Source organism: Paenibacillus hodogayensis (assembly GCF_039536325.1).
GTDB classification, from domain to species: Bacteria; Bacillota; Bacilli; order Paenibacillales; family NBRC-103111; genus Paenibacillus_AB; species Paenibacillus_AB hodogayensis.
Window position 1 is genome coordinate 578,487 of the sequence record NZ_BAAAYO010000008.1, and the last position, 53,394, is coordinate 631,880.

Below are 53,394 nucleotides of genomic sequence, written 5' to 3' on the forward strand. Positions count from 1 at the left end.
TTTGACGTATACAACATCTCTTATGTTTATGTTACCAAAAACAAGTCAAAAAAGCCAACCTGCGCTGGCTGGCCGTATTTTCTGGAACGATTTCCGTCAACGCTGTCGTCGCCTTCCGGTCCGGAGCGGCAAGAGGTCAGGCGAAGGAGCGTGGAAACCGGTTGCTCGCAGCGCCGCCCATCTCCGGAGCATCCTGATCCGTATACAAGCCCGGGGTCAGGAGAGACGGTATGTAGCGGTCATATGAGTGGTGATCTGCTTCAAGCGAGAGCGGACATCTTCAAGCCACGCCTGATCGTCGAGCGATTGGGCCAGCAGCAGCAGATCGAGCAATTCGTTGATGCGGCTTTCGATGATCGCCTCGACCGGCACATGCTTGTTTTCTTTTCTCGTGACCTGGAACAGCAAGTGCGCCAGTTCGGATAATTCATTGAACAGCACGGTGCTTTTCTCCGGCTTCGTGCCAAGCGTGCGGATGTATCCGGTGAGCTGCGACTTGACCGGCGGATAAACCTCCGATCGCTGGCAAGCGTCGCACGAATAAATCGGCACGTTCTCAATTTCCACCTTGTTTTGAAAAATAACGGTGCGCAATCGAATGTTCATCGTCGCTCCGCAATGGCACGTTTTCTGCACGGCCACAAGCACTCCCTTTCCGACCGGTCTTGCTGTCCAATCCTTGAACAGGTTTCGATACAACTTATTCGATTTTTCCCGACAAACTCCTTCATCCGCCAGCTAGTATTTTTTGCTAGACCGGGCGTCAGCCCGACACGCGGCGGACGAACCGTTCCAAGGGAGGCCATGCAAGCAGCAGCATGGCGAGCGCGGCGCCGATCCCATCGTTGCGAATATCCAGAAGGTCCGGCTCGCGGCCGGGAACGAAGCTTTGATGATATTCGTCGGTCAGCCCGTACAGGACGCACAGCGCAACCGCCAGCGCTTTGCCGCTCCAGGCGGCGGAACGCGGCAGCAGCGCCCAGTAAAAGGTCGCAGCCAATATAAAGTACAGGGCGAAGTGTCCCCAATTGAAGCTTTCCATCCACGGAAAAAAGGTTTGGAACCAGGGCAGCAGCGTATGAAGATCGTCGCCCGACTGATGCGACATATAGAAAATAACGGCCATCCAAATGACGGCCGGCAGCCAGCGGAACGCCCGCTTCATTCCGGTCTCCCCCATCTCTTCGTCGCTCTCGCCGTTCGTAACGCATGTCTGACGGCTCTATTCATTATGACGCATCGAGCAAAAAATGCAATGGTTATATGGTACAATGGGACGTGGAGGGATGCGTATGAGACTGGAAGGAAAACGGATCATCTGCTTGATTGACGAGGAATTCGAGGACTTGGAACTGTGGTACCCGATTTACAGAGCCCGCGAAGAAGGGGCGGTCGTGCTGCTGGCCGGCGCGGCAAGCGGCAAGACGTATCACGGCAAATACGGCGTACCGGCCGTGTCCGACATCTCGTTCGACGAGATGGACGCCGCAGCGTGCGACGGCCTGCTCGTTCCGGGCGGCTGGGCGCCGGACAAGCTGCGCCGTTATCCGCAAGTGCTAAAGCTTGTCCGCGAGATGGATGCCTCCGCGAAGCCGATCGGCCAGATTTGCCACGCCGGCTGGGTACTCATCTCGGCGAAAATATTGGCCGGCCGTACCGTCACCTCGACGCCGGGCATTCGCGACGATATGGAAAATGCTGGAGCGGTCTGGCTGGACGAGCCTGTCGTCGTCGACGGCAATCTGATCTCGTCCAGACGTCCGCCGGATCTGCCTCCATACGCCAAGGCGTTTTGCGACGCGGTAGCCGGGAGCTGACGTCCCGCGTATCCGCAAATACAGCGCCAAGAGAGGTCGACTACAACGCGAAAAAAGGTTGGACAGAGGCAGCTTCTCTGTCCAACCTTTTTTGCATCTCATTCGACCCGTCAGCCAAGCTAACGGGCAGGGCAAGCGCATATCCGCCAATACCGATAAGACCCGAAGAGTCTAGCGGTCCCGCTCGCGTTCCGGCGTCCCCGGAACGGACGTTTCCCTGGCCTGCAACAGCCCTTTCATTTCCGCGCTGGTGCGGCAGTCCAGCAGCCGCTCCAGCAGCCGCTTGCCTTCCTCCTCGGAGCTCTCAATCAGCCGGCTTTTGACGTCGAGCAGCGACTGGGCGGCCATGCTCAGATCGTGAACGCCCAGCCCTAGCCAAATCGGCAGCGCGTCCGGGTCGCCGGCCAATTCGCCGCACACACTGACGGATATGCCATGCTTTTGGGCCGCCTCGACCGTCAGCTTGAGCATCCGCAGCACGGCGGGATGGAACGGCTCGTAAAGATGCGATATTTTCTCATTCATCCGGTCCACGGCAAGCACGTACTGCACGAGATCGTTTGTGCCGATGCTGAAAAACTGCACTTCTTGGGCAAGCATATCCGCGATCGCTGCCGCCGCGGGAACCTCGATCATAATGCCGACCGGGATAAGCTCGTCGAACGCGGTCCCCGCGGAACGCAACTCTTGCTTGGCCAGCTCGAGCACGTCCCGGGCTTTGCGGATCTCCTCTACGGACGAAATCATCGGCAGCAGGATGCGGATGCTTCCGTACACGCTCGCCCGCAAAATCGCCTTCAGCTGCGTCTTGAACATGTCCCGCCGATCGATCGAAATGCGGATTCCCCGGTAACCGAGAACAGGGTTCTCTTCTTCGGGCAGCGAGATGTAATCGAGCTGCTTGTCTCCGCCGATATCTAGCGTGCGAATGACGAGCGGCTTGCCTTGCAGCTTCTCCGCCGCCGCCTTGTATACCCCGAACTGCTCCTCTTCCTTCGGCCAAGTCGTCCCGTCCATGTACACCATCTCCGTACGGAACAAGCCGACGCCCTTCGCCCCGCGTTTCAACGTCTGCTCCAGCTCGTGCAGGGAAGCTATGTTGGCCAGCAGTTGAAATTCGCGCCCGTCGCGCGTCACCGCCGGAACGTCAACGATCGACTGCAGCCGCTCGCGCTTCTGCAGCAGCGTCTGCTGCCTCTCGCGATAAGCGGCGCCCGCATCGGCGTCAGGGTTGACGTAGACGTGGCCGCTCTCGCCGTCGACAATCAACCAGTCGCCGGTTTGCACGCCGCCGTCGATCCCGAATACGAACGGAATGCCCATTGCCCGCGCCATAATGGCCGTATGCGACGTTTTGCCGCCGGTGGCGGTGACGATGCCGAGCAGCTTCTCGGAGTCCAGATGGGCCAATTGTGACGGCGTCAGCTCCCGCGCGACAATGATGAACGGCTGGTCCTCCGGCGGCTTCGCCTCTTCGAAGGCGCCGAGCAGATGCTTCAGCAGCCGGGTACCAACATCCTTGATGTCGAGCGCCCGCTCTTTCATATATTCGTCATCGAGCAGGTCGAACATATTGACGAACTTGTCGACCACTTCCTTGACCGCCACCTCGGCCGCCTTGTACTGCCGCTGGATAATGCCGGCCACCTCGTTCATGAATACCGGGTCTTCCAGAATGGCCAGATGGGCATCGAAAATATTCGATTCCTCGACGCCGAGAACTTCGGCGATTTCTTGCTTGATCTGCGTAAGCTCCGTCTTCGATATCCGCACGCCCTCGTGCAGCCGCTCGAACTCGAAAGCCATATCGTTGACGTCGATCGCGTTCTCCGTCATGTCCCATTCCCAATCGGGCAGAACAAACGCCTTGCCGATGGCGATTCCCGAAGCTCCTCCGTTGCCTTTAACCATGCGTTGGGTCACCTCCCGTGAGCTTGGCATCCGGTTCGTCGCCTGGTTCCTTCATAATGACCGACATGACGGACGCCTGGCCTTTCTTCACGTGCTTGAACGGGGCGAACGCCCACAGCTTGACGGTATTCGGATTCGTAATGACCATCGGCGTAGCCAGCGACTTGGCATGTTTCTTGAGCTTCTGCAAGTCGAAACGGATCAGCAGCTGACCGATCTCGACATCGTCGCCCTCTTTGACGACCGCCTGAAACAGCTTGCCCTGCAAATGGGAAGTGTCGATACCGATATGCAGCAGCACCTCGAGTCCTTCCTCCGTCCGCAAGCCGATGGCGTGCATCGTCGGGTAAATATGCACGATCTTGCCAGCTACGGGAGCGAGCAGTTCCCCCCGTTCCGGATAGAAGGCGACTCCATTGCCGACGAGCTTCTGGGCGAATATTGCGTCCGGAACCTCTTCCACCGGGATCATATTGCCCTGCACTGGCGCATGAAAGTGCACCTGTTTGATTTCCTTCTGCATCACCCTGACGATTTCCTCGCGGATAAGCTCCGAGAACGTTCCGAACACCACCTGCACGTTTCCTCCCCCAAGCCGGATGACGCCGGCGGCGCCCAGATGCTTCAGCGCATTGATGTCCATCAGCTTGTCATTGGCCAGCGTCAGCCGAAGCCGCGTAATGCACGCCTCGATCTGGTTGACATTGTTTTTGCCGCCCAACGCCTGGAGAATCAGCGGCGCCCGGTAGCGGACGTCGCCGGCCCATTCCTCCAGCGACGAGCCTTCCTCCCGGCCCGGCGTCGGCAGCTGAAACCGCCGGATCGCCCAGCGGAACAGTACATAATAAATGCCGGCAAACACGAGCCCGATCGGAATCAGCAGCAGCCCGTTTGTCGCCAGATGCTCGTTGATGACGAAGTCGATGGCGCCTGCCGAGAACGAGAAGCCGTGATGAATATTGAGCACGTAAGCGAGCCACATCGCGATGCCCGACAGCAGAGCGTGCACGACGAACAAGTACGGAGCCACGAACAGGAAAGCAAATTCGATCGGCTCGGTGACGCCGGTCAGGAAAGAGGCCAGCGCTGCGGTCAGAAACGTCGCCTTCACCTTCGGTTTCAAATCTTCGCGGGCTTCGTGAATAATGGCGAAAGCGACCGCGGGCAGCGCAAACATCATGATCGGGTAGAGACCGGCCATAAACATGCCCGCGCCGGGATCGCCGGCGAAGAAGCGCGGCAGATCGCCGTATACGACGTGCCCGTCCTCGCGCATGTAAGGCCCGATCTGGAACCAGACCACGTTATTCAAAATATGATGAAGTCCGAACGGCACGAGCAGCCGATAAGCGACCCCGTAGACGAAAGTTCCGATCTCCCCGTGCATTAAAATCCATTGGCCTAACCGGTCCATGACCGATTTGACGGTAGGACCGACCTGGATGACGACTGTCGAAAACATAATCGAGGCAAAGCTCATAAACAGCGGCACAAACCGCGGGCCGCCAAAAAACTGTATGTATTCCGGGAGCCGGATCGACTTGAAACGGTGGTAAGAGAAGGCCGCCAGCAGCCCGATCATGACCCCGCCGGCCACTCCGAGCTCGAAGAAGGTGCCCATATAGGTTTTGGTAAGCGAGAAAAAAATAAAATAACCGAGCAGCGCCGCCATTCCGGCAATGCCTGCATTTTGCGTCAAGCCGAGCGCAACGCCGATCGAGAACAGGAAAGGCAGGTATGTGAAAATGGCCGTGCCCGTATAGCTCATCATTTCGCCGAAACGCTCCATGCCGATCCATTCCCATGGCAAATTGCCGAGAAACAGCAATATCGCCGCAGCCGGCAAAGCAATGGTCGGAATCATAAGCGATCGTCCGAATTGCTGCAAATTGCCCGTCCAGTTCAAGAGTCTCCCCCCCTTCCATCCTTCATCCTAAAGCTTCCTTCCGTTTTTGTCAAAATGAAATCGTCCTATCCGAATGCCGGATAGGACGACGGTATTCAACGAACGTTCCAGTCGGGAAGCTGCGTCTTGTAGCCGGTAAACTGCTGATGCGCCTGGGCAATGGCCTGCTGGTCGGCCGCATTCAGCTTGTACCAGCCTTTCTGAAACATCAGGTCGAACAATTGGAACTGATTTTGATGAACGTCCTGCAAAATCGTGCCGACCGTTTGGCGAAGCTTCGGATTTTGCATTTCGTTCAATCCCGTATTATAACCGGACGTCAAATATTTCTCAACCGATAAAATATCGTTGATCCGGTCTCTATCGCTGAATTCCGGTCCGTTCGGCTGGGCCTCTTGCTGCGATGCGGGCACCGCGATCTGCGTCGCCATATCGAATCCCGTCCTTCCTTATGGAGTTAGCCTTGCAGCTCCGCCAAGATCGTCTCGTAATGAGCCTCGTGACGCTGTCCCATCTGCACGATGGCTTGGCGAATGGCCGCATCCGTGCAAGCATCTGCGGCGTCTTTGCATTTTTTGACCGCCAGCAGTTCCCAGGACAGGAAGTCTTTCAAATAAAGCAGCTCCTTGTCGGAGATCAGATTGCGGTCTGTCGTCGTATTCGTTTGCTGCGCCATCGAAAAAGCCTCCCTTCGTTCTGAATAGAAAGAAGAAGCGGTGCGCAGCATGGCCGCCCGCCGCTTCTTCTCATGCGCTAGTTAAATGCGAAAGGAGTTCATTGCGGAACTGCTGGACATGCCCGGCTGCGAGGAATCCGAGCGCAAGTACTGGTCGTGTCCCGCTTGGTTGCCCCGGTAGTTAGCCGTGTGGTAGGATTGCTGCGGCGCGAACGTATTCGCTTGGTACTGAATTTGTTGTTGTTGTTGATATTGCTGTTGGTTTTGCTGCTGGTTCCATTGCTGGGAGGGGTTCTGCGAATCCGAACGCAAGTAGTTGTCGTGACCCGCCTGGTTGCCGCGGTAGCTCGACGTATGGAATTGGTTGATCGGTTGGAAAGAAGAAGCGCTGCTTCCGTATTGATTGGTCGTGCCGAACGACGAAGCCGAGCTTGCGCCGAATTGCGAAGGACTTTGCGAATCCGAGCGCAAGTAATTGTCGTGGCCCGCTTGGTTACCTTTGTAAGAGGACGTGTGGAAGTTTTGGCCGAACGATTGCGCTTGGCCGTAAGCTTGCTGCTTCTGATCGTACTGCGATTTGACCATGCCTACCGGCTGGTACGCTTTTTGTTGCTGACCGCGGATTTGCGTGCTGCCGGCAATGCCGTAGCCGGACGTTTGACCGAATGAGGAGCCTTGTTGGTTGTTGTACACGAGTGGTGTTCCTCCCACAAAATAAAAAGTCTTCAGTAACGGGTTCGTATTCGTGCGGCGTTCCCATTGCTGAAGCCTCTATTATTGTCTTCGGTTTTTTGTTTTTTATGGCTGGAAGTCGTTACTTGTGCGGCTGCAGTATAGAATCCTCGACTTTGATGCAGCGGTCCATGATCGCTTCGATTCCTTCCGCCTCCACGACGGCTGCAGCCTCTTCGTTGAAGATGCCCTGCTGCAGCCAGAACGCCTTAGGCTTGTGCTTCATCGCGAGCACGGCTTGGGCGACGGAAACGGTCTCCTCGCTCCGGCGGAATACGTTGACGATGTCCACAGGCTCGTCGATGTCGGCAAGAGACGGATAGCTTGTTTCGCCCAATACGGTCTTGACTCCTGGATTGACCGGGATGATCCGGTAGCCCTTCTGCTGCATCGCCTGCGACACCATGTAGGACGTGCGGTCGGGCTTGTCGGACAAACCGACGACCGCGATCGTCCGGGTTTGCTGCAGCAGCTCCTTGATCCGTTCTCTGGAAGGATTTTCAAAAGACATCATCAACGCCTCCGTTCGTTTCGTTAGTTGTAGGACAGCGCTTGTTTGCCAAGGGCGTCCCATGTGGCCAAAAATTGTTCCTTGTTGATCTTCTGCCCCTTTTTGCCGCTGAGCGGATCGTTTACATATACGTTCTGCTCGTCATAGCCCACAAGCAGCACCGCATGCTCCATGAAAGTCGTCTCGATCGGCCCGATCGGCGTGTCCCAGGTCACCCATTTTTTTGGAACGTTATAATCGATCGTAGTCCAGATGACGACCGGGAAGCCTTCGGCGATTTGACGTTCGATGAGATCGAACTCTTTTTGGGTAAGGTCGATCGCCGACGGAATGTTGTCTTTCAGCGTCGGGAAAAGGCCGGAATGGTAAATCCCGAAGCCGCGCGTCTTGCCGGTAACGTCGCCGACATAGCCGGTACTCGGATTGCCCCAATAGGCAATGGCACCGTTCTCCCAGCGAGCCGGGGTCGGGTCCTTGACCATCTCCTTGACCATTTCCATCTTGGTTTTGTTGATGCCGTAATAATTCAGCAGCATCGTCAAGCTTACAATCTCGCAGCCAGGCGGCAGCTCGGGAAGCTGTCTGACGATCGGCGCGTCCAGCATGGCGGATGGCGGCTTCGGCTTGACGACCGGCGGCGGTTTAGCCTCCCCGGCTCCGCCTCCCGCCCCTTCCGCCAATACGACGGAAGAGGCCGGAGATTCGCCTAAAAATTCCTTGCCGGTCATTTTCGCATAGAGCAACACGCTGAACACGCCGCTTGAAAACAGCAGGCCGAGGATGAGAAATATCGTAAACAAATATTTAGCCAGGTTCAGCATCATTAGCATACAACCATCTCATTTGCTTCGTGGTGGATGGAACAAGGCGCTTGTTCAGTCGATCAGCTCGACCTGGGCGCCAATCGATTTCAAATGGTCGAAATAGTGCGGATACGATTTGGCTACATGGTGGGCGTCCTTGATCGTAAGGCCGAGCTTCGAACGGAGACCGACGACGGTAAGCGCCATAATGACCCGATGATCGAAGTGAGCGTCGATCTCGACTCCGCCTTCCACGCCCTCGGGCTTGCCGTGAACGATAATCTCGCTTTGCCGCTCCTCGACGTCCGCACCGGCTTTGCGCAGCTCGTTCAAATAGTCGGTAATGCGGTCGCATTCTTTGTAACGCAAATTTTCCACATTGTAGAAGCGCGAGGTTCCTTCGGCGAATACCGCGGCCGCCACCATGGCCAGCACGGCGTCGGTAAAATGGTCGCCGTCGAATTCCACGGCTTTCAGCTTGCCATTGCCTTTGATATGGACGATGTCGTTGTCGTGAGTCAGCGGCACTTCCATGGCGCGCAGCACATCGATTACGGCGCGCTCGCCCTGCTTACTCTGCTCGGCCAGCCGCAGTACGCGCACATCCGAGCGGGTGACCGCAGCAGCGGCCAGCACCGCGGCGGAGCCGGGATAATCGCCCTGCACGATATATTCTTTCGCTTCATAGCGTTGCCTACCCGGCACGCGATAATGCATCAGATCCGGGCTTGCGTCGATGGTGATGCCGGCTTGCCGGATGACTTCCAGCGTCTGGCCGACGACGACCTTCGACTTCAGATCGTGCAGCACCACAATTTCGCTGTCCTCGTCCAGCAGCGGCGTCATGAACAGCAGCGAGCTCAGAAACTGCGAGCTGACGTTGCCGGACACTTCGATACGCCCTCCCTTGGGCGCTCCGCCGCGGATCGTAATCGGCAGCTTGCCTTCGCGGTGCTCGACCTGCACGTTCATCTGACCAAGAGCGGCGATCAAATCGTCATGCGGCCGTTTGCCCAGCGAGTCGGGGTATGTGTTGACGAAGGTCAAGTCCGTGCAAAATGCCGCTACGGACATCAGGAAGCGCAAAACCGCCCCCGCATTGCCGACATTCAGCTCCCGGATCTGCTTCGGATGGCGACCGAAGCCGCGAATCGTCATCGTGTCGCCTTCCTCGATCAGCTCGGCGCCCAGGTCGCGGATGCAGCGACGCATGGCATCGCTGTCCTCGCTATGGGCCGGGAAGCGGATCGTGCTTGTCCCTTCCGCCAGCGCGGCGACAAGCATGTAGCGGGTCGTATAATTTTTTGAAGAAAGGGCGTTAATTTCGCCTTCCAGAACCGGTGTCTGCTTCACTATCGCTTTCATGGTCGGGCAATCTCTCCTCTGTCTATGCTGCAAGGGTATCGTTATTTCCGGCTTTGCCGTTCGGTTCGCGCCGGTACGCCGATGCAAGATTTATTGTCAGTGTACCATACGGGGCGGCCGTTTGGAATGATTTCGTCAGTCCGCCATCAGCTGTTCAACAATTTCCGCGGCAATCTGCTCCACGGTTTTGTCCGACGTATCGATCCGCACAGGAGCGAAGTCGTAGGCGTGCTTGCGCCGCTCCAGCAGCTCGGGCACGGCTTGCTCGGCATTGCCGCGCAGCAGCGGACGGTTCGGGTCGTTCTGCACCCGCTGCAAAATCGTGCCGATATCGGCCGTCAACGCCACGACCAGCCCATTTGCCAGCATGATTCCGCGGTTTTCCTCGGCCAATACGGCCCCGCCGCCTGTCGCCACGATCTGCCCTTCGCGTCCGTCCAACTCGCGCTTCAACGCTTCCGTCTCCGCCCGGCGAAAATACGGCTCGCCCTTGTCGGCGAACAATTGCGGGATCGTCGCGTTCTCGGCCTCCTCGATCGAGGTGTCCAGATCGACCCGGTTCCATCCGAGCCGCTCCGCCAACGCTGCCGCCACGGTCGATTTGCCGGTGCCCATAAATCCGATCAATACGATATTGCGCACGTTTATCGTTCTCCTCTATCTTTTTCCAAAGCTCTCTTGTCTATCATAACGAATCGGCCCGCGAAAAGGAAAGCCTCCATCGGAAAAATACGAATAAATCCGATACGGAATAGGTATCATGAATAACAGGCCATTTTATACGTTAAAGGAGATGAACATACAGCCGATGCAGCAAGCCGCTTATCCAGTTCCGCCGGAACGCCGGCTCAGGCAGATTTTGAGCCCGAACCATCCGTTGTGCAAGGACGATGTCGTCTGGGTGCTCGAATTCGTCAAAAAAAAGGTGGTTGAGCAAGATCCACGCTTGTTGGATTTGCCGCAACCACGCTTGTTGAAAAATTTTCAGCATTTCGCCGAAGCCGCCACGCTGCTCATGCAGCGCCGACCCGGCGTCAACGAGGCGGACCGTCTGCGTGCCTCCTTGCTGGAGGCCGCGCACGGACTGCTAACCGATCCCGCCGCGCCGGAACGGCCCCGTTCCTCTTAGGCGACTAGCAAGGACTTAGTCCATCCAGTGGAAATGGAATGTGCCCTCTTTATCTACCCGTTGGAACGTATGCGCGCCGAAGTAATCCCGCTGCGCTTGAAGCAGATTGGCCGGAAGCCGCTCGGACCGGTAGCTGTCGTAATACGCCAGCGCCGACGCGAAGCAAGGCGCCGGAATCCCCCTCGCCACGGCAACGGAGACGACTTGTCTCCATGCATCCTGATAAGACTCCACGACTTCTTTGAAGTACGGATCGAGCAGCAAGTTGCGCAAGCCCGGCTCGCGATCGTAAGCGTCCTTGATGTTTTGCAGGAAGCCGGCGCGGATGATGCAGCCGCCGCGGAAAATCATCGCGATATTGCCGTAGTTGAGGTTCCAGTTGTATTCGTCGGACGCTGCGCGCATTTGCGCGAATCCTTGGGCGTACGAGCAAATTTTGCTCGCGTACAGCGCTTTGCGCACGGCTTCCACGAAAGCGGCCTTGTCCGGCGCTGCAGGTACGTTCTGCGGGCCTTTCAGCAGCTTGCTGGCTTGTACGCGCTCGTCCTTGATCGCGGACAGCATGCGGGCAAATACCGATTCGGTAATGATCGACAGCGGCACGCCGAGATCGAGGGCGCTTTGGCTTGTCCATTTGCCGGTGCCCTTCTGGCCGGCTTTGTCGAGGATGACATCTACCATCGGCTTGCCCGTATCCGGGTCGGTTTTGGTGAAAATATCGGCGGTAATCTCGATCAAGTAGCTGTCCAACTCGCCCTTGTTCCATTCCGCGAATATTTCATGAAGCTCCTGCGTGTTCAAGCCCAGTACGTCTCTCAGCAGCTGGTATGCTTCGCAAATCAGCTGCATGTCTCCGTACTCGATGCCGTTATGCACCATCTTGACGTAGTGGCCGGCACCGTCCGGACCGATATACGTGCAGCACGGATCGCCGTTCACTTTGGCGGAAATGCTCGTCAGGATCGGCTCTACCAGCTTGTACGCGTCCTCTTGGCCGCCCGGCATAATGGCAGGGCCTTTCAGCGCGCCTTCTTCGCCGCCGGATACGCCCGTTCCGATAAAGCGGATGCCGCGGCCTTCCAGATCCTTGTTGCGGCGCTGCGTGTCCGGGAAGTAGGCGTTGCCGCCGTCGATCAGAATATCGCCTTCTTCAAGCAGCGGCACCAATTGGTTGATGGTGTCGTCGGTCGGCTTGCCGGCCATGACCATAAGCAGTATTTTGCGCGGACGCTCCAGCGATTGTACGAATTCCTCAGGCGAGTAAGTAGGAACCAGGTTTTTGCCCTTGGCTTCATTCGCGATCAGATCGTCCGTTTTTTCGCGGGAACGGTTGTACACCGATACGGTAAAGCCGCGGCTTTCGATATTGAGCGCCAGATTTTTGCCCATGACGGCCAGACCTACGACTCCGATTTGCTGTTTCGACATGAATTGCTTACCACCCTTATCCGAAAGTATGTAATGCATGATTCTATACGAGCACTTTCTTTATTCTATCCCATTTTCATCAAATTGTCATAGCCCCAAATCCGCCGTCCACCCGAAGCAGCGATCCGGTCACGAATCCGGACGCCTTGTCCGAGGCCAAATAGACCGCCGCGCCTTGCAATTCGTGAGCTTCCCCGAACCGGTTCATCGGCGTATGCGTCATAATCGAAGCGGTGCGCTCCGGCGACAAAATTTTACGGTTTTGCTCGGCCGGGAAGAAGCCCGGTATAATGGCGTTGACACGGACGCGGCTCGGTGCGAACTCGCGTGCGAGGTTTTTGGTCAAGTTGTTGACCGCGGCCTTGGAAGCCGAATACGTGAACACTTTGGACAACGGAGGCTCGGACGATACCGACGAAATGTTGATAATGCTGCCGCCTTCGCCGCTATCCACCATATGCTTGCCGAACACCTGACAAGCGAGCACGACGCCCTTCAGGTTGACGTCCATAATGGAGTCCCACTCCTCCATCGTGATGTCAAAAAACGGCGTCGGGCTGTTTTTGCCCGGACAGTTCATCAGCACGTCCACCCGTCCGGTCCAGTCCAGCACCTCGGCCAGCACGCGGCGCAGGTCGTCGGCGTTCGTCGCATCCGCGCTGAAGCTCTTGGCTTTGGCTCCCGTCTCCTCGATCTGCTTGACCACCTGCTCGCATTTCTCCATATTGCGTCCCACGATGGCGACATCCGCGCCGTGTCCGCCGAGAGCGACGGCCATGGAGCCGCCCAGCGTGCTGTTGCCGCCGATAATTACCGCTGTTTTGCCGGTCAAATCGAATAAATTCATCATGCCACATTCCCTTCGGATTTGTTTATGAATGCCGTTTCTGAAAAGCCGCGATGGCGTCGAACTGCTCTTTCAGCTGATAATAGACTTGGGTGTAAATCGTCGTAAGCTCCCGGTAAACCGCATGGTTGACGGCATCCGGCTCGTGGCGTACGGTCGATCGCACCCAGTCGTGAATCGAGGAGAAATCGCGGATTTCCCCGAGCGCCAGCAAGCCGAGCTGCGCCGCGCCCAGACCGGAGCTTTCGATCGAGTCCGGCACGGTAACGGGCGTCCCCAGCGTATCGGCCATAATTTGTCGCCAGAACGGCGAGCGGGCAAAGCCGCCCGAGGCGCGAATTTCCTTCGTGCGCCCGCCCAACTCCTCCAACGCCAGCGCGACCGAATGAATCCGGTATACGACCCCTTCCAGCACGGAGCGAATCATATGCTTCTTGTCATGGAACAGCGACAGGCCGAAGAACACGCCGCGCGCGTTGGCGTTCCAGTAAGGGGCCCGCTCCCCGGCGAGCAGCGGCAGGAAAATAAGCCCGTCCGAGCCCGCGGTTACCTGCGAAGCGAGCTCCGTCAAGTAATCGTAAGGATCGAGACCGCGCTTGCGGCCTTCTTCGGCCTCCTGCGTCGCCAATTGGTCGCGCACCCAGCGGAACATGATGCCGCCGTTGTTGATGGCTCCCCCGACGACCCAGAAGTCTTCCTTGAGCGCATAGCAGAACAGCCGGCCCTGAGGATCGGTCAAAGGCTCGTTGACCGTGCCGCGAACGGCTCCGCTTGTGCCGATGGTGACCGCATAGACGCCCTGCTCGAACGCTCCCCCCCCGAGGTTGGCCAGCACGCCGTCGGAAGCTCCGACGACGAACGGGGTATCCGACGGCAGCCCGAGGTCCGTGGCGTAGGGAGACAGCAGCCCTTGCATAATACGCGTAGTCGGGACCGGTTCGGACAGCTGCTCCTTCGATACGCCGGCAACGCCGAGCGCTTCCTCATCCCAGTCGAGACGGCGCAGATTGAACAAGCCGGTGGCGCTCGCCAGCGAATAGTCGATAACGCATTGGCCGAACAGCTTGGCGAAGACAAATTCCTTGATGCCGATGAATTTGTAGGTGCGGGCGACAAGCTCCGGCTCGTAGCGGTTCAGCCACATCAGCTTGAGCAGCGGGGACATCGGATGAATCGGCGTCCCCGTATTGCGGTAGATGCCGAGGCCGTTCCGTTCCTCCTTGAGCGGCTTCACGAATTCGACGCTGCGGTTGTCCGCCCACGTAATGCAAGGCGTCAGCGGGTTAAAATCGCGGTCGACCGCGATCAGGCTGTGCATCGCCGAGCTGAACGAGACGCACAGCACCTCGGAGCCGAGAATGCCGGCTTTGGCGACCACGTCGCGGATGCCGCGGACGACGGCCGCGAATATTTCCTGCGGATCTTGCTCCGCTCTATCCGGCGTAGGGGTATAGAGCGGATATTCGATAGAATGGGAAGCGACGACGCGGCCTTCGCGGTCGATCACGAGCGTCTTGGTGCTCGTCGTCCCGAGGTCGGCGGCGATAACGTATCGCTTGCTGGCTGTATCGGTCATTTCGGCAAATACCCCTCATCGTCGAACTGCAAATCATAAGGCTCCGTCAAAACTTCGATATCCGGGTGACGCCGCGCCTCTTCCAGCAGGTTGACGGAAATTTCGATCTCGCCGAGATGCAGCGTGTCGCGAATGCGGACGAGCTTGCATGTCGTGTAATCGAGGATGTTGCACGTTTTGACCGCCGCCTTGATCGCATACAGGTCGTTCTCCAGCGTCGTCGCCTGCTTCGTGGGCGCACAAACGGTGGAGGTGAGGCCATTGGCGTAAGTTGCCGGCCAATCCGTCTTGTCGGCGAGCCGCTGCGTCGTGAAATCGGCCGTGCCGACGCCGTTGGCGTTGCCTTTCGTTTCCGGAGTCAGGTCGAGCACCAGCATCTTGGATACGTCCGGCCCGCCGTGGGCGTAAGGCGTCGGATACCGTCCGGTAACGTTCGGGTCCATGCCGTCGCCGCTGATGTTTTTACCGATATAATCGATCACGAGCACGTCGATCTGCTCGAACAAAATTTTCGGCAGACGGGATTTCGCTTCCAGCAGCAGCTGCTCCTCCCTAGCCTCGATGTCGGCTGCCGGAAGCACCTCGACGCGGCACGTTTCATCGTAGGCGTTCTCGACGAGCGCCACTCCAAACAGGATCGGCAGCTTGTTCAGCATCAGGTTAGCCATCGCCGGCACGTTCTCGGCCATATATTTGAAGCCCAGCTGGTGACAAGCCTCAGCGCCCTTCTGCTTGCCGAGCCCGATGGCGATCATCTTCATGATGCCGCTTTCGATCCGGCCGCGGAACGCCGTATGCGGCTTGACGCGGTTGATGACGACGATCGCGTCCGCTTCGTAAGCGTATTTATCTACATAAACGGGGAGGCCGCTGGCCATTTCGTCGATCTTGACCACTTCCATCGACGAAAGGATCGGGGCGCCCATCGCTTCCTCGGTGACGCCGAGATGGTGCAGCACGTCCCGCTGCCCTTCGGCGGTTGCGCCTCCGTGGCTGCCCATGCAAGGGACGATGAACGGTTCCGCTCCGGCTTCCCGGATCGCGTCGATCGTGGTGCGGGTGAACTCGGCGATATGGGCGACGCCGCGGCTGCCGACGGCGACCGCTACGCGCTGCCCTTTCTTCACCGTATCGATTGCACCGGGCTTCTTCAGCTCCTCGCGAAGCGCGCCGATGTAATCCTCCACCGTAGCGTTGTCAAACTTTTGCCGAATCCGCACCATCTGCGGAATCGGAATATCGTCCAGCAAAGTCCGTAATATGCTCATGCTTGCCCCAGACCTCCTCAAAAATCGTTGTTACTCTTGCTTGTGCAGGGTACCCACCGAATCCCGGATCAGCAGCTCCGTGTCCACGAACAACGTTTCCTTATGCGGAAAACCGCGCTCGATGACCGCAAGCAGCTTCTCGGCTCCGATGCGGCTGATCGTCTCGACCGGACGTTTCACCGTCGTCAGCGCAGGGGACAAAAACGCCGAAAATACGTCGTCGTCAAAGCCCGCAACCGATATATCGCCGGGAACGGTCAGCCCGCTCTGGAAAATCGCCTTCATCGCGCCGACCGCCATCTCGTCGCTTGAGCAGAACACGGCCGTCGGCAGAGGCTTCAGCTGCAGCAGACGCTGCATCGCCGCATAGCCGCCCTCGAGCGTATAACCCCCGATGGCATGCAGCGTTTCGTCGGTCGGAATGCAATGCTCGCTCAGCGCTTGCAAATAGCCGCCCTTGCGCGCCTGCGACGATTTGAACGACTGCTTGCCCTCGATAAGGGCGATCCGGCTGTGCCCCTGGCGTATCATATGGCTGACGACGCGGTACACGCCCGCTTTGTCGTCGGCCAGCACGTTGACGGGTGAAAGCTGCTCGTTGTTGCGATTCAGCACGACGAGCGGGATGCTCTTGTCCGCCACATAGCGGATGAACGACTCGTCCCCGTCGCTCTGGCTCATGACGATAATACCGTCGAACGTCTTGCGGGTCACCGCCGCGTAATTGCCGTCGTAATCGTCGATCCCGTTCACGATCAGATGATACTTCGTGTTGACCACGCTGTGAACGCCTTTGACCGTCTCGTGAAAAAAGCTGGAGGACGTCCCTTTCGACAACGTCGAAAAAAACAGCCCGATATGGTACGATCGGGCCAGCACCAGGCTTCTTGCGCTGTAATTCGGAGAATAATCGAGACGCTCGGCTATGGCCCGGATTTTCCGTTTCGTGTCTTCGTGAATGAGCGGACTGTCATTGAGCGCCCTCGATACGGTCGTGTGCGACACGCCCGCCATTCGGGCAATATCTTTGATCGTTACGGACATCCTACCACCTCTTGTCGCCTTGATCATAGCATACAATGCACACGTTAACAAGATGTAATGCGGAAGGCATGCCCGCGTTCGTCCGCGCTGTCCGGAGCTTATGAGCGATTGTGCGGAAACCCGTGCTCTGTATGCGAAAACGACCGTCTCTCGCCCGGAGGCCAAGAAACGGTCGTTATGTCAGAATGGTCCGTCCTTTATTCATTTCACATCTCCAACTGCAGCATCTCGCTGCGCATATCCTTCAACCGCTGCACGCATTGCGCCGATTTCGCTTCATCCCCGGTCTGCAGTGCGTCGTGCAGGGTGGCCAACTCGTAGTCCAGCTCCAGCCGGAGTACCGCCGTCCGTTCCTCGGCGCGCTTCGATTTGAAGGCCTGAACCATCTCATCCAACGTTACGACAGGCTCCTTTTGGAATAGCACCTTATGCTCGACCCCCGATATCTCCACCATGCGGATTATTTCCCCGAACATGATGTTCTCGATAACGATTTGACGTTCGCGAAACCGCTTAACAATGGCATGACCGCGCGTATCCCCTATCATCTTCTCCATTAGCTCGGCCAGCTTCTCGTCCTTGAAGGAATAATCGCCGACAATTTTGTAACGATCCCCGATACGCTGGAATTTGAGCTTGATCAGCTTACGGCCGGTACGGATCGATATGACGAACTGCTGCTCGTTCTCGTTCCAATACAAGGAGTAGCCTTCTTGAATGAGCGACTTGATGAAGTTGCGGATTTGCCGCCGGTCAAACCGCAACTCCAGGTTGCAATATTCCACTTCATAGCTTTTGTTCACGGCAATCCCCTCCTTGATACAGTAAGCGTTATTGTCGTTGCCACGTTTCATGCTGCGGCGTCCGATGCATTCCGTTGCTCCCTCGCCTTATACGAGCCTGGCCGAAGCGACTGCCAGTCCGTTTTCGGACGTTTGCCGGATTTTTTTGACAGAATGTTCAGACAACTCTTTCGCTTACTCCTATCTTATTATGGATCATATGATTTAGCAACTTGGTTTATTGATTATTTTTAAAGACGATTGCGAAAAAAAACCAATGGAGGGCAGCGATTCGCCCTTCCAAGCTTTCCGACCGGCAGCCGACGACAGCGCCCTCCGGACCGCCAAGTCTTATCCTTGCCGGCTTCTCCTCTGCCGCTCGCCGAAAGGACGACAAAAAAACGCCCAAGACGGATCTCTTGGGCGAATGCGGTATGGGGAAGCTGCCCGAAGCGTTTAGCGCGGGAACGGGTCTTGCGGCGTTCCCGTCGATTCCTTCGGATACGATTTCCAGCCGGTGCTGGACACGTTCCATTGCTTATCGTACGATTGCCAGAAGCGGATGTTGTATTGGATAAACCATTTGTCCATCCCTTTGGCCAGCACGGTATATTCGTTCTCCCCGGCAAGCGGGCTGATCGTGTACCCGGTCTCGTTCACGCCGAAGTATGAGTTCAGCGCCTTGAGCTTGTCCTCGCTAACGGTGCCTTCCTCGACGATCACGTATTTGCGCTTGTCGCCCTTCACCTCATCGCCCCAATAAGGCCGGACCAGGTCGAGATGAACGTACATCTCTCCGGTGAGCTTCTCCTTGGAAAGCTTCGGGTTGCCCATGTCAAGCGGAATTTTGTCGATATCCTTCCAGCGCAAATAAGTGTCGCCCTTATACAGATTGACCAGCGTCGGGTACGCGACGTCTTCGTACGTAAATTCATAGGCAATCGGCGTGTCGAGCGTAATTTCCTCCTCTACTTTGACCACCGGAGGGACGATCGGAGCGTTATTTCCTTTCGTTCCCGTTCCGCCGCTGCCGCCTGTTGACGGAAGGGGCGTTTCCGGTTCGGGCTGGGCTTGCGGAACGACCGGCATGGCCAGCTTGATTTTTTTGGCGCTTTCGTCCCAGCTTACGACCGCTCCGAGCAGTTCCCCGATCGTTTTGAACGGCAAATAGCTGCTGCCTTCGTAAATAAGCGGCGTCGCATCCTTGACCGCCTTCCCGTTGACCTCCACCTTGAAATCGGGCCGCAGGTAGGCCTCTACCTTCTCCAGCGTGTCCTTGGCATATACGCCGCTCGTAAAGACGACACCCATCGCAATCGTCAGCCCTATCGTCTTGCGCAGACGGGCCTTATTCGCCATGTTCCGCTCTCTCCCATCGTGAATGAGTATGGATCTCTTTTCCAGCATTTATTATACCTTACCTGCGCCGGACCGGCCACTGCCGATACGTCCGGAAGATGTTACGACCATTTGCGCCCGCCGCCCGATTCCTGTAGTCTAAAGCGTAGAGGAACAAAACCAAGACGATAGAGCATGAAGGAAGTGAGCGCCGATGTCTTTTGCAGGCTTTTTGGAAAACGATTTTGACGTGTTTCATATCGACGGACTCGAGTCGCGGATGGAAGGCATCCGGACTCAAATCCAGCCGAAATTCAAGAAGATCGGCGAAGCGATTTTGAACGATACCTCTTTGCTGGCCGGACACGAGATGTTCGTACATATTGCACAGCATGCCCGCAGAAAAGTAAACGCCCCTGTGGATACGTGGATGGCCTTCTGCGAAAATAAACGCGGTTACAAGCAATACCCGCATTTTCAAATCGGCCTGTTCGACGATCGCGTGTTCGTCTGGCTGGCGCTAATTTACGAGCTGCCAAGCAAGCGGAAAATCGCCGAGACGTATTTGGAGCACCTGCCGGATCTGCTCCGCCATATTCCCGATCATTTCGAAATTTCCCCGGACCATATGAAAAAAGATTCGTTCCGCGTAAGCGATCTCGGCGAGCAAGGGGTACGCGATCTGCTGGAGCGGTTCCGCGACGTCAATAAAGCGGAGCTGCTGATCGGCAGAACATTTGCGAGAACGGACCCGCAAGTTCATCGTGCGGCATTTCTGGATACGGTAAAGGATACGTTCTCCACCCTTGCGCCGCTGTACGGCATGGCCCGGTCATAACGATCGGCAGTTTCCAAAACCGCCTGTCATGGCGGTTTTTTTGTATACGCAAAACAGCCCGCCATCGGCGGACTGCTGCGCACCTTCCATTCTCCCTACCCTTCCTCCTTGACCTCCAGCATTCGGACGATCCACGCCGCCGCTTCCGCACGGGTCGAAAGCGCCGATGGAGCGAACGTCCCGGCGGTCTTGCCGCCTACAACGATAATCCCCATCTTCTCGATGCTCGATACCGCTTCTCTCGCCCACTCGGGAATGGAAGCATCGTCCGTATAGCCGGTCTTGACGATACCGGCGGGGGCCAGGCCGGACGCGTGGAACACCGCGGCCGCCATCTCGGCATGCGTAATGTTCGCTCCGGGCCGGAACGTACCGTCCGGGTAGCCGCTCACGATGCCAAGCTGCAATGCCTGCGAGACCGAGCTTTGCGCCCATATGCCGATCTCGTCCTTGTCGCTGAACGCCGTTTCCGCCGCCGGCACATCAGGCTTCAACCCGTTCATCAGCATAACGACGAACTCGGCGCGCGTGACGCTGCCGTCCGGCCGGAAGGTGAAGTCCGGATAGCCGTTCACGATATGGCGGTCGTAAGCCGTCATGATATCCCCGCTCGCCCAATGGCCGCCGATATCGGAGAAAATGTCGGGTGCGGGCGCTGCCGTTCCCGGCAGTACGGTAATTTTGCTTACAGCGATGAAGCCTCCGTCGGCGGTCGTTACCCTGACGACAGCCGTTCCGGGCGCTTTGCCCGTTACTTGGCCCGATTCGTTCACTTGGGCGACGGCGAGGTTGCTGCTGCTCCAGGTTACCTGCCGATTGGTAGCGTCGGCAGGCGTAACGGCGGCTTTCAGCCGGGCGCTTTTCCCTGCCTGAAGGGACAGCTCGGCCGGACTCACGGTTACGCTGTCCACCACGATCGCTCCGGGAAAATTGGATACCGTGACTTCGCATGAAGCGCTCTTTCCCCCATCCTCCGTCTTGGCGGTTATGGTAGCCTTGCCGGCCGAGACGGCGCTTACCCTGCCCGTGCTGTCAACGGCGGCAATCCCGCTATTGCTGCTGCTCCAGATCACTTTCCTGTTGGAGGCATTGACCGGAGTCAGAACGGCCGATAAGCTTTCGCTTGCTCCGATTTGCAGCGCAGTGGAAGACTTGTTCAACGAAATGCCGGTGACCTTGACGCGGAACGCATACAGGGTGAGAACCGTCTTCATCATTCCGATCGCATACACCGTACCGTCGTTTCCTACGGCCGGGGCGATAATCTGATCCGGGGTACTGATGCCGTACCTCCACTGAAGACTGCCGTCCGTCAGATTCAAGGCTTGCACCATGCCGTCCGCCGTAAGGAAATGAATCGTATCGTTTGGACCGATCGCGGTCGACGTAATCGCTTTTGAGAAGACGGTCTTCCATTTCAAGCCGTTATCCGGACGAATGGCATATACCGTCTGATCCGAAGCCCCGGCATATATCGTGCCGTCGGCTCCGACGATCGGGGAGAACGGGGTGCCCCCCAGGTCATGTTCCCACTCCTTCTTCCCGCTCGGGCTGATCGCGTACAGCTTGCGGTCGGCCGCCCCGACATAGATCATGCCGTTCAAACCGACAGCCGGCACCGTATTGACGACCCCTCCCGCCTGATAGGTCCACTTGATGCTCCCATTCGGCTTCACGGCGTAAAGGGTATCGCTGCCGTTGCCGACGTAGATCGTGCCGTCTTGGCCGATGGCCATGTAAGCCGTCGTAACAATCCCCAGCTCGGATGCCCATTTCTCCGAACCGTCGCTTGGATGAAGCGCATGAAGCGTTCCGTCCGAGACGGCGACGTACACTGTGCCATCCTCTCCGAATACGGGCCGGGAGCTTACGGGACCTAACGGAACCGACCATTTCTTCGTACCGTCGGGATTGACCGCGATGAGGGTCCCTTCGTTGTATTTGACGACCCCCGTTCCTACATAAACGACGCCGTCCGGCCCCACCGCAGGAGCGGTGAGCAGCGGATAATCGGGGATTTTGTACTCCCATTGCCGCTCGCCCCCGCTCGTCACGGCGGACAGGGAGCCTACCAGCGTCACGATCGCATAGTAATTGAACCCCAGATAGACCGTACCGTCCGGCCCGACTGCGGGAGGCTCATCCGCTATGATGAAATCCCTGGTCGGATAAAACCAGACCGAACTGACGTTTCCCGCGTTTGTCGTCGGAGAAGCCGGCTGGACGATATCGATTTTCGGGAGGTTCGGCACGGGCGTCACCGTAGTCGAACCATCCAAGGCCAGCGCGGCAGACGGTCCGAATAGGCAAGAGAAAAGCATCGTCCCGATTACAAGTCGCGCAATCCGCTTTTTGATCACAATAAAGCCACCGCTCCCTTTACAAATTTGCCGATATATCGACAGCAATCCGAGCCTGCCCGTAATCCTTTCATTGCAACAGTAACATATTGGAAACCGAGGCGAAATGCTCCTAAAGGAGGAGAAGAAACAGATTCGCATGATTCTCCAAAGTTTGGCACAAGCTAACGGGGAATTCAGACGACGAAAGGAAAGGTGATGTCCATGAACGCCCGCATTACGCTCAAACGATTCGCTTTGGGCGCCTTTGTCCTCGGCCTGTCGGGGACTATCGCGTTTTCCGCGCACGGTCGGCTCGCCCAAGCATCCGCTTTCGATCCGGCAGCGCCGGAAACAAGGCAGGAGTCCGAAGGAACGAAACATTCCCCAGAGGGGAAACATCCGCACAAACGTTTCTTTTTGTTCGAGGACGCGGCGTCCATCATCGGTATTGATCAGACCGAGCTGAAAAAACAGCTCGAAGGCGGTCAAAGCCTCGCGCAAATCGCCAAAGCCAAAGGCATTGCCGAGGAGGATTTGATCAACCGGCTGCTCGCCATCCGGCTGCAAAAGATCGACGAGGCGGTTAAATCGGGCCAATTGCCGCAGGAAAGAGCCGACCACATCAAGGAAAAGCTGCCCGCCCATCTGAAAATGCTCGTAAACAAGACCGACTGGAAAGAATGGCGCAAGGAGCATGGCGCCAAAGAGGAGGAGAAGGGCGAGAAAGGCAAGGCAGGCGAGAAAAACATGAAAGACAAGAAAGACAAGAAAGACAAGGAAGGCAAGGAGCATCACTCCAAAAAGGCTAAGGAAACGCAGGCCGACAACGAGGAGCTTCCATTCTAACCTTCCTAACCTTCCCTGCCGGGTGTCCGCAGCGCTCCGGAAGTTCCGGGACGATTCGCTTTGCACATTCGGCAGACATGCCCGCTGCCGTTAAGATGGCAAAAACCGGCCTTGGTTACAGGGCCGGTTTTTGCCGGTACGGGACTGTCCGTTCCTATCCCGATGCAGCGTAGGGAGACGCCCGGGTTTGCATGAGACGCCCAAGGAATGGTATTTTGAAAAGGGCATGGACATCATTCGATAAACGGAGGAACAGACGATGGCGACAACGATAACGGATTCGGCCGTATTGAGCAATGGAGTACGCATGCCGTGGCTTGGACTGGGCGTATGGAAGGTTACCGAAGGCCAGGAAGTGGAGCAGTCCGTCCGGGCGGCGCTGGAAGGCGGCTATCGCAGCATCGACACGGCGGCGGTATACGGAAACGAGGAAGGGGTCGGCCGGGGACTGCGCGCAAGCGGCGTAAGCCGGGACGAGGTGTTCGTGACGACCAAAGTCTGGAACGCCGATCAAGGCTACGATTCGACGCTGGCCGCTTTCGACGTCAGCCTGAACAAGCTCGGTCTGGACTATATCGACCTGTACCTGATCCACTGGCCGGTAAAGGGCAAATACAAGGACACCTGGAGAGCTCTGGAAAAGCTGTACAAGGACGGCCGAGCGCGGGCGATCGGCGTCAGCAATTTCCATGTTCATCATCTGGAGGATCTGCTGCCGACTGCGGATGTGAAACCGATGGTCGATCAGGTCGAATACCACCCCCGCCTGGCTCAACCGGAGCTGCTTCGCTATTGCAAGGAGCAGGGCATTCAGCTCGAGGCCTGGAGCCCGCTTATGCAGGGCAAAGAGCTGCTCGAGCATGAGCTGCTGACCGGATTAGCGACCAAATACGGCAAGACGCCGGCGCAAATCATTTTGCGCTGGGATATTCAGCATGGCGTCGTAACAATTCCGAAATCGGTCACTCCTTCGCGTATTCGCGAAAATGCGGATATTTTCGATTTCAAGCTGTCCGATGAGGACATGACGCAGATCGACGGCCTGAACCGCGATTCCCGCGTCGGACCGGACCCGGACAATTTCAATTTTTGACGGTGCTTCAATAAAGCCGGAGACGATCCGACAAGCCTGTTCCCCGCGGGGGGACAGGCTGTTTGGATTGCGGACGGCCCTTCCATAAGCCGTTCATGCCCGGCACGACCGCTTCGAAAAGCGAACCTCGAGTAAGGCCCGTCCTCCTGTCAGCTCCCGGAAGATCTGCGCGCGTAAAGCTCGCGGAATTTCGTCGGCGTCATCCCTTCGCGCTCCATAAACTTTTTATTGAAATAGCTGGCGCTGGCATAGCCCGCTTCTTCGGCAATGCGCTTGACCGGAGCGTCCGGCTGCTCCAGCAGCCGCTGCTTGCCGTATTGCAGCCGGCACAGCGTGACGAACTCGAGCGGCGTCATACGCATCGCTTTGCGGAACTGCTTGCAAAAATAAAACGGACTAATGCCCGCCCGCTCCGCCCAGTAGGCCAGATCGAACGGCTCCCGGGCTTGTTCCTGCATAAGCGGCAGCAGCTCCGGGATGCGCTCCGCCAGCAGGACGCTTTTGACCGGCGAGAACGGGACCGCCTGATTCATGAACTCCATCAGAAAGGAATACGTGTACGTAGACAGTCTCGTCTCGTACAAAAGCTTGTGCTCCTTCGCTTCCCTGTATAACGCCCGGTGCGCATCCTCCAGCGGCTTCAGCTGGTTCAAGGACCATAGCGTCGAGCGGTGAAAGCCGTGCTGGGTCAAAAATTCCTTCAGCAAGTCCCCGTTGAAATGCACCCAGCGCACGTCCCACGGATCGTCCTCCGAGCTGTAATAGCGCTGCTCCTCCAGCGGAAAATACAAAAACGCATTGCCCGCCTGCAGCGTATGAACGACCCCCTCCGTTTCGACATACCCTTTGCCCGATACGAGAAAATGAATGTTGAATTCGTTGAGCGCCCCTTTCGGCCGGTAAATGCCGTGCTCCGGGCCGTCACAGTACCAGCCTACCGACAAGGGCTCGCAGAAATAACGGCGCTCGGGCAGCGTCAGAAGTTGGCATTGATGAATCGGCATATGCTCCGCCCCCATTTTCTATAGGACAAAATCGTGTCATCCTTATCAAAATATTATTATATTTATTATAGGATCGATCTATTATAATGACAATATCATAGTAATGAGGAGTGAATCACGCATGGTTCAGGCAAAGCTGCGCTGGGGCATCATCGGCTGCGCGAACATCGCGATCGGCTCGGTCATCCCCGGCATCCGTCAATCCAAACGCGGCGAAGTCGTCGCCATCGCCAGCCGCGGCGAGGAGAAAGCGAAACAAACAGCCGAGAAGCTGGGCATCCCGAAAGCTTACGGAAGCTACGAGGCGATATTGGAAGACCCCGATATCGATGCAGTTTACATACCGCTTCCCAACAACCTGCACAAGGAATGGACGATTCGCGCGGCTCAGGCGGGCAAGCACATTTTATGCGAAAAACCGTTCTCCATCGATGCCGCCGAAGCCGAAGAGATGGTGGCCGCCTGCGCCGAGCACGGGGTGAAGCTGGCCGAGGCGTTCATGTACCGCCATCATCCGCGTTACGCCAAAATCAAAGAGATTATCGCCTCCGGCGAGATCGGGACGATTCGCGGTATTCACGGCGCGTTCACGTTCAATAGTTCCCGCAATACGACCAACTTCCGGAACGACGTGTCGATGGGAGGCGGTTCGATATACGACATCGGCGTTTATCCGATCAGCGCAGCTCGGCTTCTGCTGGGCAGCGAGCCGGAGGCGGCGACGGTTCACGCCATGTTCTCTCCGGAACACGGCGGCGTGGATATGATGGCCTCCGGTTTGCTGGAATTCCCCGGAAGCGTCGCGCTTACGTTCGACTGCGCCATGTGGGCGGCCAGCCGCAATACGCTGGAGGTGCTCGGCACCGACGGACGGATCGAGCTCCCTTCCGCTTTCGTATGCAGGCCGGACGAGGAACCGGTCTTCTACGTAACGACCAAGGACGGGCGGCGAGAGGAACGGACGGAGCCGATGAACCAATACAGCCTGCAAGCCGACGATCTGGCGGCAAGCGTGCTCGACGGCGCTCCACTGGCATTCGATCCGTTCGACACCGTACTGAACATGCGGGTCGTCGACGCTTGTCTCGAATCGGCGCGCACCCGTTCGCGCATCGTCATCGCCAATCAGTAATGGAGGGGGAAGCGACAATGAACTATTTCGAAATACCGGGTCTGCACCAGCCGATTGCCCAACTGATGATGGGCACCGATTATTATAAGCCGGAGCTGCTCGATACGGTCGGCAAGCTGCTGGACGAGTATGTGGAGCTGGGCGGCAATGCAGTCGACTCGGCCTACATATACGGGGGCGGCAATAGCGAGGAAACGATCGGATTGTGGCTGGAGTCGCGCGGCAACCGCGATAAGATCATCGTTCTGACCAAAGGAGCGCACCACAACGCCAACGGCCCGCGGGTCAACAAGCAAGCCATCGACGAGGAGTTCGCCGTCAGTCTCAAGCGGCTCCGCACCGACTACGTCGACTTGTATGCCCTGCACCGCGACGATCCCAACGTCCCGGTCGGTCCGATCATCGAAGCGCTGAACGAGCATATCGCCGCCGGACGCATGCGCGCGATCGGGGTTTCCAACTGGAGCCACCAGCGCATTCAGGAAGCCAACGACTATGCGGCCGCTCGCGGTCTGGTCGGCTTCTCGTTCAGCAGTCCGAACTTGAGCCTAGCGAAGCCGAACGAGCCGTTCTGGGCGGGCTGCATATCTGCCGATGCTGATGCCTGCGCCTGGCATCGCGAGAAGCAGCTTCCGCTCCTGTCGTGGTCTTCGCAGGCGCGCGGCTTCTTCACCGGCCTGTTCACGCCGGAAGTGCGCGACAATGCCGATCTTGTGCGCGTCTTCTACAGCGACGACAACTGGGAGCGCTACCGCCGCGCCGAACAGCTCGGCAAGGAACGCGGCGTATCGACGATCCAGATCGCGCTCGCATACGTGCTGAACCAGCCGTTCCCCACGAGCGCGCTCATCGGGCCGAAAAACAGCGCGGAGCTTCAGTCGTGCCATGACGCTACAAGCATCAAGCTGACCGACGCAGAGCTGACCTGGCTTGACTTGTCTGGCGAACGCTGAGCAAGCCGCCAAACGCATAACAAAACCGCGAGGCCAAGCCTTCGCGGTTTTTGTTTGTTCGTATTTTTTTTCGATATCGGCTATTGGAGCAATGTTGCGGCGGCCGGCCGCTTCGATTGGAACGACAGCGCGATATCCAGATACGGGTCGCTGTTCGACAGCATCCCCACATCCATCCGTCCGTCGCCGTTAAAATCGTTGATCAGCAGCTGTCCGTCGCCGTGGCCCCACGGCCCCATCCGCGACAGCAGCTCGAACTGCAGCGGTCCGGTCTGCTGGTAGACGGCCAGCATCTTCTCCTCCGCATTCCAGAACAAAATATCCTGCTTGCCGTCGCCGTTGAAATCGCCGATCTTCACCTGACCTTCTTCACCTGTCGGGATCGTGAGCGCAAGCACCTTACGCTTCCACTTTAACGAAGCCGTGTCCGGAACGAGCTCGATCCAGCGGGAGGAGTGCGGGAAAGGCACCAGCAGCGAATCTTTGCCGTCCCCGTCGAGATCGCCTATCGTGAGCCGAACCGGCGAATGTTTATCCCAAGGCCGCGGCTCCATCAGCGTCAGCTCCCCTTTCCTCAATACGAAGCTTTCCAACTGGCTGCTGTCGGCCGTCTCGCCGGCAATGACCCATTCGCCGCCTCCCTGCCTCAGAGCGAACATATTGGACCAGCCCGTTCTTCCCGTCTTCCAATTGCGGGAAAAGACGAACTCGTTTCCTTTGGAGCGATACACTTCCATCGTTCCGTTGGCGCGCATCACCCACAGATCGGCTTTGCCGTCGCCGTCGTCGTCCATCAGCGTCCAGACGTCGCCCTTCGAATATTTAAGCTGGCACCACACTTTGGCCGGAAGCGGCGCTTCGTTGCGCAGTCCGCGGAAGTTGCCCGCCGTCACCGTCACCTGCCCGCGCAGCCAATCCCAGCTGACAATGTCCGTCTGCCCTTTGCCGGTCACATCGGCCGCCTGAACGCTACCCTCCCGCCCCATTCCGACATTGACGCTGTGAGCCGGTATGAACGGGATGAGGTCGGTAACCGACATGAACGTATAGCCTTTTTCCGCAAGCCGGGGAAGCAGCTTCTGCAAAGGGCTCTTTTCCGCTGACGGATACCGGTACAACGGCAGCCCGTCCTCCATGACCGGGTCTCCGGCATCGTCCGTAACGGCGACCAAATGTTTGAATTCCAAAAACGGATGGAAGAAAAAAGCCGGAAGCTTGTTTGATTTGCCCAATTGGTTCGTAATAATATCGATATCGCGATTATAAGGAATGTAAGAGAGTGGCGTGGGCACGTAGACGGCTCCGAGCGAAGGCGATCCGTAGCCGGTGTTGCGGCCCGTCGAATATTGCGGTTGAAGCGCATTGCGGTTTTTCTGCACATCCGCTTGAAAGCTTAATCCGAAGTAGTTGCGGAAAACCGCGTCCTGCTCGGGCAGCGTCCGATAATGAGGCGCTTCCCAGAAGTAAGGGAACAGGCCGATGCGGCGAAAAATGTCCACACCCTCCTCCACCCGCCGGGACGCATACTGTACGGTCATCGATTCCGGCACATCGGGCATATAAAACTCGTTGCCGATGCCCGACTCCTGATGTCCATCCGGCCGGTACGCATCGCCAACCTGATGCGTGTAGCCATGCATCCCGATAACCGCCCCGGAACGGGCGGCATCCTGGAGCAGCCTGTCGAACGATCGGACGTACGCATCATCCGTCTGATCGAGCGCGACGTCGTACCGTGTCCCGTCCTTCGCCACATTCAGCCAGCGGGGGATGAGCGCAATCTGATAACGGATTCCTTTTTCCTTCAGCATGCCAAGAACGGCCCGCAGCTTGCCAAGCTGCTCCGGCCCTTCATACTGTCCGCCCGGTCCTACATCCTCGAGGCGGACCAGAATTCGCTTGGGCTGGTTTTCATTGCCTACCGCCGGGACAAGATGCAGCGCGTAGAGGAGCACAAATGCGACCGACACGGCCAGCCAAAACCGTGAACGGGATCGAAGCGCTAGCAGCCACCGTTTCAAAGACGAATCCCTCCTGATGTCAGGGTACACAATGGCGTAAATGCATCCCATTCCGATGGCCGATTGTTAAGGCACTTCGGCGGCCATGTAAGGACTTCTCGGCCGTTGGATACGAAGACGAGTTGATGCTGAAATTTCGGCCGATACGGTCCAAGGTCCGACTTTGTACGGGCGCTACGCTGCAGCACCTTATGCTATTTGCTTGTATTATATCTAAACCGTTTCCAAAAAGCATCAACAAAAAATCCCTCCCCAAGCAAGACGGAGAGGGATTGAAGCCGTTCGGATTTGCGTCCCGCCGGGACTTGCGGCGCACCGCCTATCCGGCGGCGCTTTCCGCCTTAGCGGTGTGCCGGTCGGCTGCTTGGAACGACAGCAGCAAAGCGATCGCAGCCAGGCAGAGAACGCCGCCTATGGCGAACGGCAGATTGATATGGAGCTGGTAAGCGCCCATGCCCATGAGCGGTCCGGCGATGCGGCCGAGGCTGTCCATAGACGAGTTAAGCCCCGTCGCGACGCCTTGTCCGACCTTCGTCTTCTGGGAAATGAGCGAAAGCACACACGGACGGATCAGCGAGTTGCCGGCGGAGAATACCGTTAAATACAAGCATGCCGTGAATAGGCTCGACGACAGCAAAATCAGGAAGAAGCCCAGCGCCGACAGCAGCAGCCCGATGCCGATCACCTTCGGCTCGTCGCCGGGCTTGACCAGCCTCCGCACGACGCCGCCCTGAATGCCCGCCCCGACAATGCCGCTGACAAGGAACATGATGCCGATCTCCATCGGACCCGCGCCGAACTTGATGGCCTCGAAATATTGCAGCGTCCCTTCCATGCCGGCTAGCGTGAAGGTGACGAAAAACGACATCATGTACAAATATTTGAGCGGTCCGGAGAACGCTCTCCAGCGGGAAACCCGTTTCTGACCGCCGCGCTTGTCCGGGGGAAGCGATTCGGACAGCCGGGCTGCAGCGACCGCAAACGCCACAAAGGATAACGCCGAAGCGACGAAAAACGGCACGGACATGCCAAAGCCGGTCAACAGGCCGCCTACCGCAGGGCCGAATATGAAGCCGAGCCCGATGGACATGCCGACAAGTCCCATCCCTTTGGTGCGGTTTTCTTCGGTCGTAATGTCCGCCACGTAAGCGACGGCGCACGAAGTGGCTGCCCCGGAGAACAAGCCGCCCAGCAGTCTGGAAGCGTACAGCAGCCACAGCTGATCGCCGGCGAGCCCCAGCATCAGGAAGCTGACCGCGAAGCCCAGCAAACCCGTCAGCAATACCGGCCGGCGCCCGATCCGATCGGATAGCGAGCCCCAGAACGGGGACATCAGGAACGAAACGGCCGAATACAGCATAAGCATCATGTTCAGATGGAAAGGCCCGACAATTTCCGGCAATACCGGGATAATGATGCCGAACCCGATGAAGATGGTCATAAGAAGCAGCATAATCGCTGAAAGTTGCTTTTTCACGTACAAGCCCCCGAATCTATAAATGCGGCGCTGCAGCGCGCGCAGCGCTCCCCTTATTTTACCATAGCTTTGCGGTTGACAAAAATGAACAATTGAAGAACAAACAGCACGGCCAGGACGATTCCGCTCGTCACGAAAGGGGCCTGGTAGCCGAGCGAGTCCCACAGCTTGCCCGACAGAATCGGTCCGATCACGTTGCCCGAGCCCTCGATGGTCAAGAAAAACCCCCATATGGCTCCGCGCTTTTCCTTCGGGATGACGGAGGCGATCATCGCGTTCCATGACGGGATGAGCAGTGCGTAGCCGATGCCGAGCAGCGTAACCAGCGTCAAAATAAGCGGAATGGACTTCACGAACGTAAACGTAAGCAAAGTCAATGAGCTAATAACAAGCCCCGCGTTAATGAACCAGCGCGTCCCCCAACGGTCAACCAGCTTGCCGACGGGAATGAGAAACAGCACGGTTACGGCTCCTCCCGCGACCAGAAACATACTGTACTGCGAAGGTGTCAGATGCAGCACCGTGCGCGCATAAAGCGTCAGCACCGGCGTCAGGAGACCGAGCGCGAACGTCTGGGCGAACAAGGCCGGGTAGAACGCCCAGCTGACGTGCAGCGAATGCTTGACTTCAGTCATGTATTGGCGGATTTTGGCCGACTGCCGGCTCCACAGCCCCGAGCTAGGACGCCGCTCGGCGCGTCTGTCCCGAATCGCCTGGATGAGCGATTTCAAGCTCGCTTCGCGGCCGTGCGCCGGCAGGAAGTAGGTGACGACCACGCAGGCTATCGTCAGCAGGACGAGAACGCGGAACGCCGTCGTGTACGTTTCGCCGACAAAGAAATTGATGACGACCGGACCGAGCCCTACGCCGGACAGCCAAGACATATAGATGACCGACATCATCGTCCCCGCGGCCTTCTCCCCTACCGTTTCCGTCGCCCCGGTTATGACGCAAGGCCACAGGGGCGAGGTTCCGATGCCGAGCAGCGTGCAGGCCAGAATGATCCACGAATAGTGCGAAAAGGTCACCATAATGATCACGGATGCAAACGTAAAAATAACCCCGGTCAGCATTACCGGACGGTAACCGACTTTATCGATCAGCCAGCCGACGGGGGACCGGAACAGATTGTCGCCCAAATACTGGAACGCCATCGTCCAGCCGATGATGAAGGTCGAGATGCCCAGCACCGATTTCATGTAGATCGGCAGGATGGATACCAGTATGGCGCCCTTTACAAATTCTACAATAAACATAATAACGAGGAGCAGGACGACAAATGGAGTAAACAATTGTTTTTGCTCGAGCCATAGCTTCTTTAGCCGGTTCACGTATCCACCCTCTGACCATGCCCTGACCGGGACATGCTTCCGAATTGCGCCGCCTTGCCGGCGCCCTCTCTCCATTGTGCCCCAAATCGCGGCCCGCATTACCTGAAAACGGAAATCCCCCGTTTTCCGATCAAAGCCTGACACGGATTTTTAACTTGCAAGTGGGCGTGTTTTTGATATACTCAACCTTGTTTGCAACTTACCACTTGGCAGAATGCCCGGAAGGAAGGGATGACCGCGTGGATCATAACCGCACCCCTTTGTTTACCGCATTGACCGAACATGCGGCCAGACGCCCGATTCAATTTCATATTCCCGGACATAAGACGGGAGCGGGCTCGGACCCCGAGTTCCGTTCGTTTATCGGAGACAACGCGCTCTCCATCGACTTAATCAATATAGCACCGCTGGACGATCTCCATCAACCGACCGGCGTTATTTTAGAAGCCCAGCAGCTTGCCGCCGACGCGTTCGGCGCCGAATATACGGTATTCTCCGTCCAAGGGACGAGCGGGGCGATCATGACGATGATCATGTCCGTGGTCGGAGAAGGGGATAAAATTATCGTGCCGCGCAACGTGCACAAATCGATTTTGTCAGCGATCATTTTTTCCGGAGCGAAGCCCGTGTTCCTGTCCCCGGTAAGCGACCCCAACCTGGGGATCGATCACGGCGTCACGACCAGCTCCGTCCGCAAAGCGCTGAAGCGCCACCCGGACGCCAAAGCCGTGCTCGTCATCAACCCGACCTATTACGGGGTGTGCGCCGATCTAAAGGAAATCGTTCAGCTCGTACATAGCTACGACATTCCGGTTCTTGTGGACGAGGCTCACGGGGCGCTCATTCACTTCCACGACGATCTGCCGCTGTCCGCCATGGCCGCAGGCGCCGACATGGCCGCGACGAGCGTCCACAAGCTGGGCGGCTCGATGACGCAAAGCTCGGTGCTGAACATTCAGGGCCCGCGCGTCAACCAGCGGCGCATTCAGACGATTATCAGCATGCTCACCACGACCTCGACGTCCTACCTGCTGCTCGCTTCGCTCGATACGTCGCGCCGCAAGCTCGCGCTGGAAGGCAAGGCGATGGCGGAGCACGCGATCGGACTGGCCCAATACGCGCGCAAGGCGATCAACGAAATTCCCGGGCTGTACTGCTTCGGCGAAGACATACTCGGCACGGAGGCGACCTTCGACTACGATCCGACCAAGGTGACCGTCCACATCCGCCATCTCGGCATGACCGGATACGACGTGGAGAACTGGCTCCGCGACCGGTACAATATCGAGATCGAAATGAGCGACATGTACAACATCCTCTGTCTCGTCACACCGGCGGACACGAAGCAAAATATCGATATTTTGCTTGAAGCGCTGAGCGTGCTGGCCGAGGAGCATGCGCATAACGAAGCGAACGAGCTCGTCGTGAAAATCCCAGAAATCCCCCAGCTGTCCCTGACGCCGCGCGACGCCTTCTACGGCGATACGGAGCTGCTGCCGTTCAAGGAATCCGCCGGACGCATTATGGCCGAGTTCATCTACGTCTATCCGCCAGGAATTCCGATCCTGCTGCCGGGCGAGGTGATCTCGCAGGACAACATCGATTATATCGTCGATCATTTGACAGTCGGCCTGCCGGTCAAAGGCCCGGAAGACCGGACGATCGAATTCGTCAAAGTCATCGTGGAAACAAAACCGATTTTTTAATTTTTCCGCACCAAAAAAAAGCCTTCGAAACCGCGTCCAGCGCGTGGTTCGAAGGCTTTTTCCCTTCCGCGTATTTCCCGTCCCGTCTTCAGCCGTACTGCTCCTGCATCCCCATCGACGGAAGAAGCTGCTTCAGAAAAGCGGACACCTCCTCCGCCTCACGGTCGTTCAGCCGAAAGGCCCGCTGCAGGTAGGCAATATTGTCGAGGTCCTCATGATCCAGAAGGGAAGAGCGGTTCGTCTGCATACATACGACCAAGGGCTTGCCGAAAAACGCCGTCGTGTACACAATGCCGAAATCGTAACGGGCCAGATCGGTGGCAAAGCCGATAAACTGGATGTTCGCCTGCTCTCCGGAATCGTACAGCCGCTCAAACATATTCGCCACGCTCCTCATGAGTTAGAATTTTCAGAATATTCTTGTTATATTACAAAAATACCACGGTTTCTCAACCGTTGACAACAAAAATATCTTTTTGTTTGCTAGGAATCGTTGACTTAAAGTTTAGTTCAAGGTTTATAATAAAGGGGCTTTAGACAAAGAAACGCAGAAATAAAACTTTGGATTTGGGGGAAATCGCTTTGTTTACAATTAAAGAAGCATCGGAGAAATTAAATTGCCCCGCTCACACGATCCGATTTTATGATAAAGAAGGGCTTCTGCCCAATATTCGCCGGGACGATAACGGTAACCGTATTTTCGATAAAAAAGATCTGGACTGGATTCGATTAATGACATGTTTCCGTGCGACCGGAATGAGCATAGCGGATTTGAAAAAAATCGTTGAACTTGCTCTGCAAGGCGAAGCAACGATTGGGCAAAGAAGAGCCATCCTAGAAGCACACCAAGAAGAAATCAAGAGAAAGCAGCAAGTACTCAATGAAGCTTTTGAAGCGGTGAGTCAAAAGCTGGAGGTGTACAATCAGATTCAAAAGGGAAATCCTGAAGATCGTTTTCTTACGTATTTTGACGAAAGGCCTTGACTTAAAGTTCACTTTAACCCTTAAGATAATCGATGAGCCATGCCCATTTCATTATCTGGAGGGAATACGATGAATAAAACAGTCTTGATCACAGGTACCTCAACAGGCTTTGGCCAACAATTGGTCCTTCAATTTGCCAAGCGTGATTGGAATGTCGTAGCTACTATGCGGGATACATCCAAAGCTGCCCTTGAATTTAGCCAGTATGGCAACATTCAAGTTTTGGAGTTGGATATTACAAAGCCTGCGAAGATCCATCAGGTTATCGATGCGGTCACCCGTCAATATGGACAAATTGATGTATTGCTTAACAATGCCGGTTATGCCCAAGCCGGTGCTTTTGAAGAAGTAACGGTCGATCAAGCGCGAGAGCAGTATGAAACGAATGTTTTTGGCGTTATGAGCACCATTCAAGCCGTTCTACCACAAATGCGGCAGCATCGTTCAGGACATATTATCAATATTTCGTCGATGGGCGGAGTGCAAAGCTTGCCAACCTTGTCCATTTACTGCAGTTCTAAAGCAGCGCTTGAAAATCTAAGCGAAGGCTTGGCCGCGGAAGTCAAAGAGCTAGGTATACACGTCACGCTTGTTGAGCCTGCCGGATTCAAAACAGGCTTCCAAGGGAACACGCAAGAAACGACTAGTCTAATACCCGATTATCAAGCGAAGTACGATTGGTATCATGAACTTGCCAAAACCGCGCCTTACGGCAATGTGGAAAAGGCCATGTCAGCCGTTGCCGATATCGCGGGCACGGACAACCCCCCAAGGAGACTGGCTTTGGGGAGCATGGGGCTCGTTATGGCTCGCACGCAGCTTCATTCCATGCTGGAGGAATATGAAAAGTGGGAGTCCGTTACGGCAAGCGCAGATTAATGTTGGACACGTTCCGCCGGGTTGTAAATCGATAGGCGTAATGCTATGATGTTGTTGGAAAAAACGGAACGACAAGGATGGTGTAACGATGGCGCAAAGCGCTTACATTTATCTTGTGGACGGATCGGCCGCCTCCACCTTGACGCTTGACGAACTGAAAGAACAACTCGGCCGTTACAGGGAGCAAACCGAGCTTACCGGCAGGCAGCTGGGATGGGATTATGCCGCCTCCGCCTTTCCGTACACGATCGAAACGAAGCCCGAAGCCCAGGGAAAATGGTTTTATTTGAAGGGCAGCAATCCTTTGTACAAATACATATTGTTTGGCGTCGGGAGCAAGTCGGTGGAAGACCGGGAAAAAACGTACGTCCAGGTGACGCTGCCGGACGACGCTACGCACGGGGACAAGTCCAAGGGTAACGAGCTGTGCAAATATTTGGCCAAGGGACTGAAGGCCGAGCTGCGACTGTTCAACGGAAGAACGATGTATTTCAACCCCCGCAAGTAAAAGGCGCACAACAAAACCCCCTTCTCCGCGCATCGGAGCAAGGGGGCTCATTGATTCAAGATTCCGATTCCGTCACCAAAATTTGCTCGTATACCGCCGTTACATGCTCCCACTCCGCATCGTCCTCGATGTTGACCAGGAACGACTCTTCGCCTTCCTCGTCAATCCGGAAAATGATGCTGTCCGCTTCCGGGTCGTTGCGATCCAGCAGCACGGCGTAAGCTTTGTTTTGCGTCTCGAACGTATATACGATCACCATTTCGTGTTCGTTGCCGTCTTCGTCGGTCAATATAAATACATCTTCTTCGTGCTCATCGCCGCAACCGCAGTTTTCGTCGTGTTGATGCTCGCTCATGCCAGGCCCTCATTTCATCGATTGGATTTCAAACCGTACCTATCGTACCATTTTCCAAATTCTCGGTCAATGAAGGCATTTCGTGAATAACGGCCTCGAACACGGCCGTCACGCCGTTATTCGGATACGATCGTCTTCTCGGACACGACGGAATACTCGTGAGCGTCGTCCAGCTTGATCTTGAACTGCACCTTATACTTGCCGGTCGAATCGAACGTGACGCTTTCCAGCGGCCAGCTGTACCAGAAGCTGTCCTTGCCTCCTTGAAGCGTTACCGCATTCGTGGAGCGTATAATCGCCCCTTCCGGAGAAACCAGATCGATCTTGAACGATTGGATCGGCGTCGTCAGGCTGTCCACCTGGGCCGCTACCACGAAGTCAAGCTTGTTCCCCTTGCTCACTTTGCCAAAAGGCGTTTTCGGCGAGTCGTCCTTGGCGATATCTTTGGCGACGAACATATGTACATTCGGCTTGTACAAATACGCCGTTTTCGAGGCATCATCCCATTTGACGATCGCATTCAACGAATCGGACAGCTCGCGCAGAGGCAGCACGACGCGGCCGTCGATCATAAAGGCGGGAACGTCGCCGGCCGGCACTTCCGTGTTGTTGACCTGCACGCGGACTTTGGTATATCCCTGGTATTCTCCCCAAGGCGAGCCTGCATAAACGATTCCTGCTCCGAGCACGACCAGGGTAGCGGTAAGTGCGGCAAGCCGTTTCATTTTCATTTCAAAAACCTCCATCAACCATGTCGTTCTGTACAGTTAGACGCCCGGTCGAATGAAAAGTTGCGCTTTCCGGTCAGCGAAATATTTGCAATTCGAGCTCAAATCACTTACAATTATTATCCAAAAATGGGAAGTTAAATAAATTCAATCATAATGCCCACTATTGCCAAATTATTTATAATACACCAGAAGTCAAACGCTTGTAAATAAAAATTAACTTTCCCAGATTGAAGTTACGTCACCGTACAAAATCGGGTAAACTGATACAGATATAACCATTTAGAATGAGGAAGCGGGAGTCAGCATGAGCCAGTATGTCGGACTGCATGTCGAAATCGACAAAATGAAAAAGCTCCTGGAACGAACGGCTAAAGAATACATGTATAACTTCAGACACCCTCAGGTCGTCGAAATCAGCCAACAGCTGGACCGCCTGATCGTGAAAGTAATGAGGCATGATTCCTGACTTTGTTAACCACCAAACTTTCACCTTTGCCGCAATGGCTTGCGGCAAAGGTTTTTTTCATATCCGCCCAGCGGTTCACTTCATGTATCGGGTGAGCACGCAAGGTATTCCGTTCCCGACCGCTCCCGGCTGCTCCATCCGCTCCATATAACGAAGCCCGCGGGCACACTGTTTCTTGCAGACGGTACATACGTCGGAAGTCACAAATTTGTATTGCGCCTGGGGTTTAGCCGACGATACTTGTTTTTTCGTTTTTTTCCCTGCCATCGCTCGTTCCTCCCGCCAAAAATCTCGATCCCGTGTGAAATCGCACTGTATTCTATGCGGGAGCGGATGAGCGAGTATACGCGACTGTCCCGGCCCATTCAATTTATTGCCGAAGTCTCAGGAGGGGGAGTGAAAAATTTGTCGAATTAGGACAGTTCTTTCTTTAAATCTCTGTGGAAAAATGATACATTTAACGTAATGTGCTTTTGGCCGAAGGAGGAACCGTATGAGCATGGAGATCCGGATGATCGGCACCGGCTCGGCATTTGCCAAAAAATATTTCAACAACAACGCACTGGTCAAGTGCAACGGCTATACGCTCATGATCGACTTCGGCATTACCGCCCCACTGGCCATGTATCACATGGGCCTGCCGCTCGACTGTATCGACGGCGTATTCGTCACGCATCTTCACGCCGACCATATCGGCGGCTTCGAGGAGCTGATGCTGCGCCTGAAATTCAATTATGGCAAAAAGCCGAGTCTGTTCATTGAAGAAGGTCTGATCGCTCCGCTGTGGAACTGCTCTCTAAAGGGCGGGCTGGAATTCGGCGCGGAAGGCCGGCAAACACTGGACGATTTTTTCCACGTCGTGCCGCTGACCGTCGGGAAGCCATGCGAAATCGTTCCCGGTTTTCGTCTCGAAATCGTGCCGACCCGTCATTTCCTCGATATGCCGAGCTATGCGCTGATTTTGAACGACTACTTGTTTTACAGCGGCGATACGGTGTTCGATCCGCAACTGCTGCAGGCCGTTCACGAGCGCGGCTGCTCTCATATGCTTCACGATTGCCAGTTGGATGGCCACGGACTCGTCCACGCCACGCTGCCGGACCTGCTGACGCTGCCGGAACCGATACAAAGGAAAACATGGCTCATGCATTACGGGGACAACATGGAAGCGTTCGTCGGCAAGACAGGCCCTATGGTGTTCATTCGCCAGCATCAGTCCTATTCGTTTGAACCGCCTGCCCGAACTTAAACATGCTTTTCTTTTCTGCGAGCGCTTCCCGAGAGAGCGCTCCGAGCAACGGTAAAGAAGCCGGGCGCATCGCCCAGCTTCCTCCCCGATCGCCTGTCCATAGCCAGCCGTTTTTGGCTCCCGGTGGACAGGCTTTATCGCGCTATACCGCCTCAGAACGTCGGCAGCTGATCCAAGTTGTTGCTAGGGTCGCCGTCCGCATCTCCGCGAATGTACGTATCCCCGTCTCTTCCTTTAAAAGCATTCACGCCTTGGATCGCACCCGACTGGACTTCGTTAAGCGCCTGCTCGTAGTTCAATACGCGACCTTTGCATGTTTTGAACGCCGTAATGTCGCCGTCGCCGTTTTTTTGCACCGCAACAAAACTTTCTCTGTCGTTGTCCGCTTGGAAGCTCATAGGCTCGTCTCCTTTTTTATCGTATCCTTGAAAGCTCTGTTAGCTTTCCCGGAAGAGACGGTTTTTATGGTTGGCCGCGTTCAATCAGAATGGTTGTCCAGCTTCTTTGCCATCCGGACGTGCAAAATGCCGGCATCGTAAAACGTTTCCTCGGATACGGCGGTATAGCCGATTCGCTCGTAAAAGGCCCGGGCTGGCAGCTGCGCGTCCAGCAGCGCGGCCGCGTAGCCTTCCGCCGCGGCAAGACGCTCCAACTCCTCCATGACCCGCCTTCCCAGTCCTTGCCCCCGGCGCTCCAGCCGCACCGCGACGCGCTGAATTTTCGCCGTCTCTTCGTCGTATGCTTTCATCCGTGCGGTAGCGACCGGCTCGCCCGCTTCCAGCAGCAGCACGTGCCGGCAAGGCGCCTCGAGCGTGTCCAGCTCGTCGATCTCCAGATCGGCCGGCACCTGCTGCTCGACCACAAATACTTCCCGGCGCAGCCGCAGGCATAGCTCCAACTGATCCTGTTTGTTCACGACTATCGATTCCATCGCTGTTTCTCCTTCTGATGTCCTTTGACTCGTATTATAGCACAATCAGTCGAAGCATGGACGAACGCTCAGTCGTTCGGATCGTTGACGACTTCGCGCCGGTTCGTTCGCCGGTTCAAAAGAAAGAAGGCCCGCCTCACCACGCTGCCGATGAGCTTTGGCGGGCGAGGCGCGCGGCCTTCGACTATTCCGTGGATGTGAATGGTTTACTTGCGGGCCGAGCCTCTGCGCGCGATACTCCGCGCAGCTTCGCATCCCGCGCACCGCGGTTTGGCGGCCACCAAGACACGGTTGGCTTTGGCGATAAACCGGACGTTCAGCTCGCCCTGGCCTTGGGCGTTGGAAGAGTAGGACCGCAGCCGCGTCGCGTTGGCTTTCAGCAGCTGCTTGACGCGGCTCGGCTTCAGCCTCGGATACCGCTGCAGCAGCTCGGCGACGCCCCCGGACACGATCGGCGTTGCCATGCTCGTGCCGGACATGCGGAAGTAGCTTTTGCCAACACGCGCGGACGGATCGCCAATGTCAAGCACCGAGCCCGGAGCGCGCAGCGACACGATATTGACGCCCGGAGCGCTCAAATCGGGCTTCACCCTTCCTCCCGGCGCCGGTCCCCTGCTGGAAAAGGCAGCGACTCGGTCGTCCGCCTGCAGCACCGTACCGCGGTCGTCGACCGCTCCTACCGTAAGGAGCAGCGGGCTGATGCCCGGCGATTCGATCGTCCCTTTGCCGGGGCCGGAGTTGCCGGCCGCGGCCACGACGACCAGACCGGCTTTCCACGCCCGCTCTGCGGCGCGGCATACCGGGTCGTCGGAGCAGCGGGCAAAGCCGGGCGAACCGAACGACATGTTGAGGACCCGTATGCCATATTTTTTCCGGTTGCGCAGCACCCAGTCAACGGCGGCGATCACGTCCGAGCTGTCCGCCTCGCCATCGGATCCGAACGCCTTGACGATGACCAGCTTCGCCTTGTCCGCCGGCCCCCGGTATTTCCCTTTCGAGCTGTAGCCGTTGCCGGCCGCGTCTCCCGCCACATGAGTGCCGTGCCCGTTATCATCGTACGGCTTCTTGCGGCCGTTGACAAAATCTTTAAACGCCTTGATCCGGTTGACCGGCTTCGTCAAGTCCGGATGAGGGTAGGCTCCCGTATCGATCACCGCGATCGTAACGCCTTTTCCCCCTATGCCTTGCTTTTGCAGCTCGGACGCGCCTACAGAGGGCGTGGCGACATTGAGCGTGACCCGTACTTTGCGGTCCAGATGCACCCGGGTCACATTGCGGTGACAGCAAAGCCGCCGCAGGCCGGCCAACGAAATGCGCGCGGACATCGCCTGCAGGCGGGTCATCCGCCTCAGCACGTGAAAATGCCGGGCATGCGGCTTCAGGCCGCGCTTCACGGACTCGACGCACTGCCGCGTCGGCTTGCGGTCGAACTCGATAATGACGCGGATCGTTCCTTGGCGTTTGCGCCCTTCTTTGCCCGGCAGGCTGGCAGCTACCTTCCTGCGCAAATGGGGACTCATCTTCGGATGAAGCGCGGCGCGTTTTTGCTTCTCGCCGGATCGTTTGGGCATAGCCGTAATCATCACCACCTGTACGTTTGCCATAGTATACGCAGGGCGTCTGCCTCCGGCGTGGGCTCCTTGGCGACCTGTCGGAAACGGCAAAGAAGCCGGAGCGCAAGGCTCCGGCTTCCGTCCGAACGGTTACGAACCGCTCACAGCTTATGATGGGCACGGCTTATAATCACGAGCAGAATGAACAGCACCAGAATGATTCCCGTAGAGGAGTAGCCCGCGCCTGCCGTACAGCAATGACCATGATGATGACCGTGGCTGATCGGAGCCACGTACGCCGGAGACACGAACGTCGGAGCGACGTTCTCGAACGGGGCGTTTACGTGCGCACCCATTACCGGAGCCGCCGCGTTCATATGAGCTCCCATCACCGGGGCTGCCATATTCGACATCGGCATGGACATGGGCATCGACATGACGTTGGCCGATCTTTGCATATAATTCATTATTGCACCTCCCTTTCGCCTTCAATCTACCCTCAGTCTATGGAGGAACACCCATGGGGAACACGGATAAACACCCAGTACCGGGCAAAATGGACGTTTGCCCAGAAGGTGGATGCGGGCCGAAAAAAACCGTCCGTTGCGGAAAAGCGCATCGGTTTGTGTAAAGATTTGTTGGGCAACAATGAATTTATGCGGATTTGTTCAACGTTTTGTCAAAAAGACGTCAAAAGGGCGAATGGATTTGAAATCCAAAATATCGTATAATCTGTGAAGTGACATTTTCGACCGAGGAGGACCACACATGTATAAATGGATCATGTCCGTTTTGTTTTTCGGAGCGTGTACCTTGGGGATCATCTTCCTGCTGGTTAGCGCCAAACCGGAAAAAAGCGAAGAAGAAGCGGGAGCGGAAAGCGGTAAGCCTCAGCTGAAAATTACGGCAAGCAATTTCCAGTTCGACCAACCGGAATACAAGGTGAAAAAAGGGGAAACGCTGCAGGTCGTCTTGAAAAACAAAGAAGGCACCCACGGCATCGACATCGCCAAGCTCGGCATTTCGCTTAGCGGCAAAGATTTGTCCAAGGAAGTTACGTTCGATACAGCCGGCACGTACGAGATCCTTTGCTCCGTACCTTGCGGCACGGGACACGTCAATATGAAAGCAAAACTGATCGTCGAGTAAGAACCGGAGAGGGACAAGCGCCCTCTCCTTTTTCATGTCCAACAAAAGCCTCAAGGCTCAGCCGTCCGCGCGCTCAAGCAGCCGCTCGCGCTCCATATATCGCATCAGCTGCTGCTTCTCCCGGTCCGTAAACCCGTATTCGCTATCGCAGCCTTCCTCCAGCACGACATAGTGAATTGGCTGTCCGTCCGGATCGCATACGACAAGCGCGCCCGGCTCGGTCAAGTCCGCTGGCCACGCCGCCCCGTCGCCTGCAGCCAGTTTCACATAAATGTCAATAAGCGGCCCGCGCCGCTCTACGACCGGGGCATACGGCTTGAGCTCGGCCTCGAAATAGAGCTCCGCGTCAAATTTGATCATGACAAGTCCCCCCTTCCTCCGCCCATTGGTGTATAATGATAGAAAACCCGATCCATTAGCGAGGTGAACCGACCGTGGCGAAAATGACCGACGACCAAATCCAGGAGCGTCTTAACGCCCGTCCGGGCTGGACGCTCAAAGACGACAAATGGCTCGTTAAAAAATACAGGTTCCCGCAGTATATGAAAGGCATCGAATTCGTCCAGCAGACGGCGATGAGCGCAGAGGCGCTTAACCATCACCCGATGATCTCCATCGAATACCGGCTCGTGACAATCAGCGTCACGACCTGGAGCGAGGGTGGCATCACTGCGCTGGACTTCGAGCTGACGGACCGGTGCGATCGACTTTACGGGGCGATGTGCGGCACCGATTGAATCGCGTTCCGGAGCGACCGCTAACGAGCGGCGCTCCGGTCTTTTTTTTCCGCGCCGGCGCTCTTTCTGTTTTTGCTCCAAGCGTAAGCCAGCAGCCCGCCCAACCCCAGCAGTTCGACCAGGAAAACGACCGCGTCCCAGAAGCGCGCTGGCTGCTGCGGCTCGGCGAGCCAAGGCACGATCGTCGTCACCGACACAATCAGCTGCGGCGCGAAGAATACGGCAATCAGTGTCACACTAAACACATAGCCGGCGGCGTAAAATAAAGCATACCACCGAACCGCCCGAGTCTCCTCCGGCTGCTTCTGCGCACTTCTTCCCTTCCACAGCTTCCCCGCCAGCCAGTCTCGGCTCCGCTCCATCAAATTGTAGCAGCCCGTCACATTTTCCGCCACATAATACAAGTCTGTCTTCATATAAAAGCAGCATTGGAACGCCAGCTTGACGAATACGTCAAGCGCGGCCAACGCAGCCAGCCCTCCGATCAGCCCGGACTGTTCGGGAAAAGCCGCTTGCAGCGCCAGGCATAGCAGCAGCACGAGCTGATCGACGCCCATCCCCGCCAAAAACGCCACATTCCGCTGCTTCGGCGTCAGCCGCCATATCCCGTCCATCTCGGTCTCGAATACGACGAACACGAACCGGTGGCCGATGCCAAGCCGAGCGGGCAGGCCGAACGAACGCACTGCCATAATGTGCCCCAGTTCGTGCAGCATAAGAAGCACGAAAGACAGCCCCAGCCAGACGACGCTGTTGAGTACCATCGAATCGAAGAGGAACACGTCCCCATAACGCGGAAACAAATCCGGCCTGACGATCAGAATCGCCGCATTGGCCGCGATCGCGCACCCGTACAACAGCAGCAGCAGCGGATGAAACCAGAAGCGGGCAAACGACGCGGGAATCCAGGCGAAGCCGCCTTGACGGTCCCCCGCCGGTCGGCCGGCCCCAACGCCCCCCTGTGCGGGACCTTCGTCCCGGCGCAGCGCGACTCCGTCCAGTTCGGCAACGAGTCCCATCTCCTGGAGTTGGTCGGCGAACCCGATGACATCCACGTCCTCGCGGGGAAACCGCTCCCGCAGCTCCGCCTCGATCTCGCCGATCGCCGCGCCCTCCTGCATCCGTTGAAGCGCCCGCACGCACAGCTCGTTCATCTCGTAATAGTCCCCCGCCGCGGCATCCTCGACAATGTAGCCTTGCCGGTCGGGACGAATTACGAGCTGCACCGGGGTAAGCCTGCTTTGCGCCGTTACTTTCACCTTGCCTGCACTTCCTTCCTTCTATTCGTGCCCGACGACGTTCCTATTAAAAAGAAAAGGACGCGGCCGGAAACCCGGCTGCATCCTTGCGCTTGCTTACCACCAAATTCCGCACCACCAGCAAGTGGTTTTCACCTTTACCAGTTTTCTGATCTTCATTAACGTTCACCCCCTTTCCAGTTCGGGACGGCCGGCGGCCGTCTGGGCTTCCGTCGGCGAGTCCTCGTCGCGGCGCATCCGTGCAACGTACTGCACAAACAACGGGAACACATCCTGAAACAGCTCCACGACAACAGGATCGAACTGGGCGCCTTTGCCTTGAACGATACGCTGGTACGCTTCCTCGACGGTCAGCGCGTCCCGGTACGACCTTCGGGACGTCATCGCGTCGAAGGCGTCGGCGACCGCCGTAATGCGCGCCAGCAGCGGAATTTTGTCCCCGTGGAGCCCATCCGGATACCCTTTCCCATCCCAACGCTCGTGATGGTGAAGCACGACGGAGACCGCATTTTGCAAGCCGTCTATATGTTTGATTGCATTGACGCCTACGACAGGGTGCGTGCGAATAATGTCGAACTCGGCTTCGGATAAGGAAGAAGGCTTGGTCAGGATATGATCGGGAATGCTGACCTTGCCCACGTCGTGCAGCAGGCATGCGTAGTAGTACGCCTTCATTTCCTCTTCGGAAAAACGGTTCAACTGCTTGGCCAGAATGAGCGAGAAATAGGCGACCCTTTCGCTGTGTCCCCGCGTATAAGGGTCTTTCAGCTCCAGCGTAGCGACGATTCCTTTCACGATCGCTTCCATCTGTCCGTTATAGGAATCCCGAATCGCATCGACGTAACCGATAAACCGGTTCAGCATAATATACGACATGGATGACAGGATCGGGTAGAGCGCCAAAGGCAAAATAAGCGCGGGCTGTTGAAGCGTAACCAGCAGCAGCACGTACTTGGACGTAATGCCCCCGATGACGATCCAAAAATATTTCTTGTTCAAGAAAATGGGTGAAAACAGGACAAAAAGCACTTCTGCCACATTGCTGGAGTCGTATGTAAGGTCAGAGCCCACGTAAAGGAACAAATCGTTCAGCACCGAAACGGCCAAGTATACATAGATGTATACATATTTGACCATCGCGGGCTTGTGCTTGCGGATCAAGTAGAAGGCGACAGGCAGCAGAGCAAGATGGATCAAATAAATGCCGTAGCCGATGCCCCCGGGCGGAAGCCCGACATCTCTCGAATGGCTCACAAACTTGGGATAGAAGTAAAAGTAGAAAGCGTCGAAAGAGAAACCGATACCATAAAACAAAACCAAAAACAATTTGATCGCCCGCTGCTCCTGATTCATGACCGTAGAATAGAGCAATCCTTTTTGCATTCGGTTACCCCTCTATCACGCAGGTGTCGGCCGAACTTTGCAAAAGGCGAAAAAAGGAAATAATCTTATATTTGACTATTTCGACCTTTATAGCAAAATTCCTGCAAAATCATCCACGTTATTCGAAATAATTTAAAATTGTGTTAATTCCGCTCAGGAGCGTCCTCCATGACGTGCAGCATGGAAATAGGAAAACTGGCCTCTTCCTCCGAGCCCATCCGTCCCCATGCCATAACGCCGTTCACATAGGTCAACTCAAAAGGCTCCGAAAAGCCAAAGACCCGGTACGTGCCCGGTACGAACGATGCGGCGGAAAGCAAATAAGCCTTGATCATCCATCGTTTTTGAGTCCTGATTTCCGTCTGACTTGGAAATTCAGCCTCGCCCTTTTCGGCCTCCAGCCTGTCCAGCTCGGCTTGAAGCTCTTCCCGGGTCATCTCGCCGTATCGTTTCATTTTCCTCCTCCGCTAACTCTGGAATGGGTAGTTTCAACCAATTTTCGGTCTCATTTTTACATTATCATATCTTGTCGATTTTTCACAACGTGAAAAAAGTATGAGAATATATACGTTTGGCTCTCCATCCACCATTTCCCAAGCCCTAGGTCGCAGTCATAAGCTGATTTTGTATACCCAGAATACGTCCGACCGGGACTTGCCGCAAACAAGGCCCGACACCATTCTCCACGGAAAAAACAACCTGCCGCGAAGGCAGGCTGTTCCATCGGTTTTCAATAAGGAGAGTAGGCGTCCTCCGCCTGTTCTCATCGTATCGCCGCCGAAGCGGCTTGAGCGCCCGGACAAGCGTTATCGCCGCCGTTATGGACGATACGAGAGAAGGAGGATAATAATCGCAGACGTATGTACGATACCACCGCCTCTGCGCGTTTTTCTGCAAGCGTACGCGTTTGTTATGATTACCCCATTTCAGCGGCTTTGAAACAGGGCCGGCCTATTAATGTCTGCCAATAAAATGAATTATTAGTATTGACAAGCTCACCCATCCCTGCTATTCTAATAACTACCGCCAGACAATACGATCTGTTAGCTCAGCTGGGAGAGCACTATCTTGACAGGGTAGGGGTCAGTGGTTCGAGCCCACTACAGATCATTTAAGAAAGAGCCCTTGCTCACGCAGGGGCTTTTTTGCTTGCCTTGATACCCGTACAAACTCCCATCTAGAGAAACGCCAACTTGCCCAAGCAATCAAGAATGTCTGCTATGGAATTCCTCTAAGGCGCTTTACAGGCGCTGCTTGAATATTGTTCTATGATTTAGGGCAGTACCGTAATTCGGAGATAATTAGCCCATCAATTAGAAGGAAGGCGACATACCGTTTGAATTATATGATCATAGCCTTTTCTTTCATCGTTTCCACGACTATATCCGTCTTGTTCACGAGGAATAGAAACAACAAATGGTTAGGTATGTTATCGGCGTTCTTGATCAATACGCTGCTATTAGTAGGCACAGCATGGTTTCTATAGCGTATAGAGGACGAATCCAGATTGTTTGGAATCGATTTTTCCGGTCGTTATACATTGGTCATCGGTATCCCCATCATAACCTGGATGACGTTTATCGTTCTATCTTTTTTAAGAAACAGGGAAGCAAAAGCAGACGTATAAATGGCTTCTCTTTTTGGCGAAAATGCGATGCTCGGCTTTGCAAGGCCATCTACCCTACTTTGCCGCTTTCGTTTTCCAGCCTGGCAATCCATTCGAGATACGCTTCCTTGCGGATCCGCCGGCTGTTTCCGGATTTGAAGCTTTTCAGTTCGCCGCTAGTGCAGCGCAAATATACCGTGTTCGTGTGCCAGCCCATTAAAACGGCGACTTGTTTGACAGTCAGAATATCAGGAAGATGGTTCATACGATTCAGCCCTTTCTGTTCATCGTTCACTGTGATGGGGGTTACTCCCCTATAGGCGACACGCCGACCGCTGCGCGCCTGCTCGACAAGAACACCTGTTCTCATTATAAATAGAGAGGCGCGAAAAGTAAATCCCTGCCCGCGACCAAAAAATATTAAAAATTAGGTTGACATGCCCATCGGATCTTGGTATTATATTACTTGTCGCTGATGAACATGATCTGTTAGCTCAGCTGGGAGAGCACTATCTTGACAGGGTAGGGGTCAGTGGTTCGAGCCCACTACAGATCATTACAAGCAAGAGTCCTTGTGAAGCAAGGGCTCTTTTTCTTTTTGTCACATATGTGCGGCGACGGTCGCAAACGTCTGATACTTGGGCCTCTGCCAGGGACGAACGAGCAAGGCGTACACTTGCAGCCCGCTCCCCCTCTCGCTTCCGCACGGATAACCGGAGCAAACGATCCGCGAACGAACCGTTGCTTTTTTTATTCGCCTCTGCTATATTGTATTGCAAGGTACTTATTTTTTTGAGCAGCTATCTTGCATAACAAGGGAGTGGATCGATGTCAACATCTACCCAGATGTTAAAAGGGATATTGGAGGGCTGCCTGCTGGCCGTGATCGCCCGCGGCGAAACGTACGGGTACGAAATGATCGAGAAGCTGGAACAGTTCGGATTCACGATGGTCAGCGAGGGCAGCATATACCCCGTACTGATCCGTTTGCAAAAGGAAGGGTTCGTATCCACGGTTATGAAAGCTTCGCCCAACGGTCCCAAGCGCAAATACTATTCGATTACGGATGCAGGACTAGCCGACTTGCAAGATTTTCAGGAGAAATGGCACAACCTTTCTCTGGCTGTCGGCGCTTTGTTTCACACCAAACCAACCCGAGAGGTGGATTAATATGCTCTCTCCGCAAGCGGACAGCTTTTTGACGGACCTCAAGACGTACTTGACGGTACATGGAAAAAATGAACGGGAGATCGCCGAAATCATCGGCGAGTTGGAGGATCACCTTTACGAAGCGGAAAAGAACGGCAAGCCCATCGAAGCTATAACGGGCAGCTCCCCCAAAGCTTATATGGATCAGCTTAAAGACGAAATGAAGACGGACTGGCGAGGAATCGCGTCGCTGCTTATGCCGCTTTTTCCGCTGGCTCTAGCTTTTATTATTTTGCCGGACGCCCTTCGCGGGAAAGCCTCCTATACGATAGCCGATATAATCGGCACCATATCCGTCTTGATCTTCGGCACGGCGGCCTTCGTGCTGCTGCTGCGCCGAGACAGCTCTCGCGTCCTTTCCCGGGGTGCCCGCAAGGTTTGGTATGTTACTATAGCCGCCGTACCGTTGGCGATATTCATCGGTGTCCAGTTGCTTGATAAAACGGTGCCGCTGACTCCGCTCTTCGTCCCGACCGCTGTCCAAAACCAATGGCTGGCCGCCATCTGCCTCTTGTTCCTGATCGGTTACTCCCTTATCGCTAGAACGTGGGTAACCATCCTGATCCCGCTGCTTTTGATCGTCCCCGGTTTTGCAGCCGAACGATGGACGGCCTCCGGAAACGGGCGCGCGTGGTTAACCCTCGGCATCATGGTCGCGGCACAGGTGCTGCTGCTCGGCTACTTGTGGCTTAAAAGCAAGCGCCGACGTTGGTAGCAGACCCGTGGATGACCCATAAAAATGCCGCACAGGTTCCGCCTTCATTATGTTATTGATATGTTCCTTTACAGGAATATTCTGAGTGGGGTATCTTATAATCATGCATTCGACTTTAAGCGCTCTGGCCGAGCCTAACCGGCTGCACATTGTCGAGCTTCTGCGCGACGGCCCTCTTTCCGTGGGGGAGGTTGCCGAGCGCCTCGGGCTCAATCAACCGCAAGCTTCCAAGCATCTGCGCGTCCTGAGCGATGCCGGAATTGTGGAAGTTCAAGCGATCGCCAACCGGCGAATCTACAAGCTCCGGGCTCAGCCGCTTATAGAGCTGAACGACTGGCTTGACACGTTTCGGAGCATCTGGGAGGATCGGTTCGATCGTTTGGACGACTACTTGCGGGAACTTCAGGAACAGGAAAGAAAGCCGGACAGCGATTCTTAAGTCCGCCGGGTCGCATCCCGGAAGCGGCACAATCGCCCTATACGCTGCCGACGAGGGCCGCCCTCCGTTGCCGCAGCAATTCGGTTCGAAGTTCCGCTTTAAGAAAAAGCAAGCTATCGCACGATATTTCGCGCGGCAGCTTGCTTTTCGTAATCCTACATATTCCCTTGCTTACTTATCCCCGATCGGAGTCATGCCACAGGTTCCGCCTGTGCGGATTACTTCTTGATCTGCACCGCTCTTAAAATGACAGTCACCGCTTCTGCACGGGTGGTGTTTTCTTTCGGCTTCACTGTACCGTCCTCATAACCGTTCAGTAATCCTTTGGCCGCTGCGGCAGCAAGAGCGGCGCGAGCCCAGTCGCTTATATCGGCGTTATCCGTGAAACGGCCTAACTCCCCGGCAGAATCGATATGTGCGGCCCGAACGACAATGACGGCCATTTGCTCGCGGGTAATCAAGTCGTCCGGACCAAAGGTGTCCGCATCGTATCCGGTAACAACGCCAAGGGCGGCCGCCGTCTCGATTGCGCTTTGGGCCCAATGCGCTTTCGTATCGCTAAACCCTTTGCCTGCCTGCGCCTGGAGATGAAAAGCTCTTCCGATCATCGTAACAAACTCGGCTCTCGTGATGCTCTTATCGGGTTTAAACGTATGGTCCGGATAGCCGTTAACGACGTCTAGCTGAAGGAAGTCGCGAATGCTCTTTTCGGCCCAATGTCCCTTGATGTCGCTAACATCCGCTGCGTTCGTCGGAGGAACCCCCTTCTCCTCTTTAGCCGACATCAGAACGGCAAACTTCCCGAAGTATCGTACGGTTCCCGACACCGTCCCTTTAGCTTGATCGATTTTCTGGTCATCCGCCTGCACCCATTTCTGAGTTTTCTCGTCCAACCGATACAGCGCTACAGTAGATTTGGTGAAATCGATTTTCGTTTTGTCGTATGGCAAAGTCAGGGTAACGGCCTTGTTGAAATCACCGGCTTTATTTTTCTTGATGTCGTACCTTTCACTTACCAAGCTCATGAGATCGCCAAGAGACAGTGCTGGCGCGCCGATTATTCGATCTACGGTCACCTGAATATCGCTGTCTATCGCGCCGATCGGCACTTCGATTTGCACACCATTCAACTGGAGCGTCCCTCCGCGGGCAGCCAAAATGGTTCCAGAGTTGACAGGACCGCCGCCATATCCGCCTCCTCCGCCATTAGTAACGGTCGGAATAACCGGCGAGTAAAAGACATAAGTCGTGAAGTGCTTCGTCCACACGACGAGGTCTTCGCCAACTGTAATTCTGGCGTCCCCGCCCGCTGCAATTTCGCGATCGGCAGCAGCCTGCGTATCCTCTGTAACCGAACCTGTGATCGGGATTAAAGCACCATTTTTTATATAACCGGCCAGTTTATTTCCCTGTTTCGGGAAGAGTAGACGCACGGCTTTGTCAAAAGTCAGCATGACCTCCGATGACCCTATTTCAATAACTCCGCTCACATTGCCGTTGCTGACCGATACGCTGCCCGCGCTCTTCGCTTCAGGCAGCTTGATGGTGCCATCCCACGCCGAAGGAGCCGTCACTTTCGTGCCTTCCGGAATGACCGCCAGCACGGTCCCCTGGGCGGTTTCCGCCAGCACCTCGATCAAGGGGAGGGTAACCTCCCGGCTCGATCCTGCGTTCGTCGGCGTGACTGCAAGCTTCGCATTCGTAACGCCCGACGGAACGGTAATGGTAGCCGGATCGCTCGTTATCGGAATGGATGTGTTGGAAACAGCCGTTATCGCTACAGCTCTTTTGATCGTCACGGTATAGGTCGATTTCGTTATGCCGTCTTGTGCCGTCACTTCTATGGTCACAAGCGTTCTGCCGACATTTAACTGGATTTCCTTCGACGTTGTCGCTACGGCGTTTATTTTTACAGTAGCAAGGGTTTCTTCGGGAAGAGCACTTAACGTTAGGGTATTGACGCTATTCCCTACAGAGAAGGTGTAGTCCAAAATAGCCTTGTTATACTCCAAACCGGTCTTGCTTGCTTGCAACGATTGCAAGGAAGCATTACTGTACGCTGCGGATGCCCTATTCACGTATACCAGATAGGTTTGAGTAGAGCCGTTTTGAGCTGTTACGGCCAATTCCAGCCGGTTGACGCCCACATCAAGCGGTACCGGAGGAGTCGCTGTACCGCTGGTGAAGTTAAACGGACCCCATACCAGCACATTGTCATTGTTGTACAAGCTGCCGACTATAACGGAATTGCTGTCATACACGCTTGCCGTAACGCTAATACTCGATACTTGGTTAGTCACATGGTAATGATACGTTGCTCCCGTCACAGATTCGGCCATCAAGGGCAGCCCGCCGTTCGTCAGCGTCAACGCAGTCAGACTGGGGTTCCCTCCCACAACAGCAGCGCGCGTAACCACCACGATATAAGATGCGGTCGTCCCATCCTGAGCCGTGACCGTGTATATCACGGGAGACGTAAAGTCGTTCGGCGTCAGTCCGCTTAGCTGCGGAACGTTCCCTATCTTCACCGTCGATCCTGCGGAGTTCGTGAATGTTGCGATCAGCGACGTTACCGGTGTACCAAAAGGCACCGTCACTTCAACATTTGTTCCATCAATCATACCCACTGCTGGGGGCAGGACAAAGCTGAACGCCGTGAGGTCCTTCGCGCTGCTCGCCGCTACAGTAACCGTCACCGTGTAATTCTTCGTCGTCCCGTCCTGGGCCGTAACCGTGTACGTAACCGGCGACGTGAAGTCGTTCGGCGTCAGTCCGCTTAGCTGCGGAACGTTCCCTATTTTCACCGTCGATCCTACGGAGCTCGTAAACGTCGCAATCAACGAAGTTACCGGTGTGCCGAAGGGCACCGTCACTTCAACATTGGTCCCATTGATCGTTCCTACCGCCGCTGGCGAAAAAACTGCGAAGCTGAACGCTGTGAGGTCCTTCGCGCTGTTGGCTCCTACAGTTACCGTCGCCGTGTAGTTCTTCGTTGTCCCGTCCTGAGCCGTGACCGTGTAGATAACCGGCGACGTAAAGTCGTTTGGCGTCAGTCCGCTTAGCTGCGGAACTACTCCTACCGTCACCGTCGAATTTGGAGAGCTCGTAAACGTCGCAATCAGCGAAGTTACTGGTGTACCAAAGGGCACCGTCACTTCAACATTGGTTCCATTGATTGTTCCTACCGCCGCTGGCGAAAGACCTGCGAAGCTGAACGCCGTGAGGTCCTTCGCGCTGTTGGCTCCTACAGTTACCGTCGCCGTGTAGTTCTTCGTTGTCCCGTCCTGAGCCGTGACCGTGTAGACAACCGGCGACGTAAAGTCGTTTGGCGTCAGTCCGCTTAGCTGCGGAACTACTCCTACCGT

55 protein-coding genes and 2 tRNA genes are annotated in these 53,394 nt (G+C 56.0%); 20 read left to right on the forward strand and 37 right to left on the reverse strand.

Annotation, left to right across the window (positions count from 1 at the left end):
• Nucleotides 1–216: 216 nt before the first annotated feature.
• The gene (locus ABD796_RS18295) at nucleotides 217–699 is read right to left on the reverse strand and encodes a hypothetical protein (RefSeq protein WP_344910166.1); all 483 of its coding nucleotides are present in this window, start codon (nucleotides 697–699) and stop codon (nucleotides 217–219) included.
• 64 nt (nucleotides 700–763) lie between these two features.
• Nucleotides 764–1,165: a VanZ family protein gene (locus ABD796_RS18300; RefSeq protein WP_344910168.1), complete on the reverse strand. Its 402-nt coding sequence runs from the start codon at nucleotides 1,163–1,165 to the stop codon at nucleotides 764–766.
• Nucleotides 1,166–1,292: 127 nt separating this feature from the next.
• Between ABD796_RS18300 and ABD796_RS18305 the strand changes: the two genes are divergently transcribed.
• On the forward strand, nucleotides 1,293–1,817 hold the full coding sequence (locus ABD796_RS18305) for a type 1 glutamine amidotransferase domain-containing protein (protein ID WP_344910170.1): 525 nt from the start codon (nucleotides 1,293–1,295) through the stop codon (nucleotides 1,815–1,817).
• A gap of 171 nt (nucleotides 1,818–1,988) precedes the next feature.
• Here the strand turns inward: ABD796_RS18305 and ptsP are convergent, their stop codons facing one another.
• From ptsP to ABD796_RS18350, 9 genes are all read right to left on the reverse strand, one after another.
• Complete coding sequence (ptsP, locus tag ABD796_RS18310) at nucleotides 1,989–3,728, reverse strand: phosphoenolpyruvate--protein phosphotransferase (RefSeq protein WP_344910172.1); 1,740 nt, start codon at nucleotides 3,726–3,728, stop codon at nucleotides 1,989–1,991.
• Nucleotides 3,721–5,634 carry a glucose PTS transporter subunit IIA gene (locus tag ABD796_RS18315; RefSeq protein WP_344910174.1) on the reverse strand — a complete coding sequence of 638 codons (1,914 nt, stop codon included), beginning with the start codon at nucleotides 5,632–5,634 and terminating at the stop codon, nucleotides 3,721–3,723. The genes ptsP and ABD796_RS18315 overlap by 8 nt, the downstream gene beginning before the upstream one ends.
• 95 nt (nucleotides 5,635–5,729) lie before the next feature.
• Nucleotides 5,730–6,065 carry a spore coat protein gene (locus ABD796_RS18320; protein WP_344910176.1) on the reverse strand — a complete coding sequence of 112 codons (336 nt, stop codon included), beginning with the start codon at nucleotides 6,063–6,065 and terminating at the stop codon, nucleotides 5,730–5,732.
• A 26-nt stretch (nucleotides 6,066–6,091) separates the two neighbouring features.
• Nucleotides 6,092–6,310, reverse strand: a complete 219-nt coding sequence (locus ABD796_RS18325; protein ID WP_344910178.1) for a hypothetical protein — start codon at nucleotides 6,308–6,310, stop codon at nucleotides 6,092–6,094.
• A gap of 81 nt (nucleotides 6,311–6,391) precedes the next feature.
• Complete coding sequence (locus ABD796_RS18330) at nucleotides 6,392–7,003, reverse strand: hypothetical protein (protein WP_344910180.1); 612 nt, start codon at nucleotides 7,001–7,003, stop codon at nucleotides 6,392–6,394.
• 121 nt (nucleotides 7,004–7,124) lie between these two features.
• Complete coding sequence (locus ABD796_RS18335) at nucleotides 7,125–7,553, reverse strand: CoA-binding protein (RefSeq protein ID WP_344910325.1); 429 nt, start codon at nucleotides 7,551–7,553, stop codon at nucleotides 7,125–7,127.
• Nucleotides 7,554–7,576: 23 nt separating this feature from the next.
• The gene (locus ABD796_RS18340; RefSeq protein WP_344910182.1) at nucleotides 7,577–8,383 is read right to left on the reverse strand and encodes a C39 family peptidase; all 807 of its coding nucleotides are present in this window, start codon (nucleotides 8,381–8,383) and stop codon (nucleotides 7,577–7,579) included.
• A 45-nt stretch (nucleotides 8,384–8,428) separates the two neighbouring features.
• Nucleotides 8,429–9,721, reverse strand: a complete 1,293-nt coding sequence (aroA, locus tag ABD796_RS18345) for a 3-phosphoshikimate 1-carboxyvinyltransferase (protein ID WP_344910184.1) — start codon at nucleotides 9,719–9,721, stop codon at nucleotides 8,429–8,431.
• Between the two features lie 135 nt (nucleotides 9,722–9,856).
• Complete coding sequence (locus ABD796_RS18350; RefSeq protein WP_344910187.1) at nucleotides 9,857–10,363, reverse strand: shikimate kinase; 507 nt, start codon at nucleotides 10,361–10,363, stop codon at nucleotides 9,857–9,859.
• Between the two features lie 118 nt (nucleotides 10,364–10,481).
• Here ABD796_RS18350 and ABD796_RS18355 point away from each other — a divergent pair, with 118 nt between their 5' ends.
• Nucleotides 10,482–10,850 carry a hypothetical protein gene (locus ABD796_RS18355; protein WP_344910189.1) on the forward strand — a complete coding sequence of 123 codons (369 nt, stop codon included), beginning with the start codon at nucleotides 10,482–10,484 and terminating at the stop codon, nucleotides 10,848–10,850.
• Between the two features lie 15 nt (nucleotides 10,851–10,865).
• On the opposite strand, the gene gndA is transcribed toward ABD796_RS18355, so the two are convergent.
• The 7 genes from gndA to ABD796_RS18390 all read right to left on the reverse strand — a co-directional run bounded on the left by gndA (nucleotide 10,866) and on the right by ABD796_RS18390 (nucleotide 19,154).
• The gene (gene gndA, locus ABD796_RS18360; protein ID WP_344910191.1) at nucleotides 10,866–12,278 is read right to left on the reverse strand and encodes an NADP-dependent phosphogluconate dehydrogenase; all 1,413 of its coding nucleotides are present in this window, start codon (nucleotides 12,276–12,278) and stop codon (nucleotides 10,866–10,868) included.
• Nucleotides 12,279–12,357: 79 nt separating this feature from the next.
• Nucleotides 12,358–13,125, reverse strand: a complete 768-nt coding sequence (locus tag ABD796_RS18365; protein WP_344910327.1) for an SDR family oxidoreductase — start codon at nucleotides 13,123–13,125, stop codon at nucleotides 12,358–12,360.
• 25 nt (nucleotides 13,126–13,150) lie between these two features.
• Entirely contained in the window at nucleotides 13,151–14,701 is a 1,551-nt protein-coding gene (gene gntK, locus ABD796_RS18370; RefSeq protein ID WP_344910193.1) for a gluconokinase, read from the reverse strand.
• Entirely contained in the window at nucleotides 14,698–15,969 is a 1,272-nt protein-coding gene (locus tag ABD796_RS18375; protein ID WP_344910196.1) for a nickel pincer cofactor-dependent isomerase, group 22, read from the reverse strand. The genes gntK and ABD796_RS18375 overlap by 4 nt, the downstream gene beginning before the upstream one ends.
• Nucleotides 15,970–15,999: 30 nt before the next feature.
• Complete coding sequence (locus ABD796_RS18380) at nucleotides 16,000–17,013, reverse strand: LacI family DNA-binding transcriptional regulator (RefSeq protein WP_344910198.1); 1,014 nt, start codon at nucleotides 17,011–17,013, stop codon at nucleotides 16,000–16,002.
• Nucleotides 17,014–17,219: 206 nt separating this feature from the next.
• Nucleotides 17,220–17,816 (reverse strand): hypothetical protein, encoded by a 597-nt coding sequence (locus tag ABD796_RS18385; protein ID WP_344910200.1) that lies wholly within the window; start codon nucleotides 17,814–17,816, stop codon nucleotides 17,220–17,222.
• Between the two features lie 435 nt (nucleotides 17,817–18,251).
• Nucleotides 18,252–19,154, reverse strand: a complete 903-nt coding sequence (locus ABD796_RS18390) for a stalk domain-containing protein (RefSeq protein WP_344910203.1) — start codon at nucleotides 19,152–19,154, stop codon at nucleotides 18,252–18,254.
• Nucleotides 19,155–19,347: 193 nt separating this feature from the next.
• On the opposite strand from ABD796_RS18390, the gene ABD796_RS18395 reads away from it, so the two are divergent.
• Nucleotides 19,348–19,971: a DUF1054 domain-containing protein gene (locus ABD796_RS18395; RefSeq protein ID WP_344910205.1), complete on the forward strand. Its 624-nt coding sequence runs from the start codon at nucleotides 19,348–19,350 to the stop codon at nucleotides 19,969–19,971.
• A 95-nt stretch (nucleotides 19,972–20,066) separates the two neighbouring features.
• Here the strand turns inward: ABD796_RS18395 and ABD796_RS18400 are convergent, their stop codons facing one another.
• Nucleotides 20,067–22,331: an S-layer homology domain-containing protein gene (locus ABD796_RS18400; RefSeq protein WP_344910207.1), complete on the reverse strand. Its 2,265-nt coding sequence runs from the start codon at nucleotides 22,329–22,331 to the stop codon at nucleotides 20,067–20,069.
• Nucleotides 22,332–22,535: 204 nt separating this feature from the next.
• Here ABD796_RS18400 and ABD796_RS18405 point away from each other — a divergent pair, with 204 nt between their 5' ends.
• Both ABD796_RS18405 and ABD796_RS18410 read left to right on the forward strand, forming a co-directional pair.
• Nucleotides 22,536–23,159 (forward strand): hypothetical protein, encoded by a 624-nt coding sequence (locus ABD796_RS18405; protein ID WP_344910209.1) that lies wholly within the window; start codon nucleotides 22,536–22,538, stop codon nucleotides 23,157–23,159.
• A 259-nt stretch (nucleotides 23,160–23,418) separates the two neighbouring features.
• Nucleotides 23,419–24,252, forward strand: a complete 834-nt coding sequence (locus ABD796_RS18410; protein ID WP_344910211.1) for an aldo/keto reductase — start codon at nucleotides 23,419–23,421, stop codon at nucleotides 24,250–24,252.
• Nucleotides 24,253–24,401: 149 nt separating this feature from the next.
• On the opposite strand, the gene ABD796_RS18415 is transcribed toward ABD796_RS18410, so the two are convergent.
• Nucleotides 24,402–25,256, reverse strand: a complete 855-nt coding sequence (locus ABD796_RS18415) for a helix-turn-helix transcriptional regulator (RefSeq protein ID WP_344910213.1) — start codon at nucleotides 25,254–25,256, stop codon at nucleotides 24,402–24,404.
• 121 nt (nucleotides 25,257–25,377) lie between these two features.
• Between ABD796_RS18415 and ABD796_RS18420 the strand changes: the two genes are divergently transcribed.
• Both ABD796_RS18420 and ABD796_RS18425 read left to right on the forward strand, forming a co-directional pair.
• On the forward strand, nucleotides 25,378–26,388 hold the full coding sequence (locus tag ABD796_RS18420) for a Gfo/Idh/MocA family protein (protein ID WP_344910215.1): 1,011 nt from the start codon (nucleotides 25,378–25,380) through the stop codon (nucleotides 26,386–26,388).
• A gap of 17 nt (nucleotides 26,389–26,405) precedes the next feature.
• Nucleotides 26,406–27,341 (forward strand): aldo/keto reductase, encoded by a 936-nt coding sequence (locus ABD796_RS18425; RefSeq protein WP_344910217.1) that lies wholly within the window; start codon nucleotides 26,406–26,408, stop codon nucleotides 27,339–27,341.
• Between the two features lie 80 nt (nucleotides 27,342–27,421).
• Here the strand turns inward: ABD796_RS18425 and ABD796_RS18430 are convergent, their stop codons facing one another.
• The 3 genes from ABD796_RS18430 to ABD796_RS18440 all read right to left on the reverse strand — a co-directional run bounded on the left by ABD796_RS18430 (nucleotide 27,422) and on the right by ABD796_RS18440 (nucleotide 32,170).
• Entirely contained in the window at nucleotides 27,422–29,362 is a 1,941-nt protein-coding gene (locus ABD796_RS18430) for a DUF2334 domain-containing protein (RefSeq protein WP_344910221.1), read from the reverse strand.
• A 319-nt stretch (nucleotides 29,363–29,681) separates the two neighbouring features.
• On the reverse strand, nucleotides 29,682–30,839 hold the full coding sequence (locus ABD796_RS18435) for an MFS transporter (protein WP_344910223.1): 1,158 nt from the start codon (nucleotides 30,837–30,839) through the stop codon (nucleotides 29,682–29,684).
• 53 nt (nucleotides 30,840–30,892) lie between these two features.
• The gene (locus ABD796_RS18440) at nucleotides 30,893–32,170 is read right to left on the reverse strand and encodes an MFS transporter (RefSeq protein WP_344910225.1); all 1,278 of its coding nucleotides are present in this window, start codon (nucleotides 32,168–32,170) and stop codon (nucleotides 30,893–30,895) included.
• 239 nt (nucleotides 32,171–32,409) lie between these two features.
• Between ABD796_RS18440 and ABD796_RS18445 the strand changes: the two genes are divergently transcribed.
• Nucleotides 32,410–33,876: an aminotransferase class I/II-fold pyridoxal phosphate-dependent enzyme gene (locus tag ABD796_RS18445; RefSeq protein ID WP_344910227.1), complete on the forward strand. Its 1,467-nt coding sequence runs from the start codon at nucleotides 32,410–32,412 to the stop codon at nucleotides 33,874–33,876.
• An 88-nt stretch (nucleotides 33,877–33,964) separates the two neighbouring features.
• Here ABD796_RS18445 and ABD796_RS18450 read toward each other — a convergent pair whose 3' ends face one another.
• Nucleotides 33,965–34,255, reverse strand: coding sequence for a DUF3055 domain-containing protein (locus ABD796_RS18450; RefSeq protein WP_344910229.1), 291 nt, complete (start codon nucleotides 34,253–34,255; stop codon nucleotides 33,965–33,967).
• 203 nt (nucleotides 34,256–34,458) lie between these two features.
• Here ABD796_RS18450 and ABD796_RS18455 point away from each other — a divergent pair, with 203 nt between their 5' ends.
• From ABD796_RS18455 to ABD796_RS18465, 3 genes are all read left to right on the forward strand, one after another.
• Complete coding sequence (locus ABD796_RS18455) at nucleotides 34,459–34,860, forward strand: MerR family transcriptional regulator (RefSeq protein ID WP_344910232.1); 402 nt, start codon at nucleotides 34,459–34,461, stop codon at nucleotides 34,858–34,860.
• Between the two features lie 69 nt (nucleotides 34,861–34,929).
• Nucleotides 34,930–35,739, forward strand: a complete 810-nt coding sequence (locus ABD796_RS18460; RefSeq protein WP_344910234.1) for an SDR family NAD(P)-dependent oxidoreductase — start codon at nucleotides 34,930–34,932, stop codon at nucleotides 35,737–35,739.
• A gap of 88 nt (nucleotides 35,740–35,827) precedes the next feature.
• The gene (locus tag ABD796_RS18465; protein ID WP_344910236.1) at nucleotides 35,828–36,247 is read left to right on the forward strand and encodes a DUF1885 family protein; all 420 of its coding nucleotides are present in this window, start codon (nucleotides 35,828–35,830) and stop codon (nucleotides 36,245–36,247) included.
• A gap of 55 nt (nucleotides 36,248–36,302) precedes the next feature.
• On the opposite strand, the gene ABD796_RS18470 is transcribed toward ABD796_RS18465, so the two are convergent.
• Nucleotides 36,303–36,602, reverse strand: a complete 300-nt coding sequence (locus tag ABD796_RS18470) for a DUF1292 domain-containing protein (RefSeq protein WP_344910238.1) — start codon at nucleotides 36,600–36,602, stop codon at nucleotides 36,303–36,305.
• 116 nt (nucleotides 36,603–36,718) lie between these two features.
• A complete protein-coding gene (locus ABD796_RS18475) occupies nucleotides 36,719–37,333 on the reverse strand; it encodes a stalk domain-containing protein (RefSeq protein WP_344910240.1) in 615 nt (204 codons plus the stop codon).
• A 304-nt stretch (nucleotides 37,334–37,637) separates the two neighbouring features.
• Between ABD796_RS18475 and ABD796_RS18480 the strand changes: the two genes are divergently transcribed.
• Nucleotides 37,638–37,799: an aspartyl-phosphate phosphatase Spo0E family protein gene (locus ABD796_RS18480; protein ID WP_344910242.1), complete on the forward strand. Its 162-nt coding sequence runs from the start codon at nucleotides 37,638–37,640 to the stop codon at nucleotides 37,797–37,799.
• 75 nt (nucleotides 37,800–37,874) lie between these two features.
• Here the strand turns inward: ABD796_RS18480 and ABD796_RS18485 are convergent, their stop codons facing one another.
• Complete coding sequence (locus ABD796_RS18485) at nucleotides 37,875–38,066, reverse strand: hypothetical protein (RefSeq protein WP_344910245.1); 192 nt, start codon at nucleotides 38,064–38,066, stop codon at nucleotides 37,875–37,877.
• Between the two features lie 226 nt (nucleotides 38,067–38,292).
• Between ABD796_RS18485 and ABD796_RS18490 the strand changes: the two genes are divergently transcribed.
• Nucleotides 38,293–39,048: an MBL fold metallo-hydrolase gene (locus ABD796_RS18490; protein ID WP_344910247.1), complete on the forward strand. Its 756-nt coding sequence runs from the start codon at nucleotides 38,293–38,295 to the stop codon at nucleotides 39,046–39,048.
• Nucleotides 39,049–39,200: 152 nt separating this feature from the next.
• Here ABD796_RS18490 and ABD796_RS18495 read toward each other — a convergent pair whose 3' ends face one another.
• From ABD796_RS18495 to ABD796_RS18510, 4 genes are all read right to left on the reverse strand, one after another.
• Nucleotides 39,201–39,446 (reverse strand): DUF3892 domain-containing protein, encoded by a 246-nt coding sequence (locus ABD796_RS18495; RefSeq protein WP_344910249.1) that lies wholly within the window; start codon nucleotides 39,444–39,446, stop codon nucleotides 39,201–39,203.
• Between the two features lie 80 nt (nucleotides 39,447–39,526).
• On the reverse strand, nucleotides 39,527–39,979 hold the full coding sequence (locus tag ABD796_RS18500) for a GNAT family N-acetyltransferase (RefSeq protein WP_344910251.1): 453 nt from the start codon (nucleotides 39,977–39,979) through the stop codon (nucleotides 39,527–39,529).
• Nucleotides 39,980–40,185: 206 nt separating this feature from the next.
• Nucleotides 40,186–41,583, reverse strand: a complete 1,398-nt coding sequence (locus ABD796_RS18505) for a S8 family peptidase (protein WP_344910253.1) — start codon at nucleotides 41,581–41,583, stop codon at nucleotides 40,186–40,188.
• A 110-nt stretch (nucleotides 41,584–41,693) separates the two neighbouring features.
• Nucleotides 41,694–41,816: a YjcZ family sporulation protein gene (locus ABD796_RS18510; RefSeq protein ID WP_379116009.1), complete on the reverse strand. Its 123-nt coding sequence runs from the start codon at nucleotides 41,814–41,816 to the stop codon at nucleotides 41,694–41,696.
• Between the two features lie 484 nt (nucleotides 41,817–42,300).
• On the opposite strand from ABD796_RS18510, the gene ABD796_RS18515 reads away from it, so the two are divergent.
• Nucleotides 42,301–42,681, forward strand: coding sequence for a cupredoxin domain-containing protein (locus tag ABD796_RS18515; RefSeq protein WP_344910255.1), 381 nt, complete (start codon nucleotides 42,301–42,303; stop codon nucleotides 42,679–42,681).
• 57 nt (nucleotides 42,682–42,738) lie between these two features.
• Here ABD796_RS18515 and ABD796_RS18520 read toward each other — a convergent pair whose 3' ends face one another.
• A complete protein-coding gene (locus ABD796_RS18520) occupies nucleotides 42,739–43,041 on the reverse strand; it encodes a hypothetical protein (RefSeq protein ID WP_344910257.1) in 303 nt (100 codons plus the stop codon).
• An 83-nt stretch (nucleotides 43,042–43,124) separates the two neighbouring features.
• Between ABD796_RS18520 and ABD796_RS18525 the strand changes: the two genes are divergently transcribed.
• Nucleotides 43,125–43,418: a 4a-hydroxytetrahydrobiopterin dehydratase gene (locus tag ABD796_RS18525; protein ID WP_344910329.1), complete on the forward strand. Its 294-nt coding sequence runs from the start codon at nucleotides 43,125–43,127 to the stop codon at nucleotides 43,416–43,418.
• A 20-nt stretch (nucleotides 43,419–43,438) separates the two neighbouring features.
• Here the strand turns inward: ABD796_RS18525 and ABD796_RS18530 are convergent, their stop codons facing one another.
• From ABD796_RS18530 to ABD796_RS18540, 3 genes are all read right to left on the reverse strand, one after another.
• Entirely contained in the window at nucleotides 43,439–44,677 is a 1,239-nt protein-coding gene (locus ABD796_RS18530; RefSeq protein ID WP_344910259.1) for a PqqD family protein, read from the reverse strand.
• A gap of 165 nt (nucleotides 44,678–44,842) precedes the next feature.
• Nucleotides 44,843–46,060, reverse strand: a complete 1,218-nt coding sequence (locus ABD796_RS18535) for an HD-GYP domain-containing protein (RefSeq protein WP_344910261.1) — start codon at nucleotides 46,058–46,060, stop codon at nucleotides 44,843–44,845.
• 143 nt (nucleotides 46,061–46,203) lie between these two features.
• The gene (locus ABD796_RS18540; protein ID WP_344910264.1) at nucleotides 46,204–46,515 is read right to left on the reverse strand and encodes a DUF1811 family protein; all 312 of its coding nucleotides are present in this window, start codon (nucleotides 46,513–46,515) and stop codon (nucleotides 46,204–46,206) included.
• A gap of 582 nt (nucleotides 46,516–47,097) precedes the next feature.
• On the opposite strand from ABD796_RS18540, the gene ABD796_RS18545 reads away from it, so the two are divergent.
• A tRNA-Val gene (locus tag ABD796_RS18545) sits at nucleotides 47,098–47,170 on the forward strand.
• 566 nt (nucleotides 47,171–47,736) lie between these two features.
• On the opposite strand, the gene ABD796_RS18550 is transcribed toward ABD796_RS18545, so the two are convergent.
• Nucleotides 47,737–47,961: a helix-turn-helix domain-containing protein gene (locus ABD796_RS18550; RefSeq protein ID WP_344910266.1), complete on the reverse strand. Its 225-nt coding sequence runs from the start codon at nucleotides 47,959–47,961 to the stop codon at nucleotides 47,737–47,739.
• Nucleotides 47,962–48,149: 188 nt separating this feature from the next.
• Here ABD796_RS18550 and ABD796_RS18555 point away from each other — a divergent pair.
• The 4 genes from ABD796_RS18555 (at nucleotide 48,150) to ABD796_RS18570 (ending at nucleotide 50,029) form a co-directional block, all read left to right on the forward strand.
• Nucleotides 48,150–48,222, forward strand: a tRNA-Val gene (locus ABD796_RS18555).
• Between the two features lie 272 nt (nucleotides 48,223–48,494).
• On the forward strand, nucleotides 48,495–48,836 hold the full coding sequence (locus ABD796_RS18560) for a PadR family transcriptional regulator (RefSeq protein WP_344910268.1): 342 nt from the start codon (nucleotides 48,495–48,497) through the stop codon (nucleotides 48,834–48,836).
• A gap of 1 nt (nucleotide 48,837) precedes the next feature.
• On the forward strand, nucleotides 48,838–49,590 hold the full coding sequence (locus ABD796_RS18565) for an HAAS domain-containing protein (RefSeq protein WP_344910271.1): 753 nt from the start codon (nucleotides 48,838–48,840) through the stop codon (nucleotides 49,588–49,590).
• A 103-nt stretch (nucleotides 49,591–49,693) separates the two neighbouring features.
• Entirely contained in the window at nucleotides 49,694–50,029 is a 336-nt protein-coding gene (locus ABD796_RS18570) for an ArsR/SmtB family transcription factor (protein ID WP_344910273.1), read from the forward strand.
• Nucleotides 50,030–50,247: 218 nt separating this feature from the next.
• Here the strand turns inward: ABD796_RS18570 and ABD796_RS18575 are convergent.
• The coding region (locus ABD796_RS18575) for an S-layer homology domain-containing protein (RefSeq protein WP_344910275.1) at nucleotides 50,248–53,394 on the reverse strand (3,147 nt) is incomplete at its 5' end.

What these genes read in the sequence shown, in the direction of transcription:
- ABD796_RS18300 (WP_344910168.1), bottom strand. Translation starts at nt 1,165, where the DNA reads ATGAAGCGGGCGTTCCGCTGGCTGCCGGCCGTCATTTGGATGGCCGTT.
- ABD796_RS18305 (WP_344910170.1), top strand. Translation starts at nt 1,293, where the DNA reads ATGAGACTGGAAGGAAAACGGATCATCTGCTTGATTGACGAGGAATTC.
- ptsP (WP_344910172.1), bottom strand. Translation starts at nt 3,728, where the DNA reads ATGGTTAAAGGCAACGGAGGAGCTTCGGGAATCGCCATCGGCAAGGCG.
- ABD796_RS18320 (WP_344910176.1), bottom strand. Translation starts at nt 6,065, where the DNA reads ATGGCGACGCAGATCGCGGTGCCCGCATCGCAGCAAGAGGCCCAGCCG.
- ABD796_RS18325 (WP_344910178.1), bottom strand. Translation starts at nt 6,310, where the DNA reads ATGGCGCAGCAAACGAATACGACGACAGACCGCAATCTGATCTCCGAC.
- ABD796_RS18335 (WP_344910325.1), bottom strand. Translation starts at nt 7,553, where the DNA reads ATGTCTTTTGAAAATCCTTCCAGAGAACGGATCAAGGAGCTGCTGCAG.
- ABD796_RS18340 (WP_344910182.1), bottom strand. Translation starts at nt 8,383, where the DNA reads ATGCTAATGATGCTGAACCTGGCTAAATATTTGTTTACGATATTTCTC.
- aroA (WP_344910184.1), bottom strand. Translation starts at nt 9,721, where the DNA reads ATGAAAGCGATAGTGAAGCAGACACCGGTTCTGGAAGGCGAAATTAAC.
- ABD796_RS18355 (WP_344910189.1), top strand. Translation starts at nt 10,482, where the DNA reads ATGAATAACAGGCCATTTTATACGTTAAAGGAGATGAACATACAGCCG.
- gndA (WP_344910191.1), bottom strand. Translation starts at nt 12,278, where the DNA reads ATGTCGAAACAGCAAATCGGAGTCGTAGGTCTGGCCGTCATGGGCAAA.
- ABD796_RS18365 (WP_344910327.1), bottom strand. Translation starts at nt 13,125, where the DNA reads ATGAATTTATTCGATTTGACCGGCAAAACAGCGGTAATTATCGGCGGC.
- gntK (WP_344910193.1), bottom strand. Translation starts at nt 14,701, where the DNA reads ATGACCGATACAGCCAGCAAGCGATACGTTATCGCCGCCGACCTCGGG.
- ABD796_RS18375 (WP_344910196.1), bottom strand. Translation starts at nt 15,969, where the DNA reads ATGAGCATATTACGGACTTTGCTGGACGATATTCCGATTCCGCAGATG.
- ABD796_RS18380 (WP_344910198.1), bottom strand. Translation starts at nt 17,013, where the DNA reads ATGTCCGTAACGATCAAAGATATTGCCCGAATGGCGGGCGTGTCGCAC.
- ABD796_RS18390 (WP_344910203.1), bottom strand. Translation starts at nt 19,154, where the DNA reads ATGGCGAATAAGGCCCGTCTGCGCAAGACGATAGGGCTGACGATTGCG.
- ABD796_RS18395 (WP_344910205.1), top strand. Translation starts at nt 19,348, where the DNA reads ATGTCTTTTGCAGGCTTTTTGGAAAACGATTTTGACGTGTTTCATATC.
- ABD796_RS18405 (WP_344910209.1), top strand. Translation starts at nt 22,536, where the DNA reads ATGAACGCCCGCATTACGCTCAAACGATTCGCTTTGGGCGCCTTTGTC.
- ABD796_RS18410 (WP_344910211.1), top strand. Translation starts at nt 23,419, where the DNA reads ATGGCGACAACGATAACGGATTCGGCCGTATTGAGCAATGGAGTACGC.
- ABD796_RS18415 (WP_344910213.1), bottom strand. Translation starts at nt 25,256, where the DNA reads ATGCCGATTCATCAATGCCAACTTCTGACGCTGCCCGAGCGCCGTTAT.
- ABD796_RS18420 (WP_344910215.1), top strand. Translation starts at nt 25,378, where the DNA reads ATGGTTCAGGCAAAGCTGCGCTGGGGCATCATCGGCTGCGCGAACATC.
- ABD796_RS18425 (WP_344910217.1), top strand. Translation starts at nt 26,406, where the DNA reads ATGAACTATTTCGAAATACCGGGTCTGCACCAGCCGATTGCCCAACTG.
- ABD796_RS18450 (WP_344910229.1), bottom strand. Translation starts at nt 34,255, where the DNA reads ATGTTTGAGCGGCTGTACGATTCCGGAGAGCAGGCGAACATCCAGTTT.
- ABD796_RS18460 (WP_344910234.1), top strand. Translation starts at nt 34,930, where the DNA reads ATGAATAAAACAGTCTTGATCACAGGTACCTCAACAGGCTTTGGCCAA.
- ABD796_RS18465 (WP_344910236.1), top strand. Translation starts at nt 35,828, where the DNA reads ATGGCGCAAAGCGCTTACATTTATCTTGTGGACGGATCGGCCGCCTCC.
- ABD796_RS18470 (WP_344910238.1), bottom strand. Translation starts at nt 36,602, where the DNA reads ATGAGCGAGCATCAACACGACGAAAACTGCGGTTGCGGCGATGAGCAC.
- ABD796_RS18475 (WP_344910240.1), bottom strand. Translation starts at nt 37,333, where the DNA reads ATGAAAATGAAACGGCTTGCCGCACTTACCGCTACCCTGGTCGTGCTC.
- ABD796_RS18480 (WP_344910242.1), top strand. Translation starts at nt 37,638, where the DNA reads ATGAGCCAGTATGTCGGACTGCATGTCGAAATCGACAAAATGAAAAAG.
- ABD796_RS18485 (WP_344910245.1), bottom strand. Translation starts at nt 38,066, where the DNA reads ATGGCAGGGAAAAAAACGAAAAAACAAGTATCGTCGGCTAAACCCCAG.
- ABD796_RS18490 (WP_344910247.1), top strand. Translation starts at nt 38,293, where the DNA reads ATGAGCATGGAGATCCGGATGATCGGCACCGGCTCGGCATTTGCCAAA.
- ABD796_RS18495 (WP_344910249.1), bottom strand. Translation starts at nt 39,446, where the DNA reads ATGAGCTTCCAAGCGGACAACGACAGAGAAAGTTTTGTTGCGGTGCAA.
- ABD796_RS18500 (WP_344910251.1), bottom strand. Translation starts at nt 39,979, where the DNA reads ATGGAATCGATAGTCGTGAACAAACAGGATCAGTTGGAGCTATGCCTG.
- ABD796_RS18505 (WP_344910253.1), bottom strand. Translation starts at nt 41,583, where the DNA reads ATGGCAAACGTACAGGTGGTGATGATTACGGCTATGCCCAAACGATCC.
- ABD796_RS18515 (WP_344910255.1), top strand. Translation starts at nt 42,301, where the DNA reads ATGTATAAATGGATCATGTCCGTTTTGTTTTTCGGAGCGTGTACCTTG.
- ABD796_RS18520 (WP_344910257.1), bottom strand. Translation starts at nt 43,041, where the DNA reads ATGATCAAATTTGACGCGGAGCTCTATTTCGAGGCCGAGCTCAAGCCG.
- ABD796_RS18525 (WP_344910329.1), top strand. Translation starts at nt 43,125, where the DNA reads ATGACCGACGACCAAATCCAGGAGCGTCTTAACGCCCGTCCGGGCTGG.
- ABD796_RS18535 (WP_344910261.1), bottom strand. Translation starts at nt 46,060, where the DNA reads ATGCAAAAAGGATTGCTCTATTCTACGGTCATGAATCAGGAGCAGCGG.
- ABD796_RS18540 (WP_344910264.1), bottom strand. Translation starts at nt 46,515, where the DNA reads ATGAAACGATACGGCGAGATGACCCGGGAAGAGCTTCAAGCCGAGCTG.
- ABD796_RS18560 (WP_344910268.1), top strand. Translation starts at nt 48,495, where the DNA reads ATGTCAACATCTACCCAGATGTTAAAAGGGATATTGGAGGGCTGCCTG.
- ABD796_RS18565 (WP_344910271.1), top strand. Translation starts at nt 48,838, where the DNA reads ATGCTCTCTCCGCAAGCGGACAGCTTTTTGACGGACCTCAAGACGTAC.
- ABD796_RS18570 (WP_344910273.1), top strand. Translation starts at nt 49,694, where the DNA reads ATGCATTCGACTTTAAGCGCTCTGGCCGAGCCTAACCGGCTGCACATT.